This is a genomic window from Rhodococcus sp. UNC23MFCrub1.1, assembly GCF_000686025.1.
Classification (GTDB): Bacteria; Actinomycetota; Actinomycetes; order Mycobacteriales; family Mycobacteriaceae; genus Rhodococcoides.
Genome location: NZ_JMLQ01000011.1, coordinates 1 through 56,885, shown reverse-complemented (window position 1 = coordinate 56,885; position 56,885 = coordinate 1). Strand labels below are relative to the sequence as shown.

The 56,885-nt window shown below is 69.0% G+C and carries 52 protein-coding genes and 2 tRNA genes (1 of these 54 running past the window's edge); 39 read left to right on the top strand and 15 right to left on the bottom strand.

All coding sequences use genetic code 11. The features are described from left to right. The 3 genes in view from BR07_RS0120605 to BR07_RS0120595 are tightly spaced (at most 29 nt apart) and all read right to left on the bottom strand, a layout consistent with a single transcriptional unit that may run on beyond the window. Positions 1-1,239 carry the 5' portion of a glycosyltransferase family 4 protein gene (locus BR07_RS0120605; protein ID WP_027507032.1) on the bottom strand. Its footprint begins 9 nt before the window's first position, so the window shows 1,239 of its 1,248 coding nt (coding positions 1-1,239); its start codon is at positions 1,237-1,239; the stop codon falls past the left edge of the window. After that, the gene (locus BR07_RS0120600; RefSeq protein ID WP_197027857.1) at positions 1,236-2,744 is read right to left on the bottom strand and encodes a 1,4-alpha-glucan branching protein domain-containing protein; all 1,509 of its coding nucleotides are present in this window, start codon (positions 2,742-2,744) and stop codon (positions 1,236-1,238) included. The genes BR07_RS0120605 and BR07_RS0120600 overlap by 4 nt, the downstream gene beginning before the upstream one ends. A gap of 29 nt (positions 2,745-2,773) precedes the next feature. Further along, the gene (locus tag BR07_RS0120595) at positions 2,774-3,559 is read right to left on the bottom strand and encodes a class I SAM-dependent methyltransferase (RefSeq protein ID WP_051613650.1); all 786 of its coding nucleotides are present in this window, start codon (positions 3,557-3,559) and stop codon (positions 2,774-2,776) included. Positions 3,560-3,815: 256 nt separating this feature from the next. Here BR07_RS0120595 and BR07_RS0120590 point away from each other — a divergent pair, with 256 nt between their 5' ends. The 8 genes from BR07_RS0120590 (at position 3,816) to ligA (ending at position 13,149) form a co-directional block, all read left to right on the top strand. After that, positions 3,816-4,616, top strand: coding sequence for an electron transfer flavoprotein subunit beta/FixA family protein (locus BR07_RS0120590; RefSeq protein WP_027507029.1), 801 nt, complete (start codon positions 3,816-3,818; stop codon positions 4,614-4,616). Between the two features lie 50 nt (positions 4,617-4,666). Next, the gene (locus tag BR07_RS0120585) at positions 4,667-5,623 is read left to right on the top strand and encodes an electron transfer flavoprotein subunit alpha/FixB family protein (RefSeq protein WP_027507028.1); all 957 of its coding nucleotides are present in this window, start codon (positions 4,667-4,669) and stop codon (positions 5,621-5,623) included. Between the two features lie 124 nt (positions 5,624-5,747). Continuing rightward, positions 5,748-6,587, top strand: coding sequence for a GNAT family N-acetyltransferase (locus BR07_RS0120580; protein WP_027507027.1), 840 nt, complete (start codon positions 5,748-5,750; stop codon positions 6,585-6,587). Beyond that, a complete protein-coding gene (locus tag BR07_RS25765; RefSeq protein ID WP_155957127.1) occupies positions 6,584-7,495 on the top strand; it encodes a lysophospholipid acyltransferase family protein in 912 nt (303 codons plus the stop codon). Before BR07_RS0120580 ends, BR07_RS25765 begins: the two co-directional genes overlap by 4 nt. A gap of 70 nt (positions 7,496-7,565) precedes the next feature. Next, positions 7,566-8,774, top strand: coding sequence for a cysteine desulfurase family protein (locus tag BR07_RS0120570; RefSeq protein WP_027507026.1), 1,209 nt, complete (start codon positions 7,566-7,568; stop codon positions 8,772-8,774). 30 nt (positions 8,775-8,804) lie between these two features. Next, entirely contained in the window at positions 8,805-9,914 is a 1,110-nt protein-coding gene (gene mnmA, locus BR07_RS0120565) for a tRNA 2-thiouridine(34) synthase MnmA (RefSeq protein ID WP_027507025.1), read from the top strand. Then, the gene (locus BR07_RS0120560) at positions 9,911-10,936 is read left to right on the top strand and encodes a methionine synthase (protein ID WP_027507024.1); all 1,026 of its coding nucleotides are present in this window, start codon (positions 9,911-9,913) and stop codon (positions 10,934-10,936) included. Before mnmA ends, BR07_RS0120560 begins: the two co-directional genes overlap by 4 nt. Positions 10,937-10,998: 62 nt before the next feature. Continuing rightward, positions 10,999-13,149 carry an NAD-dependent DNA ligase LigA gene (gene ligA / locus BR07_RS0120555; protein WP_051613653.1) on the top strand — a complete coding sequence of 717 codons (2,151 nt, stop codon included), beginning with the start codon at positions 10,999-11,001 and terminating at the stop codon, positions 13,147-13,149. Here the strand turns inward: ligA and BR07_RS0120550 are convergent. Then, a complete protein-coding gene (locus BR07_RS0120550) occupies positions 13,093-13,743 on the bottom strand; it encodes an amino acid-binding protein (RefSeq protein ID WP_027507022.1) in 651 nt (216 codons plus the stop codon). The two genes, ligA and BR07_RS0120550, sit on opposite strands and share 57 nt — an antisense overlap. A 173-nt stretch (positions 13,744-13,916) precedes the next feature. Here BR07_RS0120550 and gatC point away from each other — a divergent pair, with 173 nt between their 5' ends. The 4 genes from gatC (at position 13,917) to gatB (ending at position 18,400) form a co-directional block, all read left to right on the top strand. Continuing rightward, positions 13,917-14,213 carry an Asp-tRNA(Asn)/Glu-tRNA(Gln) amidotransferase subunit GatC gene (gene gatC, locus BR07_RS0120545; protein WP_027507021.1) on the top strand — a complete coding sequence of 99 codons (297 nt, stop codon included), beginning with the start codon at positions 13,917-13,919 and terminating at the stop codon, positions 14,211-14,213. Further along, positions 14,213-15,709 carry an Asp-tRNA(Asn)/Glu-tRNA(Gln) amidotransferase subunit GatA gene (gene gatA, locus BR07_RS0120540; RefSeq protein WP_037187049.1) on the top strand — a complete coding sequence of 499 codons (1,497 nt, stop codon included), beginning with the start codon at positions 14,213-14,215 and terminating at the stop codon, positions 15,707-15,709. Before gatC ends, gatA begins: the two co-directional genes overlap by 1 nt. A 97-nt stretch (positions 15,710-15,806) precedes the next feature. Next, positions 15,807-16,838, top strand: a complete 1,032-nt coding sequence (locus BR07_RS0120535; RefSeq protein ID WP_027507019.1) for an ATP-dependent 6-phosphofructokinase — start codon at positions 15,807-15,809, stop codon at positions 16,836-16,838. Between the two features lie 44 nt (positions 16,839-16,882). After that, a complete protein-coding gene (gene gatB / locus BR07_RS0120530; protein WP_027507018.1) occupies positions 16,883-18,400 on the top strand; it encodes an Asp-tRNA(Asn)/Glu-tRNA(Gln) amidotransferase subunit GatB in 1,518 nt (505 codons plus the stop codon). 51 nt (positions 18,401-18,451) lie between these two features. On the opposite strand, the gene BR07_RS0120525 is transcribed toward gatB, so the two are convergent. After that, on the bottom strand, positions 18,452-19,594 hold the full coding sequence (locus tag BR07_RS0120525) for a PQQ-dependent sugar dehydrogenase (RefSeq protein ID WP_027507017.1): 1,143 nt from the start codon (positions 19,592-19,594) through the stop codon (positions 18,452-18,454). Positions 19,595-19,652: 58 nt separating this feature from the next. Between BR07_RS0120525 and BR07_RS0120520 the strand changes: the two genes are divergently transcribed. Further along, positions 19,653-20,486, top strand: a complete 834-nt coding sequence (locus tag BR07_RS0120520; protein ID WP_197027855.1) for a DoxX family protein — start codon at positions 19,653-19,655, stop codon at positions 20,484-20,486. Positions 20,487-20,555: 69 nt separating this feature from the next. Here the strand turns inward: BR07_RS0120520 and BR07_RS25760 are convergent, their stop codons facing one another. After that, the gene (locus BR07_RS25760; RefSeq protein WP_162246770.1) at positions 20,556-21,047 is read right to left on the bottom strand and encodes a PH domain-containing protein; all 492 of its coding nucleotides are present in this window, start codon (positions 21,045-21,047) and stop codon (positions 20,556-20,558) included. Between the two features lie 274 nt (positions 21,048-21,321). Here BR07_RS25760 and BR07_RS25755 point away from each other — a divergent pair, with 274 nt between their 5' ends. From BR07_RS25755 to BR07_RS0120490, 5 genes are all read left to right on the top strand, one after another. Then, entirely contained in the window at positions 21,322-23,250 is a 1,929-nt protein-coding gene (locus tag BR07_RS25755) for an acetolactate synthase large subunit (protein WP_051613648.1), read from the top strand. Next, the gene (ilvN, locus tag BR07_RS0120505) at positions 23,247-23,750 is read left to right on the top strand and encodes an acetolactate synthase small subunit (protein WP_027507015.1); all 504 of its coding nucleotides are present in this window, start codon (positions 23,247-23,249) and stop codon (positions 23,748-23,750) included. The genes BR07_RS25755 and ilvN overlap by 4 nt, the downstream gene beginning before the upstream one ends. A 79-nt stretch (positions 23,751-23,829) precedes the next feature. Continuing rightward, a complete protein-coding gene (ilvC, locus tag BR07_RS0120500; protein WP_027507014.1) occupies positions 23,830-24,831 on the top strand; it encodes a ketol-acid reductoisomerase in 1,002 nt (333 codons plus the stop codon). Between the two features lie 147 nt (positions 24,832-24,978). Continuing rightward, positions 24,979-26,574 (top strand): phosphoglycerate dehydrogenase, encoded by a 1,596-nt coding sequence (serA, locus tag BR07_RS0120495; RefSeq protein WP_027507013.1) that lies wholly within the window; start codon positions 24,979-24,981, stop codon positions 26,572-26,574. 26 nt (positions 26,575-26,600) lie between these two features. Continuing rightward, positions 26,601-27,614 (top strand): 3-isopropylmalate dehydrogenase, encoded by a 1,014-nt coding sequence (locus BR07_RS0120490; RefSeq protein WP_027507012.1) that lies wholly within the window; start codon positions 26,601-26,603, stop codon positions 27,612-27,614. Here BR07_RS0120490 and BR07_RS0120485 read toward each other — a convergent pair. Next, positions 27,603-28,808: an MFS transporter gene (locus BR07_RS0120485; protein ID WP_197027854.1), complete on the bottom strand. Its 1,206-nt coding sequence runs from the start codon at positions 28,806-28,808 to the stop codon at positions 27,603-27,605. The two genes, BR07_RS0120490 and BR07_RS0120485, sit on opposite strands and share 12 nt — an antisense overlap. 131 nt (positions 28,809-28,939) lie before the next feature. Between BR07_RS0120485 and BR07_RS0120480 the strand changes: the two genes are divergently transcribed. From BR07_RS0120480 to BR07_RS0120455, 6 genes are all read left to right on the top strand, one after another. Further along, entirely contained in the window at positions 28,940-29,710 is a 771-nt protein-coding gene (locus tag BR07_RS0120480; protein WP_027507010.1) for a fumarylacetoacetate hydrolase family protein, read from the top strand. Then, positions 29,707-31,191, top strand: coding sequence for a glutamate--tRNA ligase (gene gltX / locus BR07_RS0120475; RefSeq protein WP_027507009.1), 1,485 nt, complete (start codon positions 29,707-29,709; stop codon positions 31,189-31,191). The genes BR07_RS0120480 and gltX overlap by 4 nt, the downstream gene beginning before the upstream one ends. A gap of 36 nt (positions 31,192-31,227) precedes the next feature. Next, positions 31,228-32,214: a YihY/virulence factor BrkB family protein gene (locus tag BR07_RS0120470; protein WP_037187043.1), complete on the top strand. Its 987-nt coding sequence runs from the start codon at positions 31,228-31,230 to the stop codon at positions 32,212-32,214. Between the two features lie 87 nt (positions 32,215-32,301). Further along, a tRNA-Gln gene (locus tag BR07_RS0120465) sits at positions 32,302-32,373 on the top strand. Between the two features lie 83 nt (positions 32,374-32,456). Then, positions 32,457-32,529, top strand: a tRNA-Glu gene (locus BR07_RS0120460). Between the two features lie 108 nt (positions 32,530-32,637). Further along, positions 32,638-33,378, top strand: coding sequence for a hypothetical protein (locus BR07_RS0120455; RefSeq protein WP_037187040.1), 741 nt, complete (start codon positions 32,638-32,640; stop codon positions 33,376-33,378). 20 nt (positions 33,379-33,398) lie between these two features. On the opposite strand, the gene BR07_RS0120450 is transcribed toward BR07_RS0120455, so the two are convergent. Further along, positions 33,399-34,100, bottom strand: a complete 702-nt coding sequence (locus BR07_RS0120450; RefSeq protein ID WP_027507006.1) for an IclR family transcriptional regulator — start codon at positions 34,098-34,100, stop codon at positions 33,399-33,401. Positions 34,101-34,161: 61 nt separating this feature from the next. Between BR07_RS0120450 and leuC the strand changes: the two genes are divergently transcribed. The 3 genes from leuC to BR07_RS0120435 all read left to right on the top strand — a co-directional run bounded on the left by leuC (position 34,162) and on the right by BR07_RS0120435 (position 37,116). After that, positions 34,162-35,580 (top strand): 3-isopropylmalate dehydratase large subunit, encoded by a 1,419-nt coding sequence (gene leuC / locus BR07_RS0120445; RefSeq protein WP_027507005.1) that lies wholly within the window; start codon positions 34,162-34,164, stop codon positions 35,578-35,580. A gap of 54 nt (positions 35,581-35,634) precedes the next feature. After that, positions 35,635-36,243 (top strand): 3-isopropylmalate dehydratase small subunit, encoded by a 609-nt coding sequence (gene leuD, locus BR07_RS0120440; protein ID WP_027507004.1) that lies wholly within the window; start codon positions 35,635-35,637, stop codon positions 36,241-36,243. Between the two features lie 162 nt (positions 36,244-36,405). After that, on the top strand, positions 36,406-37,116 hold the full coding sequence (locus tag BR07_RS0120435; protein WP_027507003.1) for an HU family DNA-binding protein: 711 nt from the start codon (positions 36,406-36,408) through the stop codon (positions 37,114-37,116). Between the two features lie 77 nt (positions 37,117-37,193). Here BR07_RS0120435 and BR07_RS0120430 read toward each other — a convergent pair whose 3' ends face one another. The 3 genes from BR07_RS0120430 to cofC all read right to left on the bottom strand — a co-directional run bounded on the left by BR07_RS0120430 (position 37,194) and on the right by cofC (position 41,153). Then, a complete protein-coding gene (locus tag BR07_RS0120430; protein WP_027507002.1) occupies positions 37,194-38,129 on the bottom strand; it encodes an NUDIX hydrolase in 936 nt (311 codons plus the stop codon). A 9-nt stretch (positions 38,130-38,138) separates the two neighbouring features. Beyond that, positions 38,139-40,268, bottom strand: a complete 2,130-nt coding sequence (locus tag BR07_RS0120425) for an RNA degradosome polyphosphate kinase (protein WP_231476464.1) — start codon at positions 40,266-40,268, stop codon at positions 38,139-38,141. 186 nt (positions 40,269-40,454) lie between these two features. Continuing rightward, complete coding sequence (gene cofC / locus BR07_RS0120420; protein WP_027507000.1) at positions 40,455-41,153, bottom strand: 2-phospho-L-lactate guanylyltransferase; 699 nt, start codon at positions 41,151-41,153, stop codon at positions 40,455-40,457. 126 nt (positions 41,154-41,279) lie between these two features. Here cofC and BR07_RS0120415 point away from each other — a divergent pair, with 126 nt between their 5' ends. Together BR07_RS0120415 and BR07_RS0120410 are read left to right on the top strand one after the other, a co-directional pair. Further along, positions 41,280-42,278 (top strand): NAD(P)H-dependent glycerol-3-phosphate dehydrogenase, encoded by a 999-nt coding sequence (locus tag BR07_RS0120415; protein ID WP_027506999.1) that lies wholly within the window; start codon positions 41,280-41,282, stop codon positions 42,276-42,278. 53 nt (positions 42,279-42,331) lie between these two features. After that, on the top strand, positions 42,332-43,438 hold the full coding sequence (locus BR07_RS0120410; protein WP_027506998.1) for a D-alanine--D-alanine ligase family protein: 1,107 nt from the start codon (positions 42,332-42,334) through the stop codon (positions 43,436-43,438). An 18-nt stretch (positions 43,439-43,456) separates the two neighbouring features. On the opposite strand, the gene BR07_RS0120405 is transcribed toward BR07_RS0120410, so the two are convergent. Next, a complete protein-coding gene (locus BR07_RS0120405; protein ID WP_027506997.1) occupies positions 43,457-44,029 on the bottom strand; it encodes a DUF3515 domain-containing protein in 573 nt (190 codons plus the stop codon). 132 nt (positions 44,030-44,161) lie between these two features. Between BR07_RS0120405 and BR07_RS25750 the strand changes: the two genes are divergently transcribed. The 4 genes from BR07_RS25750 to BR07_RS0120375 are packed head-to-tail and all read left to right on the top strand — an operon-like array spanning position 44,162 to position 46,805. Continuing rightward, positions 44,162-45,121: a thiamine-phosphate kinase gene (locus tag BR07_RS25750; protein ID WP_037187038.1), complete on the top strand. Its 960-nt coding sequence runs from the start codon at positions 44,162-44,164 to the stop codon at positions 45,119-45,121. Then, positions 45,106-45,606, top strand: coding sequence for a GNAT family N-acetyltransferase (locus BR07_RS0120385; protein WP_037187035.1), 501 nt, complete (start codon positions 45,106-45,108; stop codon positions 45,604-45,606). The genes BR07_RS25750 and BR07_RS0120385 overlap by 16 nt, the downstream gene beginning before the upstream one ends. 12 nt (positions 45,607-45,618) lie before the next feature. Further along, on the top strand, positions 45,619-46,140 hold the full coding sequence (locus BR07_RS0120380; protein WP_027506994.1) for a gamma carbonic anhydrase family protein: 522 nt from the start codon (positions 45,619-45,621) through the stop codon (positions 46,138-46,140). Beyond that, positions 46,137-46,805, top strand: a complete 669-nt coding sequence (locus tag BR07_RS0120375) for a uracil-DNA glycosylase (RefSeq protein ID WP_027506993.1) — start codon at positions 46,137-46,139, stop codon at positions 46,803-46,805. Before BR07_RS0120380 ends, BR07_RS0120375 begins: the two co-directional genes overlap by 4 nt. Before the next feature lie 8 nt (positions 46,806-46,813). Here the strand turns inward: BR07_RS0120375 and BR07_RS0120370 are convergent, their stop codons facing one another. Next, entirely contained in the window at positions 46,814-47,605 is a 792-nt protein-coding gene (locus BR07_RS0120370; RefSeq protein ID WP_027506992.1) for an enoyl-CoA hydratase/isomerase family protein, read from the bottom strand. 115 nt (positions 47,606-47,720) lie between these two features. Beyond that, a complete protein-coding gene (rpmB, locus tag BR07_RS26770; RefSeq protein ID WP_042576517.1) occupies positions 47,721-47,912 on the bottom strand; it encodes a 50S ribosomal protein L28 in 192 nt (63 codons plus the stop codon). A gap of 243 nt (positions 47,913-48,155) precedes the next feature. Between rpmB and recG the strand changes: the two genes are divergently transcribed. Next, positions 48,156-50,384: an ATP-dependent DNA helicase RecG gene (recG, locus tag BR07_RS0120365; RefSeq protein ID WP_027506991.1), complete on the top strand. Its 2,229-nt coding sequence runs from the start codon at positions 48,156-48,158 to the stop codon at positions 50,382-50,384. Positions 50,385-50,397: 13 nt separating this feature from the next. On the opposite strand, the gene BR07_RS0120360 is transcribed toward recG, so the two are convergent. Next, the gene (locus BR07_RS0120360; protein ID WP_037187033.1) at positions 50,398-51,192 is read right to left on the bottom strand and encodes an SDR family NAD(P)-dependent oxidoreductase; all 795 of its coding nucleotides are present in this window, start codon (positions 51,190-51,192) and stop codon (positions 50,398-50,400) included. A 257-nt stretch (positions 51,193-51,449) separates the two neighbouring features. Between BR07_RS0120360 and BR07_RS25745 the strand changes: the two genes are divergently transcribed. The 5 genes from BR07_RS25745 to BR07_RS0120335 all read left to right on the top strand — a co-directional run. After that, positions 51,450-52,808, top strand: coding sequence for an MFS transporter (locus BR07_RS25745; protein ID WP_051613647.1), 1,359 nt, complete (start codon positions 51,450-51,452; stop codon positions 52,806-52,808). Continuing rightward, the gene (locus BR07_RS0120350) at positions 52,805-53,701 is read left to right on the top strand and encodes a transketolase (RefSeq protein ID WP_027506989.1); all 897 of its coding nucleotides are present in this window, start codon (positions 52,805-52,807) and stop codon (positions 53,699-53,701) included. The genes BR07_RS25745 and BR07_RS0120350 overlap by 4 nt, the downstream gene beginning before the upstream one ends. Beyond that, a complete protein-coding gene (locus BR07_RS0120345; RefSeq protein ID WP_027506988.1) occupies positions 53,698-54,690 on the top strand; it encodes a transketolase family protein in 993 nt (330 codons plus the stop codon). Before BR07_RS0120350 ends, BR07_RS0120345 begins: the two co-directional genes overlap by 4 nt. An 86-nt stretch (positions 54,691-54,776) precedes the next feature. Further along, positions 54,777-55,448, top strand: coding sequence for a GntR family transcriptional regulator (locus BR07_RS0120340; protein WP_027506987.1), 672 nt, complete (start codon positions 54,777-54,779; stop codon positions 55,446-55,448). A 135-nt stretch (positions 55,449-55,583) separates the two neighbouring features. Further along, positions 55,584-56,885: ATP-binding protein (locus BR07_RS0120335; RefSeq protein WP_027506986.1), on the top strand; the 1,302-nt coding region annotated here is incomplete at its 3' end.

Below are 56,885 nucleotides of genomic sequence, written 5' to 3'. Positions count from 1 at the left end.
TTCGGGCAGTGGACGTTCGCTGATCGTGGGCCTGCCCAGCGGAAAGCGCACCCGGCGCTTCGCGGTGGAGTAGACCGTGGCGGTCTCGCGGGCCACGGAGTGCCAGTCGAAGTCGGACGTGAGTCGCGCACGTGCCGCGTCACTCCGGGTACGTGCCGCAGCGGGGTCGTCGAGTGTGCGCCGCACCGCCGTCGCCAAGGAGCCGACATCGCCGGGAACGAAGGACATCCCGGTGACGCCGTCGACGACGGCTTCGCCCAGGCCGCCCGCGGTGGAGGCGACGAGCGGTGTGCCGGCCGCGGCGCCCTCGAGGGCGATGATGCCGAAGGGCTCGTATCGACTCGGCAGCACCAGCGCGTCCGCCCGGTGCAGATGCCCGAGAACGCCGTCGTGGCCGAGGGATCCGACGAACGTCACCGCCCGGCGCACCCGGTGCACACGCGCCAGATCGACGAGGTGGTCGAGCTGGGTCCCGTCGCCGACGACGGTGAGCGTGGTGCCGGGGTGCGTCCGTCGGACACGCGGGAGTGCCGCTATCAGATCCTGCACCCCCTTCTCGTACTCCAACCGACCCACGAAGAGCAGGGACGGGGCGCCGGTGCGCGCCGCGCGAGGACGGTACGTCCAGGTCCGGGTGTCGATGCCGTTGCGTATCACGTGGACCGGGGACGGAAGCGGACCGAAGAGGCGGACCACCTCGTCCTCCATTCCCGCGGAACACGTGATGACGGAATCGGATTCGTGCGCCAGCCACCATTCCACGGAGTGCACCTGGCGGTTCACGCGGCCGGAGACCCATCCGCTGTGGCGTCCGGCCTCCGTCGCGTGGATCGTCGAGACCAGCGGGACGTCGTAGTACTCGGCGAGCGCGATCGCCGGGTGCGCCACCAGCCAGTCGTGGGCATGGACGACGTCGGGAACCCACCCCTCGCCGATGCCGGGCTTGGAGAGTGCGAGGCCGGCGCGCACCATCGCGTGACCCATCGCGAGCGTCCACTCCAGCATGTCCACTCCGAAGGTGAAGTGCGCCGGATCCTCGGCCACGGCGACGACGAGCACGCCCTCGGCGACCGAGCTCACGGTGGGGTGGGTCGCCGCGTCGGAACCCGTGGGGCGGCGGGAGAGGACCACCACCTCGTGTCCGGCCGCGGCCAGTTCCACCGCGAGATGGTGGACGTGGCGACCGAGGCCGCCGACCACCACGGGCGGGTACTCCCACGAGATCATCAGGACCTTCACGCCCGCACCTCCCGACCCGTCGGTTGCAGACGCCGCGCATCGAGGTCCGGGAACAGATCGTCCGCCTGGTTCCACCCGGATGCAAGGTCGGCGGCTCGTGCGTGATGCCCGTGCACGCGGGCGTCGGCGATCTCGCGCACCGCGTGAGCGTGCTTGTGGGCGCGGTCGCGGGCGTACTGCGCGGCCGAGTCCTTGCTCACCATGAAGGCCCAGTCGCTCGAGACGGTGAGCATCGTCTCGCGCAGTATCTGGTCCGCGACACGGTCTCGCAGACCGCCGGGGGGTGCCGCGTCGACGGCGTCGAGCGCGGTGGCGGTGACCTCGGCGTTGAGATCGACCAGGTCGCAGACGGGATCGCCCGCCCACACCCGCCAGTCCTTCCCGCTGCCCCAGGAGGTGTCCGGGAGTTCGACGGGGTCACCGACGTAGCCGTCTCGCTTCGCGCCCGCGAGTGTCCCGACGCGGATGCCGGCCTCGGGGAGCGCACGCAGGATGCCGGCCAACCATGCCGGACCCTCGTGCCACCAGTGTCCGAAGAGCTCGGTGTCGAAGGCGGCGACCACCAGTGCCGGGGACCCGGTGCGCGCGTGTTCGGAGCGCATCCGGCGGCGAACCACGTCGACGAAGTCCTCGACGTGCGAGCGGACGGCTGCTGCGGCGCGCTCCGGTTCGTACGGTGCCTTGTCCGGGCCCGCGACGCTTCTGCCGGTGACCCGGGACGGCTTCAGCCCGGTGTCGTGGTCGTAGGTGTGGAAGTCGCGGTACGCGGAATGACCGGGATAACCGGACTTCGGTGACCACACGCGATAGCTGACCGGGAGATCACGACCGAACGCGACGACGTGGGTGTCGCCGACCGGACGGCCGCACGTCGTGTCTCCGTGCAGAGCCGGGCCGTCGACCATGAAGTGTCCGACGCCCGCGGCGGCGTAGTCGAGTTCCATCCCTGCGGTGAAGGCGCACTCGGGTGCCCAGATGCCCTCGGTGCCGCGGCCCCACCGGCGTACGGCGTCGGCGCGTCCCTCGCGGAGCGCGAACGTCCGCAGTCGTGGGTCGAGCAGAGGTTGGAACGGGTGCATCGACGGCCCACCGAGCAGTTCGACGGCGCCGGAGTCGGCCAGTTCGCGCAGTCGGGGGGCGCCGCCGTGGCGCCAGCGGGTCTCGAACTCGTGCAGAGCGGCAGCCGATCGCCGGTGTTCGCGGTGACCGAGCGCGCGGCGGTCCGGGTCACGGGACCCGGCGGCTTCGGCGGCGCGGAGCTGCCAGTTGCCGAGCCAGTGATGCATCCCGTCGAGGCTGTACGGATCGTCCAGTTGGGCGGCGAGTACCGGGGTGACGCCCAGGGTCAGCAGATCGGTGCGGCCCTCGTCGGCCAGGGTCCGCAGTTCGCGGACCACGGGCAGGTACGAATCTGCCCACGACTGGTAGAGCCACTCCTCCCCGACGGGCCACCGCCCCTGGTGGGCGAGCCACGGGAGATGGGAGTGCAGGACGAGCGCGAACATGCCCGGTTCGTCGGCCGAGGTGGCGCTCGTCACGTGCTGGACGGTTTCCGGGCCACCGCGACGAGATCCAGGCTCTCGTCGATCGCCTCGGCGTGGATGTCGAAGTCGTCGACGGTGATGCCGGCGACGTCGGAGACGAGGGTCGCGGGCCACGGCTCACCGGCGAGCGCGCGGTCGATCTGCGCGTCGATGAACGATCCGCCGTGGGTCGCGTCGAGTGCGCGCAGTCGCTCGCCGTGATGCACGCCGGTCATCGAGTCGATCTCGAATCCCGTGTCGGACAGCAATTCCCGTAGTTCCGCGGCTGCGAGCTCGCGGGTGTGGAAGGGGTTCAGCGGGGTGTCCCGGCCGGGGGAGAACGTGATGCGGTTGGGAGTGCTGACGAGGAGGACGCCGCCGGGAACCAGAACCCGGAGGCACTCCCGCAGGAACTCGGCCTGGTCCCACAGATGTTCGATCACCTGGAAGTTGACGACGACGTCGACGCTCTCGCCGCGCAGCGGCAGCATCGCGAGGTTGCCTCGGGTCATGGCGACCGACGGGTACCGGCGAGCGACGTGTTCGGCGGCGCTGCGGTCGTAGTCGAGACCGATCACCCGTGTCGCCGTCCGCGCGATCATGTCGGCGCCGTAGCCCTCGCCGGAGCCCGCCTCGAGCACCACTCGGTCGGCGCAGGCCGGTGCGAGACGGCGGTACACGACCTCGTGCCGACGGAACCAGTAGTTCTCCTCGGCGATGCCGGGCACGGTGCGCTCGCCGGTGAGCGGGAGGGGTGTCTCGGTCGACACGGTCGTGTCGGTCGCGGCGTCGTTCATCCGGGCGACAGTAGTTCCCACCTGCCCGGTCGAGCGACGCCGGTCGGCGGTCCGAGGGGCCCCGGGGGGTGAATTCTCGGCCCGACAGGAGTAAGTTACCCATCAGTAACCACGAATGGGGTAACGTCCGTGACACGTCGGTTCCGGGGCTTCGGCCCACCGCGCGCAGCGTGAACTCCGAATACGTTTCGGGCCCCGCGCTACGAGATCAAGACCTGATTCACCGAGACAGGACACAGGAGGTCGACGAAGACCCATGACGAACATCGTCGTACTGATCAAGCAGGTTCCCGACACGTGGTCCGAGCGCAAGCTCTCGGACGGCGACTACACGCTCGACCGCGACGCGGCCGATGCCGTGCTCGACGAGATCAACGAGCGCGCCGTGGAGGAGGCACTCCTGATCAAGGAGCGCGACGGCGGCGAGGTCAAGGTCCTCTCGGCAGGACCCGACCGCGCGACCGAGGCCATCCGCAAGGCCCTCTCCATGGGCGCGGACAGTGCTGTGCACGTCAACGATCCGGCCATGCACGGTTCCGACGCCATCCAGACCGCGTGGGCTCTCGCTGCCGCACTCGGCCAGGTGGAGTTCGAGAACGGTGAGGCCGCAGATCTGGTCATCGCCGGCAACGAGGCGACCGACGGCCGCATCGGCGCGGTCCCCGCCATCATCGCCGAGTACCTCGGCATCCCGCAGCTGACCCAGATGCGCAAGCTGGTCGTCGCCGACGGCAAGGTCAGCGGCGAGCGCGAGACCGACGAGGGCATCTTCGGCCTCGAGGCAGATCTCCCCGCGATCGTCAGCGTCACCGAGAAGATCAACGAGCCGCGCTTCCCGTCCTTCAAGGGCATCATGGCCGCCAAGAAGAAGACGGTGCAGGTCCTCACCCTCGCCGACATCGGCGTCGATCCGGAGACCGTGGGCGTCGCGAACGCCGGCACCACCGTCACCACGGTGACCCCGAAGCCGCCGAAGACCGCTGGTGAGCGCGTGAACGACGAGGGAGACGGCGGAACCAAGGTCGCCGAGTACCTCGTCGCGCAGAAGATCATCTAGATCCCCGTCACCAGCACACATTCGTCTCACTGCAGTACAGGAGAAACACCATGGCAGAGGTACTCGTACTCGTCGAGCACGCAGACGGGGCACTGAAGAAGGTCACCAGCGAGCTCATCACGGCCGCCCGCGTTCTGGGTGAGCCGTCCGCGGTGGTCACGGGAGCGCCGGGCACCACCGACGCGATCGCCGCCGCACTCACCGAGGCCGGCGCCGCGAAGATCTATGTCGCGGAGTCCGCCGACGTCGACGGCTTCCTCGTCACGCCCAAGGTCGACGTGCTGTCGTCCCTGGCCGAGTCGGTCTCGCCCGCCGCGATCCTCACGTCCGGTGGCATCGAGGGCAAGGAGGTGGCGGGTCGTCTCGCCGCTCGCCTCGGTGCCGGACTGCACCAGGACGTCGTGGCGATCAACGCCGACAAGTCCGCCACGTACTCCATCTTCGGTGGCGCGTTCACCGTCGAGGCGAAGACCAACGGCGACGTCCCGGTCATCTCGCTCCGCCCGGGTGCCATCGACGCCGAGCCGCAGGCCGGTGCCGGTGAGCGTGTCGACGTCGAGGTTCCCGCGCAGGAGGAGGCCGTCGTCAAGGTCACCTCGCGTGAGCCCGTCGCCGGCGGCGACCGCCCCGAACTCACCGAGGCGTCGGTCGTCGTCTCCGGTGGTCGCGGTGTCGGCAGCGCGGACAAGTTCTCCGTCGTCGAGGACCTGGCCGACTCGCTCGGTGCGGCCGTCGGCGCCTCGCGTGCAGCCGTCGACTCGGGCTACTACCCGGGCCAGTTCCAGGTGGGTCAGACGGGCAAGACCGTCTCGCCCCAGCTGTACGTCGCGCTCGGCATCTCCGGTGCGATCCAGCACCGCGCCGGCATGCAGACGTCCAAGACGATCGTCGCCGTCAACAAGGACGAGGAAGCACCGATCTTCGAGATCGCGGACTTCGGCGTCGTGGGAGACCTCTTCGACGTCACGCCTCAGCTCGCCGAGGCAGTGAAGAAGCGCAAGGGCTGATCCCCTCAGCAGTACCCGGGAGCCCCGCTACCGTTCGTCGGTAGCGGGGCTTTCGTCGTTCGTGCACCTTCCGGTCACGTCGTGTTGTGAGTGCCGTCGAGTGGGCTCGATAGATCTATGTGCCATGACATCAGATGTGTGCGACTCGGCACCGACCGTCATCACCCCGTCCTCGGCCGACGAGCACGTGCTCGTCTCCGACAAGCACCACTCACTCGTTCTCGGATCCACCCCGGAACACGTGCTCGCGGCGCAGCGGTTGCGCGCCACCGTGTTCGGCTCGGAAGCGGGGTACGAGTCGACCGCCTTCGACGGCGGCCTCGACGCCGACCGCTTCGACGACCACTGCGATCACCTGCTCGTCGTCGACAACCGCACCGGCGATCGTGTCGGCTGCTACCGCATGCTCACCCCGGACGGTGCGGAGCGCGCCGGCGGGTACTACACGGCGACGGAGTTCGACATCAGCGAACTGCGTGCACACGAGTTGCGGACGGTCGAGATGGGTCGTGCGTGCGTCCTGGAGGGCCATCGATCCGGCTCGGTGCTGGCGCTGATGTGGTCCGGGATCCTCCGGTACATCGACCTCGGTGGCTACGACCGGGTGATGGGCTGTGTGTCGGTCCCCATGGCACTCGGTGACGGGGAGCCGGACGGCGCGCACGTCAAGGGCGTGTACGACCTCGTCGAGAAGCGGCACCGCTCCGAGGTCCGCGCGTATCCCCGGACCCCCGTGCGCGTCGACGGTGTCGCCCTCGCCGACATGACGGCGCCCGCCCGCACGTCGGTGCCGGCCCTGATGCGCGGCTATCTGCGCATGGGCGCCTCGATCTGCGGGGAGCCGGCCCACGATCCCGATTTCGGCGTCGCGGACTTCGTCACCCTCCTGCACATGAAGGACGCCAACGTCCGCTATCTCGACCGGCTCCGCTCGGCCGCGGCGACCGCGGAGTCGCACGCGTGACGACACACGCCTGGATGCCCGCCAGCCCGTGCGGGACGGGGTGCCATCCGGCGGTCTCGGCGACCGTGGGCACCGCACGCGTGGTGGTGCGCTGCGTCCTGGTGGCGGTGCTGCTCGCCGTGGTCCCGCTCCTGCTGGCGGGCCGGGTGTTGCCGGCGGGCGGTCGACGCGCCGCCGCACGTGCCGGAGCCAGGGGACTCCTCGGCGCGCTCGGTGTCCGGGTGACTCTGGACGGCGACCGCACGGCCGAGCCCACCGGCGTCGGAACGCTCGTCGTCGCCAATCACGTGTCCTGGACGGACGTCCTGGTGCTGGCAGCCTGTTTCCCGTGCCGCTTCGTCGCCCGCGCGGACCTCGTGGACTGGCCCGTCCTGGGTCTGCTCGCACGCATCGTGCGGGTCGTCCCCATCGCCCGTGAGCGACTCCGCTCCCTGCCCGGCACCGTCGACGAGGTGACCGAGGCCTTGCGATCGGGAGCCACGGTGGTCGTCTTCCCCGAGGGCACCACCTGGTGCGGAACCGCCTACGGATCGTTCCGTCCCGCCCTGTTCCAGGCGGCCATCGACGCCGGTGCGGTGGTGCGGCCGATCGCGGTCACCTACCGCGACGTCGACCACCGTCCGACGACGGCCACCGCCTTCGTGGGCGACGAGACCATCGGCGAGTCGATGTCGAGGATCCTGCGGCTGAAGGGCGTCCGTGCCGCCGTGCGGGTGTGCGAGGACATCGCGCCCATCGACGATCGTCGACTGCTGGCGCGCAGCGCGGAGTTGGCCGTGCGCCGACACCAGGACGAGACGGCAGTTCCGCCCCTGCGCGTCACCCGCACGCGACTGCCGCGCCGGGATCGGCTCGCCCAGCCGGTCCGCCCCGGTGAGTACGCCGGAACCGTCGTGCGGGCGAGCTGACGCACGGCAGTTCGGGCGTGCTCGCGCGGGGGAGAGGCGGGGTCCGCGACCGGTTATCCTGGACCACGTCATGCCACAGCCCCCACGTGTGCCCGGAACGCCGGTGTACCTCGATCATGCCGCGACCACTCCGATGGTCCCCGCGGCGATCGAGGCGATGACGGAGATCCATCGGACCGTGGGAAACGCGTCGTCCCTGCACGGATCGGGGCGCACGGCCCGCCGCCGCATCGAGGAGTCGCGGGAGTCCATCGCCGCGGCGCTGGGCGCTCGTCCGTCCGAGGTCATCTTCACCTCCGGCGGCACCGAGAGCGACAATCTGGCGGTCAAGGGTATCTTCTGGGCACGCCGAGCGCGTGATCCTCGTCGCGTCCGTGTGATCACCAGCTCGGTCGAGCATCACGCCGTGCTCGATGCCGTGGAGTGGCTCGAACGTCACGAGGGCGCCGCGGTGTCCTGGTTGCCGGTCGAGGCCGACGGCCGCGTCCTCCCGTCGACGCTGCGCCGAGAACTCGAGCTGCACGCCGACGAGGTCGCCGTCGTGTCGATCATGTGGGCGAACAACGAGGTGGGCACCATCATGGCGATCCGCGAACTCGCTGCCATCGCGGCCGAGTTCGACGTGCCCATGCACAGCGACGCGGTCCAGGTGGCCGGTGTCCGTGAGCTCGACTTCGCGTCCAGTGGTCTCTCCGCGCTGTCCATCGCGGCACACAAGTTCGGCGGACCCCAGGGCGTCGGCGCGCTGCTGCTCGGACGCTCGGTGCCCTGCGAATCACTGCTGCACGGAGGCGGTCAGGAACGCGACGTCCGGTCCGGGACGCCCGACACGGCAGGTGCAGTGGGCATGGCGGCCGCCCTCGACGTCGCCGTCGCCGGACGGGCCGACACCGAGGCGCGGCTCGTGGCGTTGCGCGAGCGTGTCATCGAGGGTGTCCTCGACGCGGTGCCCGGCGCGTCGGTCAACGGTGCCCGCGGCGCGGACAGACTCCCCGGCAACGTGCACGTCACGTTCCCCGGATGCGAGGGCGATTCACTGTTGATGTTGCTCGACGCCTCCGGTGTCGAGTGCTCGACTGGATCCGCGTGCACGGCGGGTGTCGCACGGGCGAGTCATGTGCTGCTGGCGATGGGCGTCGATGCGGCCGATGCCCGCGGATCACTGCGGTTCTCCTTGGGCCACACCAGCACCGACGCCGATGTCGACGTACTGCTCGAGGTCCTGCCGCGCGTCGTCGAACGTGCGCGGGCCGCCGGCATGGCGTCCAGTTCGAGATGACGAGAACGTCGAGACGAGAAGAGTGGTGACATGAGAGTTCTGGCAGCGATGAGCGGCGGCGTCGATTCCGCCGTGGCGGCGGCGCGTGCCGTCGATGCCGGCCACGAGGTGGTCGGGGTGCACCTGGCGCTGTCCACCGCTCCCGGCGCTCTGCGCACCGGGTCGCGCGGGTGCTGCTCCAAGGAGGACGCCGGGGACGCGCGCCGTGCCGCGGACGTGCTCGGGATCCCGTTCTACGTCTGGGATTTCGCGGATCGGTTCAAGGAAGACGTGATCGACGACTTCGTCGCGTCCTACGCCGCAGGCGAGACCCCGAACCCATGCCTGCGCTGCAACGAGAAGATCAAGTTCGCGGCGCTCGCCGATCGGGCCGAGGCGCTCGGTTTCGACGCGGTCGCCACCGGCCACTACGCCCGGCTCGAGGACGGCGTGCTGCGTCGTGCGGTCGATGCCGACAAGGACCAGTCGTACGTGCTGGGCGTCCTCACCGCGCGCCAGCTGTCCCGTGCCCTGTTCCCGATCGGGGACACCCCGAAGGCGGAGGTGCGTGACGAGGCCGCCCGCCGCGGTCTCGCCGTCGCGGACAAGCCCGACAGTCACGACATCTGCTTCATCCCGTCCGGCGACACCCGGGCGTTCCTCGGCGCCCGTATCGGCGTGCGCCCCGGATCGGTGGTCGACGCGGACTCCGGCGCGGTGCTCGCCGAGCACGACGGTGTGCACGGGTTCACCGTCGGCCAGCGCAAGGGCCTGGGCGTCGAGGGACCGGCCGCCGACGGCAAGCCGCGGTACGTCACCTCCATCGAGTCCGAGACCGGGACCGTCCGGGTCGGCTCGGCGAGCCGCCTCGACGTGTACGGCATCGATGCGAGCACACCCGTCTGGACGTCCGGCACGCCGCCCGAGGGCGACGTGGACTGCGTCGTCCAGGTCCGGGCACACGGCGGACTCGCAGACGCCGTCGCTCGTGTCGACGGCGACACCCTGCGCATCGGTCTGCGGTCCCCGCTCACCGGAGTCGCACGTGGTCAGGCAGCCGTGCTGTACCGCCCCGACCCGGCAGGCGACATCGTGGTCGGCAGCGGCACCATCGCGGCAACCTCCGCCGAGTCGCCACTCACCGCGTCCGCTCGCCCGTGACGGATCCTGCTGCCGCTCTGGCAGGCGTGGCGACGGGTATCGGCTCGTGGCCGGGAACGGACATCGCGAACGCCGTCACGACGGTGATCGGCGAGCTCCCCGACCTGCCGCACGTCGTGGAACTACCGGCGCGAGGTCTCGGCGCCGACATGATCGGGCGCACCGGCGTGCTGCTGGTCGACATCGAGATCGATGCAGCCACCAGCGGATACCGCGTGAGCCGACGGCCGAGTACGACGAGCCGCCGGGCCCGCGACTTCCTGACGGAGGACCTCGACGTTCTCGAGGAGCAGTGGGAACTGGCCGGGCTGCGCGGATCCGGCCGCGCCGTCAAGGTGCAGGCCGCGGGCCCGCTCACGATGGCCGCGGACATCGAGCTGGCGTTCGGTCACCGCGCCTTGACCGACCGCGGTGCGGTGCGCGACATCGCCGGGTCGTTGGCCGAGGGAGTGGCCGCGCACGCCGACGAGGTCGCGAGGCGGCTCGGCGCCGAGGTGGTCGTCCAGTTCGACGAACCTCGCATCGCGGCCGTGCTGGCCGGTCGCCTGCAGGGCGTGACGAGCCTCGAGCAGATCGCCGCGGTGCCGGCGCCGGAGGTGGCCGACCTGCTGGGCTCGGTGGTGCAGCGGGTGAACCGACCCGTGATCGTGCACACGTGCTCCGCCGACGTCCCGTTCGAGGTCTTCGGACGCAGCGGGGTGCACGGCGTCTCGTTCGATCTGTCCCTGCTGTCCACGTCGCGGTACGACGCGGTCGGCGATTACCTGGAGAGCGGCGGTGTCGCCGTCCTGGGGGTGGTGCCGGGAACCGACCCGGAGAAGTACCCGGCGTGGCGCGAGAGTGCGGCGCCCGCAGTGGAACTGATGGATCGGTTGGGCTTCCCGAGGCGGTACCTCGCCGAGCGCGTCGCCGTCTCACCCACGTGTGGGTTGTCCGGCGCGAGCCTGCCGTGGGCCCGGCACGCTCTGACGGTGCTGCGCGACGTCCGCGCTGCTTTCACCGAGGATCCCGACGCGCTGTGACACCGGCCTTCGTCACCGGGAACGGTGTCGGAGCGCTCCGATAGTCTGCGATCGTGGACGAGATCGAGACACCGCCGGACCTGGTCCCGGCCTCACCCGAGCAGAAGCAGGAGTGGGACGCGCTGGCCGAGGAGGTCCGCGGTCACCAGTTCCGGTACTACGTGCGGGACGCGCCGATCATCTCGGACGGGCAGTTCGACGAGTTGCTGAAGCGCCTGCAGGCGATGGAGGAGGAGCATCCGGATCTCCGGACGCCCGACTCGCCGACGCAGCTCGTCGGTGGCGGCTTCGAGACGGACTTCACGGCTGTCGACCACCTCGAGCGAATGTTGTCCCTGGACAACGTGTTCGACGCGGACGAGCTGCGTGCCTGGGCGCGCAGGGTCGAGGTGGAGGCGGGGGAGAACCTGCACTACCTCTGCGAGGTCAAGATCGACGGTGTCGCGCTCAATCTGGTGTACGAGAACGGCCGACTGGTGCGCGCCGCCACCCGCGGTGACGGACGCACCGGGGAGGACGTGACGCTCAACGCGCGCACCATCGACGACATCCCCGAGGTGCTCACCCCGTCGGACGAGTTCCCGGTCCCGACGCTGCTCGAGGTGCGGGGCGAGGTGTTCTTCCGACTCGAGGACTTCCAGGCGCTCAACGCCTCTCTCGTCGAGCAGGGCAAGCCGCCGTTCGCCAACCCGCGCAACTCCGCCGCGGGGTCGCTGCGGCAGAAGAACCCCGCGGTCACCTCGCGGCGGCGGCTCGGCATGATCTGTCACGGGTTCGGCCGGATGGAGGGCTTCGCCCCCGCCGCCCAGTCCGTCGCGTACGACGCGCTCGCCGCCTGGGGTCTGCCGGTCTCGACTCACACCGCACTGGTGCAGGGCGTCGACGCGGTGGTCGAACGCATGGAGTACTGGGGCGAGAACCGGCACTCGGTCGAGCACGAGATCGACGGCCTCGTGGTGAAGGTCGACGAGATGGCGTTGCACCGCCGACTCGGATCCACGTCACGCGCACCCCGCTGGGCCATCGCCTTCAAGTATCCGCCGGAGGAGGCCACCACGACGTTGCTCGACATCCGGGTCAACGTCGGTCGCACCGGGCGAGTGACGCCGTTCGCGTTCATGGAGCCGGTGCTCGTGGCGGGGTCGACGGTGTCCCTCGCGACGTTGCACAACGCGTCCGAGGTCGTGCGCAAGGGCGTGCTGATCGGAGACACCGTGGTCATCCGCAAGGCGGGCGAGGTGATCCCGGAGGTGCTCGGTCCGGTGGTCGACGCGCGCACCGGGGACGAGCGGGAGTTCGTCATGCCGACGCACTGCCCCGAGTGCGGAACCGAGCTCGCACCGGCCAAGGAGGGCGACGCCGACATCCGCTGTCCCAATTCGCGTTCGTGCCCGGCGCAGTTGCGGGAACGGGTCTTCCACGTCGCGGGCCGTGGCGCGTTCGACATCGAGGTGCTGGGGTACGAGGCCGCGACGGCGCTGTTGTCCGCACACGTGATCGAGGACGAGGGCGATCTGTTCGATCTCACCGAGGACCAGCTCACCCGGACGGATCTCTTCCGAACCAAGGCGGGAGCGCTGTCCGCGAACGGTCGGCGATTGCTGGACAACCTGGGGCGAGCCAAGGATCAGCCGCTGTGGCGGGTGCTCGTCGGATTGTCGATCCGCCATGTCGGGCCGACCGCCGCCCGCGCCCTCGCCGCCCGCTTCGGGTCGCTCGACGCCATCCGGGCGGCGACGGAGGAGGAACTGGCCGCCGCCGACGGGGTGGGGCCCACCATCGCCCGCGCAGTCGTCGAGTGGTTCGACGTCGACTGGCACAGCGCCATCGTGGAGAAGTGGTCGGCGGCGGGCGTGCGCATGGAGGACGAACGCGACGAGAGTATCGAGCGCACGCTCGACGGTCTGTCGATCGTCGTCACCGGATCGCTCGCCACGTTCACGCGTGACGACGCGAAGGAGGTGATCCTGGCCCGCGGCGGCAAGGCGGCCTCGTCGGTGTCGAAGAAGACGGCGTTCGTGGTCGTCGGCGACGCGCCCGGATCCAAGCACGACAAGGCGCTCGAACTCGGTGTTCCGGTGCTCGACGAGGACGGGTTCCGCACGCTGCTCGGCGAGGGGCCCGACGCGGCCCGCGCGCTGGTCGCCGGGGCGGACTCAGCCGAGGACGGTGGCGACGATGCCGGCCAGGTAGCCGAGCCGGGCGATCTCTGACGGTCGGAAGTCCGGTCCGCCGGGTCGTCCGAGCACCAGCACGGTGCCCGACGATCCGAGTGGCGCCGCGGCCAGTGTGGTGTCCATGTCCTTCCACGACTGCGGAACCCATGCTCCGGTCGGGTCGAGGACTGCCGGCTTCTCGAGGGGCATCCACGGCATGTCGTCGGCCCGCGACTCGGGCGCCCCGGAGCTGCCGACGATGACGGCCGGACCGTGATCCGACATGCCCACCACGGTGCTCCATCCGACGCGCAAGACCCGCGGCGCACCGTCCACGAGCACCTGCAGACGGTCGTCGTGCGCCGTGGCCACCTGATCGATGAGCTCGAGCTCGCGGTGTGTGTCCAGGATGCCGGCGTAGGGACGGATGGAGTCCACGCGGACGTCGGTGAGCTTCTCGGCCGCGGTGATGAGTGTGTCGGGGAGGGCGCCCGGCGCGACGTCCACCACCAGATCGTCCACCGCGAATCCGGCTCCGCGTTCGATGACGTCGAGCGACAGGATGTCGGCCCCCACCGAACCCAGGGCGACGGCGAGCGACCCGAGACTGCCCGGACGGTCGGGCAACTGGACCCGCAGGAGATACGACACGCCGACATCCTCGCACTCGACGCCGTCTCCATCGAGTCGCACGCGGCCCACGAGAAGGTGGAGGACGGCCGGGCTCGCCGTCCCTCGCCGCGACGCGAGGCCGTGACGGTGGGGTGGTCGCCACGAACTAGGCTGCTCGGCATGCGTTACGAATCGAAGGGGGCCTGACGGACGTGTCTGCCATATCCCGCGACGAGGTCGCCCACCTCGCACGACTGTCCCGGCTCGCGCTCGAGGAGCACGAACTCGATGCGTTCGCCGGTCAGCTCGACGCCATTCTGGGCCACGTGAAGGCGGTGTCGGAGGTCGACGTCTCGGACGTCGACGCCACAGCGAGTCCGCTCGCTGTGACCAACGTCACCCGGCCAGACGTCATCGTCCCGGGTCTCGGCCCGGACAGTGCCCTCGCCGAGGCGCCCGCGTCCGAACAGAGCCGCTTCGCGGTGCCGCGCATCCTGGGAGAAGAGTGATGACCGCCGCCGAGCAGACCGATCTGATCCGGTCCACCGCGTCCGACCTGGCCGCGAAGATCCGCACCCGCGAGGTCTCCGCCGTGGAGGTCACTCGCGCCCACCTCGATCGCATCGCCGAGGTCGACGGAACGCTGCACGCCTTCCTGCACGTCGCGGGGGACGAGGCGATCGCCGCCGCCCAGCGCGTCGACGACGCGTTGGACGCGGGTGAGACGCCCGCGTCGGAGTTGGCCGGCGTCCCGTTGGCGCTGAAGGACGTGTTCACCACCACGGACATGCCCACCACCGCCGGCTCGAAGATCCTCGAGGGATGGGTCTCGCCGTACGACGCCACGGTCACCGCGAGGCTGCGTGCCGCGGGAATCCCGTTGCTGGGCAAGACCAACATGGACGAGTTCGCGATGGGGTCGTCCACCGAGAACAGCGCGTACGGACCCACCCTGAACCCGTGGGACACCACTCGGGTGCCGGGTGGATCGGGCGGCGGTTCGGCCGCGGCGCTCGCCTCGTTCCAGGCACCGTTGGCCATCGGTACCGACACCGGTGGCTCGATCCGGCAACCGGCCGCCGTCACCGGAACCGTCGGGTGCAAGCCGACGTACGGCGGCGTCTCCCGGTACGGGCTCATCGCCTGCGCCTCCTCCCTGGATCAGGGCGGACCCTGCGGGCGGACGGTGCTCGACACCGCGTTGCTGCACCAGGTCATCGCCGGACACGACCCCCGCGACTCGACGTCGGTCGACGCGGCGGTGCCGGACGTCGTCGCGGCGGCGCGCCGCGGCGCGGGTGGAGATCTGACGGGCGTGCGCGTCGGCGTCGTCAAGGAACTGCACTCGGACGCCTATCAGCCGGGGGTCATCTCCTCCTTCGACGCCGCCGTCGAGGTGCTCACCTCGCTGGGCGCCGAGGTGGTGGAGGTGTCGTGCCCCAACTTCGATCACGCCCTCGCCGCGTACTACCTCATCCTCCCGTCGGAGGTGTCGTCCAACCTCGCCCGCTTCGACGCGATGCGCTACGGACTGCGGGTCGGTGACGACGGAACGCACAGTGCCGATCAGGTCATGGCGATGTCGCGTGCCGCCGGGTTCGGCCCGGAGGTCAAGCGCCGCATCATGATCGGGACGTATGCGCTGTCCGCAGGCTACTACGACGCGTACTACGGCCAGGCTCTGAAGATCCGGACGCTCATCGCCCGGGACTTCGATCGTGCCTACGAGAAGGTGGACGTCCTGGTGTCGCCCACCACCCCGTCGACGGCGTTCGCGCTGGGCGAGAAGGTCGACGACCCCATCGCCATGTACCTGTACGACCTCTGCACCCTGCCGACCAACCTGGCCGGTCACCCGGCCATGTCGGTGCCGTCCGGTCTCGCGGACGGTCTCCCGGTCGGGCTGCAGATCATGGCTCCGGCGATGGCGGACGATCGCCTCTACCGGGTCGGTGCGGCGTACGAAGCCGCACGGGGAGAGTTTCCCCAGCCGTCCGCGATCTGATCCGACCGTGCCTCCGCGCGCCGGAGGTAGCAAGATGGTGACGAGCATCGTGCGCGGCGACCCCGCGTCGACACCCGCGAACGAGAGGCACCGACCCATGCGTATCGGAGTACTGACCGGCGGCGGCGACTGCCCGGGACTCAACGCGGTCATCAGGGCCGTCGTACGCACGGCGGACGCCCGCTACGGGTCGTCGGTGGTCGGATTCCTCGACGGCTGGCGCGGCCTGCTCGAGGACCGTCGTATCCAACTGCGCAACGACGATCGCAACGATCGACTGCTCACCAAGGGCGGCACCATCCTGGGGACCGCACGCGTCAATCCCGAGAAGCTGCGGGCGGGGCTCGACCAGATCAAGCAGACGATGGACGACAACGGCATCGACGTGCTCATCCCCATCGGCGGCGAGGGCACGTTGACCGCCGGACACTGGCTGTCGCAGGAGGGCGTGCCCGTCATCGGGGTTCCCAAGACCATCGACAACGACATCGACTGCACCGACGTCACGTTCGGTTTCGACACGGCACTCACCATCGCCACCGACGCGATCGATCGGCTGCACAGCACCGCCGAGTCCCACCAGCGCGTCATGCTCGTCGAGGTGATGGGGCGGCACGCCGGCTGGATCGCGCTGCACTCCGGCCTCGCGTCCGGCGCGCACATGACACTGATCCCCGAGCAGCCCTTCGACGTCCAGGAGGTGTGCGATCTGGTGAAGAAGCGGTTCCAGCGCGGGGACTCCCACTTCATCTGCGTCGTCGCCGAGGGAGCGACGCCCAAGGAGGGGTCGATGGAGATCCGCGACGGAGGAATCGACGAGTTCGGCCACGTCCGGTTCACCGGTGTCGCACAGCAATTGGGCGTCGAGATCGAACGCCGCATCAACAAGGAGGTCCGCACCACGGTGCTGGGCCACGTGCAGCGCGGCGGCAAGCCCACTCCGTACGACCGCGTCCTCGCCACCCGTTTCGGCGTCAACGCCGTCGACGCCGTGCACGCGGGGGAGAAGGGCAAGATGGTCTCCCTCCAGGGCGCCGAGATCGGCCTGGTGGACCTCGAGGAGGCCGTCCGCCAGCTCAAGCGGGTTCCCGAGAGTCGCTACCTGGACGCGGCCGCCTTCTTCGGCTGACACCGAGGGGGTTCGGCCCACCGGTCCGCAGTAAACTCGGCACCATGACTGCTGCCACCTCATCGCACTCGACGAGCCTGATGGATTACGACGAGGTGATCTCCCGGTACGACCCCGTGCTGGGCATGGAGGTGCATGTCGAGCTCGGTACCGCCACCAAGATGTTCTGTGGATGCCCCACCGAGTTCGGTGCCGAGCCCAACACCCAGGTGTGCCCTGTGTGCCTCGGCCTGCCGGGTGCGCTCCCGGTGGTCAACGCGGCTGCCGTCGAGTCCGCCATCCGGATCGGCCTCGCGCTGAACTGCTCGATCACGCCGTGGGGTCGGTTCGCGCGGAAGAACTACTTCTACCCGGACCAGCCGAAGAACTACCAGATCTCGCAGTACGACGAGCCGATCGCCACCGAGGGCTATCTCGACGTGGTGCTCGACGACGGGTCCACGTGGCGGGTCGACATCGAGCGCGCCCACATGGAGGAGGACACCGGCAAGTCGTTGCACGTCGGCGGCGCCACCGGTCGCATCGACGGAGCGAGTCACTCACTGCTGGACTACAACCGGGCCGGTGTGCCTCTCGTCGAGATCGTCACCAAGACCATCGAGGGCGCCGGCGACCGCGCGCCCGAGGTGGCCCGCGCCTACGTCACCGCGCTGCGGGAACTGATCCGCGAGCTCGGCGTGTCCGACGTGCGGATGGACCAGGGCTCGCTCCGGTGCGATGCCAACGTCTCGCTGATGGAGAAGGGCGCCACCGAGTTCGGCACCCGGACCGAGACCAAGAACGTCAACTCCCTCAAGAGCGTCGAGGTCGCCGTCCGCTACGAGATGCGCCGTCAGGCAGCAGTTCTCGCGGAGGGCGGCGAGATCGTGCAGGAGACGCGGCACTTCCAGGAGGCCGACGGCAGCACTGCGCCCGGTCGCAAGAAAGAGACCGCGGAGGACTACCGCTACTTCCCGGAGCCCGATCTCGAGCCGGTCGCCCCGGACGCCGCCTGGGTCGAGGAACTGCGCGCCACCATTCCTGAGGCGCCGTGGATCACCCGCTCTCGCATCCAGAAGGAGTGGGGCTGGTCCGATCTCGTCATGCGCGACGTCGTCAACGCCGATGCCCTCGGCCTCATCACCGCGACCGTCGACGTCGGTGCGACACCCGACGCCGCCCGCAGCTGGTGGGTGGCGTACCTGTCGCAGCAGGCCAACACCCGCGGCGTCGACCTCGCGGACCTGGCGATCACCCCGGTTCAGGTGGCCCGCGTCGCCGCGCTGGTCGCCGACCGCACACTCACCAACGCCAACGCCCGCAAGGTGGTCGACGGTGTCCTCGATGGTGAGGGTGACCCCGACGCCGTCGTCGAGGCACGCGGACTCGCTGTCGTGCAAGACGATTCGGCGCTCGAGACGGCCGTGTCCGAGGCGCTCGCGGCCAACCCCTCCGTCGCGGAGAAGATCCGCGGCGGCAAGGTGCAGGCCGCCGGTGCCATCGTCGGTGCCGTCATGAAAGCGACCAAGGGCCAGGCCGACCCCGCGCGAGTCAAGGAACTCGTCATCGCCGCCTGCAGCTAGAGAGTCCGACCGGCCTCCGGCCTTCCCGCCGACCGGCCTCCGGCCTTCCCGCTAGTCGCTCCCGCCGCCGCCGGCCGGCACCGGCACGATGACCACTCGGTCGTCCGTCGGCACCGGCTGGCCGCCGTCCTTGTTCACGGTGGTCACCCACACCTGGCCCTGAGCGCCGAGCGACGCACCACGCAGGCGGCCGTACCGGTCCTGTGCGGTGAGGGTCGGCGGCGTCGTCACCGCGTTGGTGTCCGGGTCCACGGGAACCAGTGCCAGCGCACGGGCACCGGACATCGACACGGCCACCGAGCCGGGTGCGGCCGCGCATCCGCCGACGCCCGGCTTGTCCGGCCACGTCCACACGGGACTGACGACGGCACCCTCGGGCGTGATGCGGGACAGCCGGTCCTCGGTGGCCGTCGCATCGGTCACCCAGGTGCTGCCCGTGGCGTCGATGCAGACGTCGCCGGCGCGGCCGATGCCGCTCATGACGACGCGGGGAGCCGAGGTGGAGTCGACACGCGGGTCGGTGACGGCCAGAACCTTGCCTGCGAGCGACGCCGGGTTCGCCGCAGCGGCGGGATCGCCCCCGTCGCCGGTGATCACCCGGAGTTCGTCGGGTGACGAGAAATCGAGGGCACCCGAGCTGGTGGTCCCGCGGGGGATGCCAGCGAGCACGGTCTTGGGGACGTCTCCCGCCGCGATGCGCACCACGCGGTTGTCGGTCGCCGTCGTGATGTACGCGTAGAGGAGGCGGTCCTCGTCGTAGGTGGGGGACAGCGTGATGTCGAGCAGTCCGCCGTCGCCGTCGCCGTCCACCGGGACGGTCACGACGGGTCGGGGCGCCTGGCCCGGAGCCACCTGGAAGATGGTGCCGGTGCGACGCTCGCCGACCAGGGCCGATGCCCCGCCGGGAAGGACGACGAGGCCGGACAGGGTGTCGAGACAGGTCGCGACCACGTTGGGATCCGGATCCACGCAGGGGCCGGTGGCCGGCGACGGCGCGGGCGGCGTGCTGGAACCCGGCGCTCCCGGCTCCACCGGTTCGATGTCGGCAGCGCCGAACGTGGGTTCGGGGGAGAACTCCGTCGAGGCGGAGTCGTCGAAGCGTGCGCATCCCGCGGAGGCCGTGACGATCGCCATCACCGCCGCGCCGAGCACGAACGATCGCCGGGCCGCGCGCCGAGTCCCACCCACTGTCATGAGATCCCACGGTACGGGTCGCGCCTGCGCCGGGAACGGGCCCGCCGCATCTACGCTGATGCACGTGAGTGAGAAGTCCGATGACACAGGCCGTTCCCCGTCCGGTTACGAGCCGGCGGCGAGTCCCTACGACCAGCCGACCGAGCGGATAGGCGGGGGCAGCGGAGCACAGCTCCCGCGCACCGACGACGAACTCGACGCCGACCGGTCGCGTACCGCGCATCCCACCGAGAAGCTCACCGGCTACCCCGGTGACACGACGACGGCGAGTCGCACCGAACCGGCCTACGACGACAGCGCGACGCGCGCGATCCCGGTGGCAGGAACCGACCGCACGGCGACCCCGGCCGAGGTGCGGCCCGAGGTGGTCCCGGAGCGTCGCGGCACGCTCGATCTCGGACTGCTGATCCTGCGCGTGAGCGTCGGCGCGATCGTGCTTGTGCACGGTCTGCAGAAGCTCACGGGATGGTTCGACGGTCCCGGGCTCTCGGGCTTCCAGGAGATCGTCGCCGGGTCCGGCTACGACCAGGCACGTCTGCTGTCCATTCTCGGTGCGGTCGGCGAGGTCGCCGGCGGTGCGCTGCTGATCCTCGGCCTGGCCACGCCTCTCGCGGGTGCCGCAGTCCTCGCCGTCATGATCAACGCCTGGCTCGTGCGTCAGGTCGGCGAGCCGGGGTTGCAGTTCTTCGCCCCTGCAGGTGTCGAGTACGAGACGCTGCTGGTGCTGGCGTCGGCGTCCATCATCCTCACGGGCCCCGGACGGATCGCCGTGGACGGCGGACGTGGATGGGCGCGCCGCCCCTTCATCGGGTCGTTCCTCGCGTTGGCCATCGGCATCGGCGGTGCTGCAGCGCTGTGGATCTTCCTGAACGGCGCCGACCCCTTCGCCTGATCCGTGCGTCACCGTCCACAACTCGGCCGGATCGACGGGATTCCGTCGATCCGGCCGAGTTGTGGTCGTTCAGGCCCGCGGTTCGGCCTCGTCCTGCTCGACGGCGGACTCGGCCTCGACCGGCTCGTCCTGAGCGGGCTCCTCGACCGGCGACGGATCCGGCACCGCGCCGCCGCTCGCCGCGGACAGAAGCGGGAGCTTGTCGACGGTCACGCCCGGCATCCGGACGGTCGAGCCGTCCTCGAGGGTCGCCTTGCCCCACCCGAGCTTCGGGAACAGCAGTCCCGTCACGGACGACCACGGCACCGTGGTGGAACGGAACGCCCGGCGCGAGACGAACCGCTCCGGAGTGACGGTGGTCCGGACGCGGATGATCCAGTACCCCAGCAGGACCGGGAGCGCGAGCATCCACCCGAAGAGCTCCGGCGCCCCGACCACGGGGAACGTGACCCCGAACAGGAACAGCGCCACGCCGGACAGCGCCAGGGCCGGGATGCGGAACACCGTGGGGGCCGCGGGGGAGGCGTCGGAAGTGGGGCTCTCGGTATGGGAGACTGTCACCGGTGGTTCGGACTGCTGCGAAGACGACACCCCTCCATCTTCGCACTGCATAACGCCATCCCACATAATGGGACAACGAGTTCGGTAAGTTTGACTGGCACCGCATCACGCGCCTAACGTCACACGCGTGAAGCGTGAAGAGTTCCTCGTAATCGGCAGGCGCGTCGTCGCCTGAGCCGAAACGTCTTCACGCTCAGCCACGACGCGCCACCCTCGTACAGCATCTGCTGGCGAGGGTTTTTTCTTGCCCGGATGAAGTTCTAAGGAAGCACCAGTGAGCGCACCCACCGCCCGGCCCGGCCCGGCACCACGCAAGGCTCCGCCCGCCGCCGATCGTCCCACTCCGTCCGCGACGCCGCAGCGTCGTCCCCTCGCGCCCGAGCGCGTGACCGGAGCGAAGTCCGTCGTCCGCGCACTCGAGGAGCTCGAGGTCGACGTCGTCTTCGGCATTCCCGGTGGAGCCGTACTTCCCGTCTACGATCCGCTGCTCGACTCGGCGAAGGTCCGGCACGTGCTGGTGCGACACGAGCAGGGTGCCGGCCACGCCGCCACCGGCTACGCGCAGGCCACCGGCCGCGTCGGCGTGTGCATCGCGACGTCCGGTCCCGGCGCCACCAACCTGGTGACGCCGCTGGCCGATGCGCAGATGGACTCCGTCCCGGTCGTCGCCATCACCGGACAGGTCGGCCGCGCGCTGATCGGTACCGACGCCTTCCAGGAAGCCGACATCTCGGGCATCACGATGCCCGTCACCAAGCACAACTTCCTCATCACCGACCCGCTCGACATCCCGCGCATGATCGCCGAGGCCTTCTACCTGGCGTCCTCCGGACGACCGGGCGCGGTGCTCGTCGACATCCCGAAGGACGTCCTGCAGGCGCAGACCACCTTCTCGTGGCCGCCGGAGATGAAGCTGCCGGGCTACCGCCCGGTGACGAAGCCGCACGGCAAGCAGGTGCGTGAGGCCGCGCGGCTCATCGCGGCAGCGAAGAAGCCGGTGCTGTACTGCGGCGGCGGCATCATCAAGTCGAACTCGTCGCCCGAGCTCCTCGAGCTGGCGGAGCTCACCGGCATCCCCGTCGTGACGACACTGATGGCGCGGGGCGTCTTCCCGGACAGCCACGACCTGAACCTCGGCATGCCCGGCATGCACGGAACGGTCGCCGCGGTCGCCGCACTGCAGAAGAGCGATCTGCTCATCACGCTCGGCGCTCGTTTCGACGACCGCGTGACCGGGCAGCTCGACTCGTTCGCCCCCGAGGCGAAGGTGGTCCACGCCGACATCGATCCCGCCGAGATCGGCAAGAACCGGTTCGCCGACGTGCCGATCGTGGGTGACTGCCGCGAGGTCATCGTCGAGCTGATCGAGGCGATCCGCGCGGACCAGGCCACCGGCACCGCGCTGGATCTCGCCGACTGGTGGACCTACCTCGACAACGTGCGGCGCACCTACCCGCTGAGCTACGACCGTCCGTCGGACGGTGCGATGTCGCCCGAGTTCGTGATCCAGTCGATCGGCAAGTTCGCCGGACCCGACGCGATCTACTGCGCCGGGGTCGGACAGCACCAGATGTGGGCCGCTCAGTTCATCAGTTACGAGAAGCCGCGGACGTGGCTCAACTCGGGCGGACTCGGCACGATGGGTTACGCGGTCCCGGCCGCGATGGGCGCCAAGATGGGTCTGCCCGACACCGAGGTCTGGGCCATCGACGGTGACGGCTGCTTCCAGATGACCAACCAGGAGCTCGCGACCTGTGCGGTCGAGGGCATCCCGATCAAGGTCGCCGTCATCAACAACGGCAACCTCGGCATGGTGCGGCAGTGGCAGACGCTCTTCTACGAGGAGCGCTACTCCAACACCGAGCTCGGCACGCACGGCGCCGTCCGCATCCCCGACTTCCTCAAGCTCGCCGAGGCGCTGGGATGCGTCGGACTGCGGTGCGAGCGCGAGGAGGACGTCGACGCGGTGATCGCGCAGGCGCGTGCGATCAACGATCGCCCGGTCGTCATCGACTTCATCGTCGGCAAGGACGCCCAGGTGTGGCCCATGGTCGCTGCGGGCACCGGCAACTCCGAGATCATGGCCGCCCGCGGCATCCGTCCTCTGTTCGACAACGACGAGGAAGCGGCGCAGGAGCCCGGCTCGGTCGGCGACGTCACCGAGGCGGCCCAGGGCGCGAATTCGAAAGGCATCGACCTGTGAGCACCAGTCACACCCTGAGCGTGCTCGTCGAGGACAAGCCGGGCGTGCTCGCACGCGTGGCGTCGCTGTTCTCGCGCCGCGGATTCAACATCGCCTCCCTCGCGGTGGGCGGCACCGAGGTTCCCGAGATCTCGCGCATGACCATCGTCGTCACGGTCGACGAGTTCCCGCTCGAGCAGGTGACGAAGCAGCTGAACAAGCTCGTCAACGTCATCAAGATCGTCGAGCAGGAAGCCGATTCGTCGGTCGCCCGTGAGCTCGTGCTCATCAAGGTCCGCGCCGACGCGAGCGTGCGGAGCGAGGTCATCGAGACGGTGAACCTGTTCCGCGCCAAGGTCATCGACGTCTCGCCGGAGGCAGTCACCGTCGAGGCGACCGGTACCCGCTCGAAGCTCGAGGCGTTGCTCCGGATGCTCGACCCGTACGGTGTTCGCGAGATCGTCCAGTCCGGCGTCGTCGCGGTGGGTCGTGGACCGAAGTCCATCACCGCGTCCCGCTAGTCACCCAACCCAGTAGTTTCGATTACCCGGTCACATGCGACCGGGACAGATGTAGGAGGAAACCACAGTGGCAGTCGAGATGTTCTACGACGACGATGCCGATCTCTCGATCATCCAGGGCCGCAAGGTCGCTGTGATCGGATACGGAAGCCAGGGCCATGCGCACTCGCTCAGCCTGCGCGACTCGGGCGTCGACGTCCGTATCGGTCTGAAGGAAGGCTCCAAGTCGCGTGACAAGGCTGCCGAGCAGGGCCTCGGCGTGGGCACGCCGGCGGAGGTCTCCGAGTGGGCCGACGTCATCATGCTGCTCGCTCCGGACACCGCCCAGGCGCAGATCTTCAAGGACGACATCGAGCCCAACCTCAAGGACGGCGACGCGCTGTTCTTCGGCCACGGCCTGAACATCCACTTCAAGCTCATCGAGGCCCCGGCCAACATCACCGTCGGCATGGTCGCCCCCAAGGGACCCGGCCACCTCGTGCGCCGTCAGTTCGTCGACGGCAAGGGTGTTCCCGCCCTCATCGCCGTCGACCAGGATCCGAAGGGTGAGGGCCAGGCTCTCGCGCTGTCCTACGCCCGCGGCATCGGCGGCACGCGTGCCGGAGTCATCAAGACCACGTTCAAGGAAGAGACCGAGACCGACCTCTTCGGTGAGCAGGCCGTGCTGTGCGGCGGTACCGAGGAGCTGGTGAAGACCGGCTTCGAGGTCATGGTCGAGGCCGGCTACGCGCCCGAGATGGCGTACTTCGAGGTGCTGCACGAGCTCAAGCTCATCGTCGACCTCATGTACGAGGGCGGCATCGCGCGCATGAACTACTCGGTGTCCGACACCGCGGAGTTCGGTGGCTACCTCTCCGGGCCGCGCGTCATCGACGCCGGCACCAAGGAGCGCATGAAGGCGATCCTGGCCGACATCCAGTCGGGCGAGTTCACCAAGCGCCTCGTGGCCAACGTCGAGAACGGCAACACCGAGCTCGAGGGCCTGCGCAAGCAGAACGCCGAGCACCCCATCGAGGTCACCGGCAAGAAGCTGCGCGACCTCATGAGCTGGGTCGACCGTCCCATCACCGAGACGGCCTGACTCTCGCATTCCTGACACCGGGCACCCGCGGTCGAGTTCCTCGACCTCGGGTGCCCTGCGTCGGGTCGCGGCTCGGCCACTAGGCTGACGCCCGCACGAATCCGGAACCACACCTCTTCTCCGTCACCTGATCAGGGAGTTCTCCACGTGAGCCAGCCAGGCCGCCCCGTCGTCCTCATCGCCGACAAACTTGCGCAGTCCACCGTCGAGGCTCTCGGCGACGGAGTCGAGGTCCGGTGGGTGGACGGTCCGGATCGTCCGGCCCTCCTCGCCGCGGTCCCCGATGCCGACGCCATCCTGGTCCGCTCCGCGACCACGGTCGATGCCGAGGTGCTCGCTGCCGGTACCAAGCTCAAGATCGTCGCCCGCGCCGGCGTCGGCCTGGACAACGTCGACGTCCCCGCAGCCACCGAGCGCGGCGTGCTCGTCGTCAACGCCCCCACGTCCAACATCCACACCGCCGCCGAGCACGCGGTGACGCTCCTGCTCTCGGCTGCTCGCCAGATCCCCGCCGCCGACGCCACACTGCGTCAGCACGAGTGGAAGCGCAGCAAGTTCAACGGCGTCGAGATCTTCGGCAAGACCGTCGGCGTGGTCGGGCTCGGCCGTATCGGTCAGCTCTTCGCGCAGCGTCTCGCCGCGTTCGAGACGCACATCATCGCGTACGACCCCTACGTCTCGCCGGCTCGTGCCGCGCAGCTCGGTATCGAGCTGGTCAGCCTCGACGAGCTTCTCGAGCGCGCCGACATGTTCTCCGTGCACCTGCCGAAGACCCCCGAGACGAAGGGTCTGATCGGCAAGGAGGCGCTCGCCCGGACCAAGAAGGGCGTCATCGTCGTCAACGCTGCCCGCGGTGGACTGGTCGACGAGCAGGCTCTCGCCGACGCGATCACCAGCGGCCACGTCTTCGCCGCGGGTATCGACGTCTACGCGAGCGAGCCCTGCACCGACAGCCCGCTGTTCGAGCTCCCGCAGGTCGTCGTCACCCCGCACCTCGGTGCCTCGACCACCGAGGCCCAGGACCGCGCCGGCACCGACGTCGCCAAGTCCGTCCTGCTCGCCCTCGCCGGCGAGTTCGTGCCCGACGCGGTGAACGTCTCCGGCGGTGCCGTCGGCGAGGAGGTCGCGCCGTGGCTCGACATCGTGCGCAAGCAGGGCGTCCTGCTGGGTGCCCTGTCGGACGAGCTCCCGACGTCGCTGTCCGTCGACGTGCGCGGTGAGCTGGCGTCCGAGGACGTCGACATCCTCAAGCTGTCGGCGCTGCGGGGACTGTTCTCCGCCGTCATCGAGGACGCGGTCACCTTCGTCAACGCACCGTCGCTCGCCGAGGAGCGTGGTGTCACGGCCGACGTGACCAAGGCCAGCGAGAGCCCCAACCACCGGAGCGTCGTCGACGTCCGTGCGGTCTACAGCGACGGGACCGTCGTCAACGTCGCGGGTACCCTCACCGGTCCCCAGCACGTGGAGAAGATCGTCAACATCAACGGCCGCAACTTCGATCTGCGCGCCGAGGGCAAGAACCTCATCGTGACGTACGACGACCGTCCCGGCTCGCTCGGACGCATCGGCACCGCCCTGGGCGACGCCGGTGTCGACATCGCCGCCGCGGCACTCAGCCAGGACGCGGAGGGCGGTGGCGCCACCATCCTGCTGCGCGTCGATCGTGATGTGGCGCAGGACGTTCGGGACGCCATCGCCGCCTCCGTGGGCGCGACGACCATCGAGCTGGTCGACCTGTCCTGATGTCGACGCCGAACGAGGGGACTTCGATGAAGCTGGGTGTCGTGGCCGGAGACGGCATCGGACCGGAGGTGGTGGCCGAGGCACTCAAGGTGCTCGAGGTGGTCGCGCCCGGTGCGGAGACCACGGAGTACGACCTGGGTGCACGGCGCTATCACGCGACGGGGGAGATCCTGCCGCCGTCGGTGCTCGAGGAGCTCCGCGGACACGACGCCATCCTGCTCGGCGCCATCGGTGATCCGTCGGTGCCCAGCGGTGTGCTCGAGCGCGGATTGTTGCTGACCGCACGATTCGCGCTGGATCACCACATCAACCTGCGCCCGTCCAAGCTGTACCCGGGTGTCGTCGGTCCGTTGGCGGGCAACAAGCCGGTCGACATCGTCGTCGTGCGGGAGGGCACCGAGGGCCCGTACACGGGCAACGGCGGCGCCATCCGCGTCGGCACTCCGCACGAGGTCGCCACCGAGGTCAGCCTCAACACGCGGTTCGGTGTGGAGCGCGTGGTCCGTGACGGCTTCGCGCGAGCGATGGGTCGTCGCAGGCACGTGACCCTGCTGCACAAGACGAACGTGCTGGGGTTCGCGGGATCGCTGTGGAAGCGGACGGTCGACGAGGTCGCCGCCGAGTTCCCCGACGTCGAGGTGGCGTACCAGCACATCGACGCGGCGACGATCCACCTGGTGACCGACCCGGGCCGCTTCGACGTGATCGTCACCGACAATCTCTTCGGCGACATCATCACCGATCTCGCGGCCGCGGTCGCCGGTGGTATCGGTCTGGCCGCGAGCGCGAACATCGATGCGACGCGGACGAATCCGAGCATGTTCGAGCCCGTGCACGGCAGTGCGCCGGACATCGCCGGCAAGGGAATCGCCGATCCGACGGCCGCCATCCTGTCGGTGTCGCTCCTCCTCGCACATCTCGGCGAGACCGAGGCGGCGGCGCGCGTCGAGTCCGCCGTCGCGCAGGACCTGGCGACGCGCACCGCCGGGGATCCGGGCACGACCGCGACGATCGGCGATCGGATCGCCTCACTGGTGTAGTCGGTCTCGCGCTTCTCGCGGAATGGTCGGTACCGCGAGAAGCGCGATCGCCGCGGACACCCCGAACGCCACCGCGTACGACGTATGCGTGATCAGGGCGCCGAACACCGGGGGGACCGCCGACGCGGCGATGAACTGACTGGTGTTCTGCGCGCCGAGTGCTCGCCCGCTCCAGAACGGGCCCGCCCGCTCGGCCACGGCGGTGAATGCGAGCCCGTTGGGTGACACCGTCGCCACCGACGCGACCACGAGTATCACCACCGATACCGCGAGGCCCGCGGCGTCCGCGATCGCCAGCGCGGCCATCACGGCCACGACGCCGACGGTGACCCACCGCATCGGTCCGAGTCTGCTGCCCACCCGGTCCGACACTGCGCCGGCGGCGATGCGTCCTCCCGCTCCGAGGATCTGCGAGACGGTGATCAGGACACCGGCGGCCTCCGGGGACCAGGCCCGTTGGTCCACGAGCCAGACGAGGGCGAACGTCCACACCACGTACTGCGGCACCACCAGCGCGACCGACGCACCGTGTATGCGCCAGAGATCGCGACGCCCGCGGTAGGGGTTGGCGAGGAGATCGGCACTCGAGGCGGCCGATCGGGAGGGCCGCGGCGGATCGAACACACCGACGAGGCAGGCGAGAGCGGAGAGGGCGGACGCGACCGCGGGAAGGAGCATCGCGGTCCCCACTCCGTGATCGCGGGCGATACCGGGAATCAGCAACGCGGACAGTGCGACTCCGAGAGGGAGTGACATCTGCCGGATGCCCATCGCCAGGCCGCGGCGGTGGGGAGGGAACCACCCCACCACCACGCGTCCGGTGGCGGAGTTCACGCTGGCGGCGGCCATGCCGCCGAGCAGCAGGAAGACGGCCAACGCCACCGTGGACTCCGTCGCGGAGGCGCAGAAGGCGGCCATCGACGTCAGCACGGAACCAGCGATCAGGGATCGCCGTTCGCCCACGCGGTCGACGACGGCGCCCCACGCGAACAGCGTCAGGACGATGCCGGCCGTCGGCATCGCCACGATCAGACCCGCCGACGCGAGCGAGAGTCCGCGCTGATCCCGAAGTGCGGGGATGAGGAAGGCGGCGCCGTTCAGAAGCAGTGCCGTGGAGGCCGTCGCGAGCATGCCGATCACGAGCATCGCCCACCGACCCGTCGTGGACGTGGTGTAGCGCTGGACGCGACTCATACCGGCTCCGTTCTCATTATGTGGGACAACATTCTCGCCTGTTGAACTCCCGGTCGCCGATGCTACCCCGTACGTGATCGTCGTTCGTCGCCCGCCGCTGTCCGCTCGACGCCGCTCGATAGACTTCCGCCATGCGTCTTGGTCGAGTAGCGAGTCCCGACGGTGTTGCATTCGTCGCCATCGAAGGCGACGGAGACGAGAGGACGGCGCGAGAGATCGCGGAACATCCCTTCGGCACACCCACCTTCACCGGCCGGAGCTGGTCCCTGGCCGATGTCCGCCTGCTGGCGCCCATTCTGGCCAGCAAGGTGATCTGCATCGGCAAGAACTACGCAGCGCACGCCGCGGAGATGGGCTCGGACGCACCCGAGGACCCGGTCATCTTCATCAAGCCCAACACGTCCATCGTCGGACCCGGTGCGAACATCGTGCGTCCGCCGACGTCGTCCGAGGTCCACTTCGAAGGTGAGCTCGCGGTGGTCATCGGACGTCCGTGCAAGGACGTCCCGGCAGCACGCGCTCTCGACGTGGTGCTCGGCTACACCGTTGCGAACGACGTCACGGCCCGCGACAACCAGCGCCACGACGGTCAGTGGACCCGCGCCAAGGGTTACGACACCTTCTGCCCACTCGGCCCGTGGATCGAGACCTCGCTCGACGCCTCGGATCTCGCTCTGACCACCACGGTGGACGGCGCGGTGAAGCAGAACAGCCGCACGTCGCTCCTGCTGCACGACGTGCCGAAGATCATCGAGTGGATCTCGTCGGTGATGACGCTGCTTCCCGGTGACGTCATCCTGACCGGCACCCCGGAAGGCGTGGGGCCGATCGTGGCGGGCGAGAGTGTGTCCGTCGAGATCGAGGGCATCGGCACGCTGACCAATCCGGTGGTGGACAAGTGACCGCCGCGAGCGTTCCCGCATCCGACGTCCGCGTCCGGTTCTGCCCGTCGCCCACCGGAACCCCGCACGTCGGGCTGGTGCGCACGGCGCTGTTCAACTGGGCGTTCGCCCGCCATCACGGCGGCGCGTTCGTGTTCCGCATCGAGGACACCGACGCGGCACGCGATTCCGAGGAGTCGTACCAGGCGCTGCTCGACGCACTGCGGTGGCTCGGACTCGACTGGGACGAGGGTCCCGAGGTCGGTGGGCCGTACGAGCCGTACCGACAGTCGTTGCGCCGCGATCAGCACCTCGCCGTGGTGCAGCAGCTCGTCGACGCGGGGGAGGCGTACGAGAGCTTCTCCACACCGGAGGAGGTGGAGGCGCGGCATCTCGCGGCCGGCCGGGATCCGAAGTTGGGCTTCGACAATCACGACCGCACGCTGACCGACGAGCAGCGGGAGGCCTTCCGCGCCGAGGGACGCAAGCCCGTCGTCCGGTTGCGTATGCCCGATCACGATCTGTCGTGGAACGACCTCGTGCGCGGCGAGACGACGTTCCGCGCCGGCACGGTCCCCGACTTCGCGCTCACGCGCGGCAACGGTGTCCCGCTGTACACGTTGGTGAACCCCGTGGACGACGCGCTGATGAAGATCACGCACGTCCTGCGCGGTGAGGACCTGCTGTCCTCGACCCCGCGTCAGATCGCGCTGTACGAAGCCCTCGTGCGCATCGGTGTGGCAGAACGCATTCCGCAGTTCGGGCACCTCCCGTTCGTGATGGGGCAGGGCAACAAGAAGTTGTCGAAGCGCGACCCCGAGGCCGATCTCTTCCTGCACCGGGAGCGCGGGTTCGTCCCCGAAGGTCTGCTGAACTACCTGGCTCTCCTCGGGTGGGGATTCTCCGAGGACCGGGACGTGTTCTCGCTCGACGAGATGGTGGGTGCCTTCGACATCTCGACGGTCAACTCGAATCCGGCCCGCTTCGATCAGAAGAAGGCCGACGCCATCAACGCCGAACACATCCGGTTGCTCGAGCCGGCCGACTTCGCCGCGCGCCTGCGGGCGTATCTCGAGACGCACGGCCATCCGATCGGGGTGTCGGACGCAGCGTTCGCCGAGGCCGCGGAACTGGTGCAGACGCGCATCGTCGTGCTGTCCGACGCCTGGGGACTGCTGAAGTTCCTGCTTGCCCCCGCCGACGAGTTCACGGTCGATCCGGCATCGGCAGCCAAGAATCTGGGCGCCGACGCGGCACCCGTTCTGGACGCGACGGTGAGCGCGGTCGAGGGCGCACCGGAGTGGACTGCGGAGGCCTTGGAGTCGGCTCTCAAGGTCGCGCTGATCGACGAGATGGAGCTGAAGCCGCGTAAGGCGTTCGCGCCGGTGCGCGTGGCGGTGACCGGTTCCCACATCAGCCCACCGCTGTACGAGTCGATGGTGCTGCTGGGCCGGGAGCTGACGCTGGCCCGATTGCGGTCGGCCCGTGCGTCGATCGTCTGAGGTGACTCGGGGCAGTTCGGGCGAAAGGGTGCGGTGATGAGCTTCACCGATCGGATCGACAGATTTCAGCAGCGGCATCCCGCCATGGGATTCCCGTTGGCCGTGTTCTACAAGTTCTTCGACGACCAGGGTGGCTACCTGGCAGCGCTCATCGCCTACTTCGGTTTCATCTCGCTGTTCCCGTTGCTGCTGCTGTTCTCCACCGTCCTGGGCATCGTCCTGGCCGGTGATCCCGAACTGCAGCAACGGATCATCGATTCGGCCATGAGCCAGATCCCCTTGATCGGTGAACAACTCGGCCAACCGGAAGGGCTGAGCGGGGGGACCGGGGCCATCGTCATCGGTGTCCTGGGATCGCTCTACGGCGGCCTGGGTGTGGCGGTGGCCGCACAGAACGCGATGAACGTCGCCTGGTCCGTCCCGAAGAACGATCGCCCCGATCCCGTCCGGGCGCGGGTGCGCGGCTTCGGCCTGCTGCTGACCGTCGGGACGGCCGTCATCGGCGTCACGGTCCTGAACGGTTTCAACGCGGCGGGCTTCTTCGGCACGGTCGCACAGGTGCTCGTCACGATCGCGGCGATCGTGCTCAACACCGCCACGTTCGTCGTGGCGTTCCGGCTCGGGACCACGCGTGCGGTGAGCGTGCGCGACGTGCTTCCCGGAGCCGTCATCGGCGCGCTGCTGTGGCAGGCCCTGCAGTCCTTCGGTGGGCTGTACGTCCAACGCGTCGTCGGCGGTGCGGACACCACCAACGGTGTGTTCGCGATCGTCCTCGGGCTGCTCGCGTTCCTCTACATCTCCTCGCTGGTGTTGGTGCTGTGCATCGAGGTGAACGTCGTGCGGACCGACAGGTTGCACCCGCGCGCTCTGCTCACCCCGTTCACGGACAACGTCGAACTGACCGACGGTGATCGAGACGCGTACACGGCACAGGCGGAGGCGCAGCGAAGCAAGGGTTTCGAGGAGATCGAGGTCACCTTCGGCGAGCCCGACGGGTCGCAGTCGACCGACTCAGCCCGCTGACCAGCTGATTTGGTGAATGCGGGATGGTGTTTGGTAGTGTTCTCCACGGCTCGAAACGGCCCGGAGAACGCGGCCGGACCAGGCCATTGGGGTATGGTGTAATTGGCAACACAGCGGTTTCTGGTACCGCCATTCTAGGTTCGAGTCCTGGTACCCCAGCAGAGAAACACCCGATTTCGTCGGATGCTCTCGGCCGGTTATGCTCTTCCGGTTGCTCCACCTGATTCACAGATGAAGATCCTGGCCCCGTCGTCTAGCGGCCTAGGACGCCGCCCTCTCAAGGCGGTAGCGCGGGTTCGAATCCCGTCGGGGCTACAACAGTCGAGGACCACCGCGATGCGGTGGTCCTCGAGTCGTTTCCGGGGAAGCTGTGCCCTCACGCTCCGGTGGTGAGGCCGTGTCGGTGTGTCGTAGGTTCACTGGGTGTCCTCACTACTCATCGCTGTTCCCGTCTACGGCCAGATCGACTACACCCACGCTGTGGTCCAGGATCTGCGACGCGAGAGCGCCACCTTCGTGATCATCGACAACCGCGGTGACTACGTCCCGCTCGCCGACGAGCGCGTCGTCACGCCCGGCCGCAATCTCGGCTGGGCCGGCGGATCGAACCTCGGGTTCCGCATCGCCTTCAGCGACGGCCACACCCATGCGATGACGCTGAACAACGACACGCGATTGTCCCGCGGGTTCCTCGACGCGGTGACCGATCCGCAACTGCCGACCGATGCAGGCATCGTCGTGCCCGTCTACGACGACGCGTACGGCCACCGAGACATGAAGACGACGTACTCCGGGCCGGCCGAGGATTACGTTCCGGTCGACAGGTACCGCAAGTGCTACGCCGTGGACGGAACCGCCATGACCATCACCAAGGACACCTGGCTTGCGCTCGGCGGATACGACGAACGCAATTTCGGGTCCACGGGGTGGGGTGCGGACGTCGACTTCTGCATCCGTGCTGCAGCAGAAGGATTCGGCAGTTATGTCACCGAGCGCGCGTTCATCAACCACTTCGGCCGAGCAACGGCCATCGCGATGATGGGCAACCGCAAGTACCTCGCCAAGTCCGCGGTGGGCATGGTGGGCGGTGTGCTGCGCCTGCACCGGGGCAACGTGAGGAACTGGCTGTCCACGCCGCAGCCGACGGTGCACGAGTTCCGGTAGCCCGGCAGAGACGCTCCGCCTCAGAGGCGTTTCTGCACGGCGTCCGCGGCCGCGAGAAGGTCGGCGGCCCAGCGCGCTCCGGGGCGGCGCCCCATGCGGTCGATCGGGCCGGACACGGAGATCGCGGCGACCACGCGGTCGTCGCGTCCGCGGATCGGTGCGGCGACGCTGGCGACGCCGGGCTCGCGCTCGGCGGCGCTCTGCGCCCAGCCGCGCTTGCGTACCTCGGCTAGCACTCGCTCACCGAAGGCTGCGTCGGGGAGGACGCTGCGCTGTAGTGCGGGGTCGGCCCATGCCAACAGCACCTTGGCGCCGGAGCCGGCGGTGAGGGGGAGGCGGGCGCCGACGAGCACGGTGTCGCGCAACCCGGTGGGAGGTTCCATGGAGGCCACGCACACGCGCACCGTGCCGTCGATGCGGTAGACCTGCACGCTCTCCCCGGTGATCTCGCGCAGCCGTGGCAGCACCGTGGCCGCGGCGTCGAGAAGAGGGTCCTCGGCGGTGTGCGCGAGTTCGGCGAGCGCCGGCCCCGGTCGCCACAGTCCGTCGGCGTCGCGGCTCAGCATGCGGTGCGTCTCGAGTCCGATGGCGAGCCGATGCGCGGTGGCGCGGGGGAGCCCGGTGGCGGAACACAGGTCGGCGAGGCTGCACGGTTCGAGTGACGCAGCCTGCAGAACGCTCATTGCTTTGTCCAGAACGCCGATGCCGCTATGCTGTCCCATGTAGCGATACTAGCGTCTCACAACGTGAGATGGTGATCGTCGTCGGTCGAAAGGTGGAGTCATGGCAGCGAAGACCCTGGCGGAGAAGGTCTGGGATCAGCACGTCGTCGTTCGCGGCGGTGGTGAGGGTGACGCGACCAAGCCGGATCTCGTCTACATCGATCTCCACCTCGTGCACGAGGTCACCAGCCCGCAGGCGTTCGACGGACTGCGTCTGGCCGGTCGGCCAGTGCGACGGCCCGATCTGACGATCGCGACGGAGGACCACAACGTCCCGACGGTCGACATCGACCAGCCGATCGCGGATCTCGTCTCCCGGACGCAGGTGGACACCCTGCGGCGCAACTGCGAGGAGTTCGGCATCCGCCTGCACTCGATGGGCGACATCGAGCAGGGCATCGTGCACATCATCGGGCCCCAGCTCGGTCTGACGCAGCCGGGAACCACTGTCGTGTGCGGGGACAGCCACACCTCGACGCACGGCGCGTTCGGCGCCCTCGCGATGGGCATCGGCACCAGTGAGGTCGAGCACGTGCTGGCGACCCAGACACTGTCGTTGCGCCCCTTCAAGACCATGTCGGTCACGGTGGACGGCGAGCTCGGTGACGACGTCGGCAGCAAGGACCTGATCCTGGCGGTCATCGCACAGATCGGTACGGGCGGTGGGCAGGGCTACGTCATCGAGTACCGCGGCGAGGCCATCCGGAAGATGTCGATGGAAGCGCGGATGACCATCTGCAACATGTCCATCGAGGCGGGCGCGCGCGCGGGCATGATCGCCCCCGACGAGATCACGTTCGAGTACATCAAGGGTCGGCCGCACGCTCCCTCCGGTGAGCTGTGGGAGCAGGCCGTCGCCGACTGGTCCTTGCTCGTCACCGACGACGGTGCCGTCTTCGACAAGGAAGTGCGGATCGACGGGTCGGCGCTGACTCCGTTCGTCACCTGGGGCACCAACCCCGGTCAGGGCGCCCCCCTCAGTGCGTCGGTACCCGATCCGGCCGAGATCCTCGACGAGGGCGAGAGTCAGTCCGCCGAGAAGGCGCTCACCTACATGGGTCTCGAGCCGGGCACGCCGTTGCGCGACATCGCGGTCGACACCGTCTTTCTGGGGTCCTGCACCAACGGTCGGATCGAGGATCTCCGTGTGGCAGCGAAGATCTTGGACGGCCGTACCGTTGCCGACGGTGTGCGGATGCTCGTCGTTCCCGGCTCGATGCGCGTGCGCGCACAGGCCGAGGACGAGGGACTGGGCGCGATCTTCACTGCCGCAGGGGCGGAATGGCGCCAGGCGGGGTGCTCGATGTGTCTCGGCATGAATCCCGATCAGCTCGCTCCGGGTGAGCGATCGGCCTCGACGTCGAACCGCAACTTCGAAGGGCGCCAGGGCAAGGGCGGCCGTACGCACCTCGTCTCACCGGCCGTCGCCGCCGCCACCGCGGTGCGTGGACGGTTGTCGGCTCCCGCCGATCTCGGCTGAGTCGACCGACAATCCGTCCGCCCCGTCCCTCGTACGCCCCGTCAGGAGCTCGTCATGGAATCGTTCACCACGCACACCGGAATCGGTGTCCCGCTGCGCCGCAGCAACGTCGACACCGACCAGATCATCCCCGCCGTGTACCTCAAGCGCGTGACCCGAACGGGTTTCGAGGACGGGCTCTTCGCGGGGTGGCGCACCGATCCCGGTTTCGTCCTCAACACCCCGCCGTTCGACAAGGGTTCGGTTCTCGTCGCCGGACCCGATTTCGGCACCGGGTCCTCTCGGGAGCACGCCGTGTGGGCACTCTCGGACTACGGATTCCGGGCCGTGATCGCGTCCAGATTCGCCGACATCTTCCGCGGAAACGCCGGAAAGGCGGGTCTGCTGGCCGCCGTTGTCGAGCAATCGGATGTGGAACTGCTGTGGAAATTGCTCGACGAGCGCCCCGGGACGGAACTCACCGTCGACCTCGAGACGAAGACGATCAGCGCCGGAACACTGGTGGTGCGCTTCGATATTGACGACTACACGAGGTGGCGTCTGCTGGAGGGGCTGGACGACGTCGCGCTGACGTTACGCCAGGTAGAGGCCATTTCCGAGTTCGAGAAGTCGCGTCCGGAATGGAAGCCGAAGACACTTCCGGCGCCCGATCAGGCTCGGTGATTCCGGGCCGAAAAGGTCCTTCCCGCGACACTCATTGTGGCTGCGACGATTACAGCCGAACAGACTGTTTTGGCGTGGCTCGTGGACTCGTGCGCATTTCCGGTTTACCGTGGTACTCAGTCGGTCCGACGACGGGCCAATCAGTATGCGGAGGAATCACCGATGAACAAGGCAGAACTGATCGACGCCCTGACCGAGAAGACAGGCGCGGATCGCCGGAGCGCCACGGACGCTGTCGAGAACATCGTCGACATCATCGTGCGCGCCGTGCACCGCGGCGAGTCGGTCACCATCACCGGCTTCGGTGTCTTCGAGCAGCGTCGCCGTGCGGCCCGCGTCGCTCGTAACCCGCGCACCGGCGAGACCGTCAAGGTCAAGCCGACGTCCGTTCCCGCGTTCCGTCCCGGTGCTCAGTTCAAGGCCGTCATCGCCGGTGGCCAGAAGCTGTCCGCCACGGGCCCCGCCGTGAAGCGTGGCGCCTCCGCAGCCCCCGCGAAGAAGACTGCGGCAGCGAAGAAGACGGCAGCGGCGAAGAAGACCGCGGCCAAGGCTCCCGCGAAGGCGGCGACCAAGGCTCCCGCCAAGACGGCGGCCAAGAAGACCACGGCCACCAAGGCACCGGCCAAGACAGCGGCGAAGAAGACCACCGCCACCAAGGCACCGGCCAAGACGGCGGCGAAGAAGACCACCGCCACCAAGGCACCCGCCAAGACGGCAGCCAAGAAGACCACCACGGCCGCCGCGAAGAAGACCACAGCGACGAAGGCACCGGCCAAGACTGCAGCCAAGAAGACCACCCCGGCCAAGAAGGCCGCGCCCGCGAAGAAGGCGCCCGCCAAGAAGGCGCCGGCGAAACGTACTGCACGCAAGTAACGTTCCCGTTCGGCACGAAGGAGCCCCGGACCATCGGTCCGGGGCTCCTTCGTGTTCGTGTCGGCCGTACCGGCAGTTCAGTCGTGCCGACTACGCGGGAGTGGCGAATCGGTGTAGTCCGCTGCCACCAGCACACCACCGACGAAGCTGAGCACCCAGACGCTGGCCTTGCGTGATCGGGTGCGGGAGAGTTCGACGCCGTCGCTCTCGGCCCACCACTCCATCAGGTTCGGAATCACCTTGCCCTGACTGCAGATCACCGGGACGCCGGACGTCGAGGCGATGATCTCGCGTGCGCGCTGACGTCCCTTGTCGGGATCCTGCGCGTACCCCTCCTCGGTCAGCGTGGGCTCCAGGGCCAGATCGACTCCGACGGACTCGGCCCACGGCGCGATGGTCTGGACGCACCGAGCACGCTCGGCGGTGAATCCGTCGGTGCCGCCGTAGGCCTGGATCAGAGGAACCAGTGCGGCCGCCTGGCGGACCCCGACGCTGTCGAGAGGCCGTTCGGCGTCGTCCCCCTTGTAGCGAGCCTTGCTCCCCGCCCGCGCATGGCGCACCAGCACAGCCGTACTCGTCGGAACCGGGTGCTGCGCGAAACGGCCGACGACGTCCCGGTCCGCCTCGTAGGTCGCGAGATCACGAGCGTCGGCGGGTGTGAGCCACCGCAGTTCGTCGACCTCGTCGTTGACGGCGAACTCGCCGTCCACGACTCGAGCGGCCCAGTGGTCCACCTGCTTGATCTTCTTCGAGCGCGGGAGCGGGTAGGTGGTGGTTCCGAGACCGTGTCCGAGAACGCACCGGAAACCGGTCTCCTCCCACACTTCTCGGACGGCGGCGACAGCGGGTACCTCGTCGGCCTCGACCTTGCCCTTCGGAAGGGACCAGTCGTCGTAGCGCGGTCGATGCACCAGCGCCACCATCGGCTCGTCGCCCTCGGGGCCCGGACGCCACAGCACCGCACCCGCGGCCAGGACCGGATCAGGCGTCTTCGATGCGCGTGAGCTGCTCATCGACCCACCTCACGATCCGGTGTAGCGACGCTGGCGCATGAGGGACACCTGGTGATCCCGCACCGTCTCGCCGCTCGCGGGGGACGCCGTCCAGGCGCCGTCGGACTGCAGTACCCAGCAGCGGGTCGTGACGTCCATGGCCGAGTCGAGCATCGAGTTCAGCTGACCGGACAGCTTCGGGTCCTTCACCTGAGCCATGACCTCCACGCGTCGATCGAGGTTGCGGTGCATCATGTCCGCGCTGCCGATCCAGAACTCGTCGATCGCCTCGAAGTGCAACACACGCGAGTGTTCGAGGAACCGTCCGAGAATCGACCGCACCTGAATGTTCTCGCTGAGACCGGGTACGCCCGGCTTGAGAGCGCAGATACCGCGCACGACCACCTCGACCTGGACGCCCTCGGTGGACGCCCAGTACAGCGCGTCGATCACCTGCTCGTCGACGAGTGCGTTGGCCTTCAGGCGGATTCGGGCTTTCGCGCCGTCCTTGTGCGCCCGCACCTCGGCCTCGATGCGCTCGACGATTCCCGCCCGCACACCGAACGGCGCGACGAGGAGGTTCCGGTACTGCTCCTTGCGCGAGTAACCGGTGAGCGAGTTGAACAGGTCGGTGAGGTCGGCGCCGATCTCGTCGGCGGCCGTGATGAGACCCACGTCCTCGTAGAGTCGGGCGGTCTTGGGGTTGTAGTTGCCGGTGCCGATGTGGCAGTACCGGCGAATGGTGTCGCCTTCGCGGCGGACGACGAGGCACGTCTTGCAGTGGGTCTTCAGGCCGACCAACCCGTAGACCACGTGCACGCCGGCCTGCTCCAGTTTGCGTGCCCAGGCGATGTTGGCCTGTTCGTCGAAGCGCGCCTTGATCTCCACGAGAGTCACGACCTGCTTGCCGGCCTCCGCCGCGGCGATCAGTGCGTTGACGATGGGGGAGTCGCCCGACGTCCGATAGAGGGTCTGCTTGATGGCGAGCACGTGCGGATCGGCTGCCGCCTGCTCGATGAAGCGCTGCACGCTGGTGGAGAACGAGTCGTACGGGTGATGCAGCAGCACGTCCCCGTCGCGCAGCGTGGAGAAGATCGACTTGGGCGTCTCGCGCTCACCGAAGGCGGGGTGCGTCGCCGGCACGAACGGTGCGTCCTTCAGGACGGGCTTGTCGACGCCGTAGAGCTGCATGAGGCACGACAGATCGAGCAGTCCCGGCACCTGGATGACGTCGCCGGGATCGACGTCCAACTCGCGTAGCAACAGGCTGAGCATGTGGTCGGTCATGTCGTCCGCGACCTCGAGGCGCACGGGCGATCCGAAACGGCGGCGCGCGAGTTCGCGCTCGAGGGCCTGCAGGAGGTCCTCGTCCCGATCCTCCTCCACCTCGAAATCGGCGTTGCGCGTGATGCGGAAGGCGTGGTGCTCGACGATCTGGAGTCCCGGGAACAGAACGTCGAGATGCGCCGCGATGAGCTCCTCCATGGGGAGGAACGCGGGCACGGCGCCGACGTCGCCTCGGTGCAACTGCACGAACCGATCGACGTTGTCCGGGACCTTCACCCTGGCGAAGTGCTCGCCGCCCGTGGTCGAGTCCTTCACCGTCACAGCGAGATTGAGGCTCAGTCCGGAGATGTACGGGAACGGGTGGGCGGGATCCACGGCCAGCGGGGTGAGGACGGGGAACACCTGCTCGGTGAAATACCGTGTCAGACGGGTCCGCTCGTCGGAGGTGACCTCCGACCACCGGATGACCGAGATACCCTCGTTCGCCAGCTCCGGCAGGATGCGGTCGATGAAGGTGCGGGCGTGACGGTCGGCGATCTCCTGGGTGCGCCGGGCGATCAACGCCAGCTGTTCGCGGGGGGAGAGTCCGTCGGCGGAGCGGACGGACAGGCCGGTCTCGTCGCGGCGCTTGAGGCCGGCCACCCGCACCATGTAGAACTCGTCGAGGTTGCTGGCGAAGATGGCGAGGAACTTCGCCCGCTCGAGCAGCGGAAGCGACGAGTCCTCCGCGAGTGCCAGCACCCGTGAGTTGAAGTCGAGCCAGCTCAACTCGCGGTTGAGATAGCGGTCCTCCGGGAGCAGGTCCACCGGCACCGCGGTGTCCGATGTCGCGGCCGGCGGTGCCGTGGGTGCGGAGGGTGCGCGGCTGGCCAGCGGCGCGCTCCACTCACCGTCGACGGCGTCACCGGGTGCTGCGGAACTCGTGGGGGCCCCGGAACGGGAAGGGGCGTCGGTCGTGTTCTCGGTCGCCTCGTTGGTCACGCGTCGATCATCCCTCACGCGGGCCGAGCGCGAGTAGTCGACCGCGTGCGAATTCGCGACGGGCCTCGCCCGGCCGTGTCAGCGCGCGGCGGTCCAGCCGAGCTCGGCGAGCAGCGCGGCGGTGTGCGGCCCCACCCCCAGGTCGAGGGCGGCGCGGACGTCGTCCGCCGTGTCCACGTCCAGACGCAGACCCGGCCAGGTGCCGCGGAGAGGGAACGCCCCGGAATCGACGTGGCGCGAGGCCGAGTCCGGACCGAACCGTGGTTCGAGGCGCCGGGGGCGACCCCGCACGATCAGGGCCGACGTTCCGGTTCCGGTGTGATCGATCACCACCGAGCGGGTGTCCGGGGGAGCGGCGGCGTAGGCCGCGACCAGTTCCGCGGTGCGCAGGGCGGGGAGGTCGGCCTGCAGGGCGATCACGTCGCCGCCGTGGGCGTCACTGATCGCGTCGTCCGCTGCGGACAGGGCGCGATTGAGTCGCTCCACGGTGGTGGCGGCACCCGACTCGGGTTCGGACACCGTGTGTCCGCCGAGGGCGACGGCGACGCTCGCGACGCGAGAGTCCGGCGTGACGACCGACCATCCGGTGACGACGTCCGCCGCTGCGGCGGCCGACGCGGTGTCGCGCAACATCGCCAGCACGAGTTCGGCGCGTTCGTCGCCGGGGAAGGTCGTGGACAGTCGGCTCTTCGCGTCGACGAGGTTCTTCACCGCGAGCACGAGATGGACACCGCGCCGTGGGGCGGTGTCGGTCGGAGGTCGACTGGGCGTGCTCATGACCGTCGATCCTGCCAGCAGTCATTACCGCCGACTTCGTTCGGCAGGCCTCCGACATCGCTACTGTGAGCCGCCAGGGCTGCCGAGCGGGCGACGGCCTCGTGTCGATCGAGGAAAGGCTGGGTCATGGTCAAGGCAGCGGTGCTCGGTTCCGGTTCGTGGGGAACCGCGTTCGCGAAGGTGCTCGCCGACGCGGGCACCGACGTGACCATGTGGGCGCGTCGAGAGGAACTCGCGACGTCCATCCAGGAGAACCACCGGAACGACGACTACCTTCCGGGAGTCGCACTGCCGTCGGCCATTCGAGCGACTCACGACGCCGCGGAGGCGTTGGACGGGGCCTGCACGGTCGTCCTCGCGGTGCCCTCGCAGGCCTTGCGCGCCAACCTGGCGGAATGGGCACCGCTGATGGGGTCGGACGTCACCCTGCTCTCGCTCGCCAAGGGCATCGAGACGGGGACCCTCATGCGCATGTCGCAGGTGATCTGTCAGGTCACCGGTGCGGACCCGAGTCGCGTCGGCACGTTGTCGGGACCGAACCTCGCCAAGGAGATCGCCGCCGAGCAACCCACCGCGACGGTCATCGCGTGCCCGGACTCCAATCGCGCGATCGCGCTCCAGTCGGCGTGTGCCACCAGCTACTTCCGCCCGTACACGAACTCCGACGTCATCGGGTGCGAGATCGGCGGTGCGTGCAAGAACGTCATCGCCCTCGCGTGCGGCATGGCGGCGGGTATCGGTTTCGGGGAGAATTCGGTCGCCAGCATCATCACCCGCGGTCTCGCCGAAGTGACCCGTCTCGGTGTCGCGCTCGGCGCCAACCCGTCGACGCTCGCGGGTCTCGCCGGGGTGGGTGACCTCGTCGCCACGTGCTCGTCCCCGCTCTCGCGTAATCGCACGTTCGGCGAGCGGCTGGGGTCGGGTGGCTCGCTGGAGAGTGCGCAGGAAGCGGCGCACGGTCAGGTCGCCGAGGGTGTGAAGTCGTGCACATCCATCCGAGCTCTCGCGGAGGCCTACGACGTGGAGATGCCCCTCACCGATGCGGTCCACCGGGTCTGCCACGAGGGCCTCTCCGTTCCGGACGCCGTCCACAGCCTCCTGGGGCGTCGTCACAAGCCGGAGTGAACCGCGGCGGTGCGCGTCACGCCTCGTCCGGGGTTCGCCGGTACGGTGCTCACGTGACCGATCCCATCAAGGTCGCCGTGATCTACGGCGGTCGAAGCAACGAACACTCCGTCTCCTGCGTCTCGGCAGGAAGCGTCATGCGTCACCTCGACTCCGACCGCTTCGACGTGATCCCCATCGGGATCACGCGCGCCGGAACGTGGGTCGAGGGCACCGCCGACCCGACGGAGTTGCAGATCCGGGATCGCGTTCTCCCGTCGGTCGCCGGTGCGGGCGTCCCGCTCGCTCTCGGAGTCGATCCCGAGAACCCCGGTCGCATCACGCGCTCCGTCGACGGCACGGCCGAGGACATCGGTGCGGTCGACGTCGTCTTCCCGGTGCTGCACGGTGCCTACGGCGAGGACGGCACGGTCCAGGGGCTGTTCGAGGTCGCCGGCGTCCCCTACGTGGGACCGGGAGTCCTCGCGAGCGCCGCGGCGATGGACAAGGAGTTCACCAAGAAGCTGCTCGCGGCCGAGGGCCTTCCCGTCGGGCGCCAGGTCGTCCTGCGCCGCGATCGCGAGACCCTGACCTCCGACGAGCGCGACGTCATCGGTCTCCCCGCGTTCGTGAAGCCGGCCCGCGGCGGATCGTCGATCGGGATCACGCGCATCGTCGACTGGGACGAGTTGGGCGACGCGGTGACCGTTGCGCGAGAACATGATCCGAAGGTCGTGATCGAGGCCGCCATCGTCGGCCGCGAGGTGGAGTGCGGTGTCCTGGAGATGCCGGACGGCTCCGTCCGCGCCAGCGTCGTCGCCGAGATCCGCATGGACGAGGCCTCGGCGTCGGCCGGTGGTGCGACGTTCTACGACTTCGACAGCAAGTACCTCGACGACGTGGTCGAGTTCGACATCCCGGCCCTGCTGGACGACGACGTCTCGACGGTGCTGCGGGAGATCGCGGTCCGTGCCTTCGCTGCGCTGGATCTGCAAGGTCTCGCGCGCGTCGACTTCTTCGTGACCGACGACGGTCCGGTGATCAACGAGATCAACACGATGCCCGGCTTCACGGCCATCTCGATGTACCCGCGGATGTGGGAGGCGACGGGCGTCGGCTACTCGGAGCTCGTCGGCACTCTCGTCGACACCGCGATCGCACGGGGGACCGGACTGCGGTGAGAGGTCGGCCCTGCCGGATCAGTTGATCGGAGCGGGGTCCAGCGGCGTCTGCGGAAGGGCTCCCGACACCGCGGCAGACAGGGCCTGGATCGGTGTGGGGCCCGTGCCGTCGGGGATGGTGGCCGCGGCGTACACGCCCCGGTCGACGACGAACCAGGTGCTCGCGGCGAGGCCCTGATCCGCGCCCGACACCCGGAACCACTGCACGCCGTCGACGACGTCGAGAGCGGCGGCCTGATCGAATTCCGCCGGACGCTCGAGCCCACACCGCAGCACGATGGGGTCGGTGACGTCCTCGGACTGCCAGGCGGCCGCACCCACGGGCGCGGGGTCGGCCAGCTCGGCGCGAGTGAACGAGTCGAACGTCTCGGGCAGTGCGCCGAGCAACGTCGCGCACTGGGTGCTCTCGGCGAGCGGCGAGGGGACCGCGCCGAGAGCGACGGGCTCGCGGACGGGAGTTCTGTTCGCCATGACCGCCGCGACGATGATGCCGACGACGAGCGCGACGGGCAGGGCGATCGCGGTGGCGATCAGAGCGGGGTGCAGACCCGTGGCCGACTCGTCCGTCGCGGTCGGTTCGTCCTGCGTCATCGTGCTCCCTCGTGTCGAACGGTCTCGGCGGAAACGTTACCCGCGCCCTGACGGGGGCCCGGATGCGTGACGACGACGAGGCCCCGTGGGATGCTGCACGACGGTGATCCACGACGGTGATGGAGGAGTTCTGTGTCACAGGCGGACGATCCCGCGACCGGGACGGTGGGGGACCTCGGCGAGTTCGCGCTCATCGGCCGCGCGACGGCCGGCCGTGTCCACCCCCCATCGGTCGCGATCGGGCCGGGGGACGACGCGGCGGTGATCGCCGCCCCCGACTCCCGCGTCGTCGTCACGACCGACATGCTGGTGGAGGGTCGACACTTCCGCCTCGACTGGTCGAGTCACCACGACGTCGGCCGAAAGGCCATCGCGCAGAACGCCGCGGACATCGCCGCGATGGGCGCGCGGTGCACGGGATTCCTCGTCTCGATGTCGTGTCCGTCGACCACCGCGGTGTCGGACGTGGACGCGCTCACCGCGGGTCTGTGGGCGGAGGCGACGCGAGTCGGCGCGTCGATCGTCGGCGGGGACGTCACGGGAGGGGACCGGCTGGTGTTGTCGATCACCGCGCTGGGTGACCTCGAGGGTCGACCCCCGGTGCTGCGGTCCGGTGCCCGGCCGGGGGACGTGCTCGCACTGTCCGGATCCACCGGCCGGTCCGCTGCCGGGTGGGCACTGTACGAGGCGGGCTCGACCACCCACCCGGATCTGCTGGCAGCACATCGCGTCCCGACGCCCGATCCCGCCGACGGTCCGGCCGCGGCGCGCGCGGGAGCGTCGTCGATGTGCGACGTGTCCGACGGCGTGATCGGCGACGCGGGACATCTGGCGGCGATGTCCGCTGTGCGGCTCGACATCTCGTCGGCCGACATGGAGATCCCCGAGGACGTGGTGCACGCCGGCACCGAACTCGGCGTCGACCCGCTGCACTGGGCTCTCGGCGGCGGGGAGGACCACGTGCTGCTCGCGACCTTCGCCTCCGACGACGTGCCGACCGGCTGGCGCCGGATCGGATCCGTGAGTGCGGGAACAGGAGTCACGGTGGACGGTGTGCGATGGGAAGGACCTGCGGCATGGACGAGCTTCTGACGGTCACGACCACTCGGCTCGACGACCCGGACGTGGTCGCGATGATCGACGAGGTCCAGCAGGAGTACGTGCGCCGCTACGGCGGCCCCGACGAGACGCCGCTCGACGTCCGAGAGTTCCTGCCGCCGCACGGCGTGATGCTGCGGGCCGACCTGGACGGCGCCGTCGTCGGTATGGGCGGCTGGCGGACCCACGAGCACGGAGGACCCGAGGCGGAAGGCCTGCGCACCGGCGACGCGGAGATCAAGCGCATGTACGTCCGCACCGAGGCGCGAGGCGCGGGCGTCGCGCGTGCCCTGCTGCGGACGATCGAGGACACCGCCCGCGACGCTGGCCGGCTACGACTGGTCCTCGAGACCGGACTGCGTCAACCCGAGGCCATCGGCCTCTACACCTCGAGTGGGTATCGACCGCTCGTACCGAAGTTCGGCCTCTATCGGCACGAGGAGCAGTCGGTGTGCATGGTGAAGGATCTGACCGGATGACATGCTGGAGCCATGACCGTCTACGCACTCGGTGACCGTGAACCCGACATCCACCCCACCGCCTATGTGCATCCCGATGCCGTCGTCATCGGTGCGGTGACACTCGCTGCGGGAGTGTCGGTGTGGCCCGGGGCGGTGCTGCGCGGCGACTACGGGACCATCACCGTGGGGCAGGACACGAACATTCAGGACGGCACCGTCGTGCACTGCACGCCGATCCACCCGACCGTGATCGGCGCCGGGTGCGTCGTCGGGCACAACGCGCACGTCGAGGGGGCGACCGTCGGCGATTCGTGCCTCATCGCGTCGGGCAGTGTCGTCCTCAACGGCGCGTCCATCGGATCCGGCGCGATCGTCGGCGCCGGCGCCGTGGTCCCCTTCGACACCGTCGTGCCCGAACGCCGGATGGCACTGGGGGTTCCGGCCAAGGTCCGCGAGAGCCACGAGGTGGCGGAGGGGCACGTGGACGTCAACGTCGCAATGTACAAGGCCAATGCGGAGTACTACCGGGGCGCGCTGCGCGTGCTGTCGTGACGGCGCCCGTCGCGGATCCGGGGTGGGCGTCCGCGCTCGGTCCGGTGGCCGACGACATCGCCCGGATGGGCGACTTCCTGCGCGCCGAGAACGCCGCCGGGCGAGGCTACCTGCCCGCCGGGGAGGACGTGCTGCGCGCCTTCAGCCGCCCGTTCGAGGAGGTGCGTGTGCTGGTGCTGGGACAGGATCCCTACCCGACGCCGGGACATGCTGTGGGACTGAGTTTCTCGGTCGCGCCCGACGTGCGGCCGGTCCCGCGCAGTCTCGCGAACATCTTCACCGAGTACAGCGCCGATCTCGGCCTGCCGACACCCACCACCGGTGATCTGTCTCCGTGGGCCGATCGTGGTGTGCTCCTGCTGAACCGTGTTCTGACCGTGGAACCGGGCAAGGCGGCGTCGCACCGGCGCAAGGGCTGGGAAGCGGTGACGGCGCAGGCGATCACCGCTCTGGTGAACCGACCCGGCCGCCCCCTGGTCGCGGTCCTCTGGGGACGCGACGCCGCGACGGCCAAGCCGCTGCTCGGGTCCACGCCCACGGTCGAGTCCGTCCATCCCTCACCGCTGTCCGCGTCGCGAGGGTTCTTCGGTTCACGGCCGTTCAGCACCGTGAACGACCATCTCGCGACGCTGGGCGAGGAACCCGTCGACTGGCGTCTGGACTGAGGCGGCCGTCAGTGGCCGAAGGACGGCCGGCGCTTCTCCACGAAGGCGTCGACACCCTCGATGCCGTCCGCGGTGGACGCCTGGTGAGAGATCGAGTCGGTCTCGGCGTCGAGCTGATCGGACAGCGACGCGGAGTCCGAGGCGAGCAGTAACCGCTTGGTCGCACGGGACACCTCGGTGGGCCCGGCCGCGAGAGAGCGCGCCACCCGCTCGGCCTCCGATGCGATGACGTCGTCACCGACCAACCGTGTCAGCAGACCCAGGCGGTAGGCCTCGTCCGAGCCGAGAACGCCGTCGGTGAGCAGGATGTCGCGCGCGCGGCGGGTGCCGATGATGCGGGGGAGAGCCCACGTCAGACCGCCGTCCGGAGTGAAGCCGAGCGCCGGATACGCGGGACGGAGCCGGGTGGATCGACCGCCGATCGCGATGTCGGCGTGACACACGAGCGACATGCCCGCGCCCGCTGCCCAGCCCGGTACTCCCGCCACGACGGGGACCGACACCGAGGTGAGCGCGCGGACGAAATCGTGGAACGTGTCGGCGAGCTGCCGGACGAACGCGCTTCTGTCGGGCGCCCCGTGGAAGGCGCGCACGTCGCCACCGGCGCAGAAGTTGGATTCGGCGCCGACGAGCAGCACGGCGCCCACGGACTCGTCGAGATCGGACAGCGACGCAGCGCCTGCGGCCATCGCCTCGCCGTTCAGCACGTTGCCGCCGCGGGGCGTCGCCACCCGTACGTACAGGACACCGTCCTCGACGGTGACGGGGGACGTGGCCGGGGGGTCGACTGATTCGGTCATCGTTCGAACTTAGACCAGGACCGCTCGGCTCCGGAAACGACAGAGTCGCCGGAGATGACAGAGGCCCCGATACCTCGGTATCGGGGCCTTGTCGTGAAAATGTCGTGCGGGAACGTCAGCCCCGGACCACCTTGCCGGCCTTGAGGCACGAGGTGCACACATTGAGCCGACGAGAGTTACCCGGCGCGACCTGCGCGCGGACGGTCTGGATGTTGGGGTTCCAGCGACGGTTGGTACGGCGGTGCGAGTGCGAAACCGACTTACCGAAGCCGGGTCCCTTGGCGCATACGTCGCAGACGGCAGCCATAGTCGCGAACTCCTTGGTATTCGAGGTGAGACCGGGACACGATTCGAACCGTGGCCGGTGTGGGGCAAGATCTTCGTACAACTGCGCCCGATACCTCCGGGCATGCCGGACGCGTCAGACGCAACCGTGCAAGACTAGCCGCTCGGGTGCCCCGAGTCCAAACCGGCCCGCACGCGCCGATGCCGCAGGTGCCTGGTGGAATGGTCGCACAGAGGGCGGCAGCATCAGGACGGGAGCAGCGCGGTGGTTCAGCTCGGTGACCGGCTCGACCACGTACTGGGTCGCAGGGCCGCCGATCCGCTCGAGACGGCGTTCGGTCTCGTCACGGCCGAGGACCTGCTGCGTCACTACCCCTTCCGCTACGTGACACAGGGTCAGGAGCTGGCCCGCAAGGACCCGGACGACGGTGAACGCATCACCGTCGTGGGGACGGTGTCCAAGGCGGACCTCGTGCCCATGAAGGCGCGCAAGGGCCACATGCTCAAGGTCGTGCTCACGTGCGACGGTCAGAACGTCTCCGCCACCTTCTTCAACGGTCACAAGGTGCGTCACAACATCACGGTGGGGTCGCGCGCGATGTTCTCGGGCACGGTCAAGTGGTTCCGGACGTCCTGGTCGCTGAACCACCCCGGTTACCTGATGCTCGAGGGCGACGAGGACGACCTGGTGGGGCGCCCGCACGGCGGTGGCGAGCTCGCCGGCATGGCTCGCGGCGCCACGGACAGTTCCGGTGCGGTGAACATGTCCATGCTGTCGCTTCCGTTCCTTCCCATGTACGCGGCGACGCGGGAGGTCGAGAGCTGGACCTTCCTGCGCTGCGTGCGTCAGGTCCTGGACCAGCTCGATCGCGTCGAGGATCCGCTGCCCGAGACGGTGCGCGCCGAGCACGCGCTGATGAGCCTCGACGACGCACTGCGGGTCGTGCACTTTCCGGAGTCCGAGGACGACATCGAGAACGCGCGCTACCGTCTGCGCTTCGACGAGGCGACGGCGTTGCAGTTGGTGCTCGCCGAACGGCGCCACTCGGTGGCGGTGCGCACGGCGCCGGCCTGCCCGCGCGTGGCCGACGGTGTCGCCGCCGCCTTCGACGAGGTGCTGCCGTTCGAGCTGACCGACGGGCAGAAGGAGGTCGCCGAGGAGATCGAGAGCGACCTGTCCCGCACTCGGCCGATGAGCCGGCTCCTGCAGGGTGAGGTGGGATCGGGCAAGACGATCGTCGCTCTGCGCGCCATGCTGCAGGTGGTGGACGCGGGACTGCAGTGCGCGTTGTTGGCACCCACCGAGGTGCTCGCCACACAGCACCACCGGTCGATCACGCGGCAACTCGGGGCGCTCGCGACGGCCGGGGAACTGGGTGCGCCCGACCGCGCCACCCGAGTGGTGCTGCTGACCGGATCGATGTCGACGGCCGCGAAACGTGCCGCGCTGTTGTCGATCGTGACCGGAGACGCAGGCATCGTCATCGGCACTCACGCACTCATCCAGAGCACGGTGTCGTTCTTCGACCTCGGGATGGTGGTGGTCGACGAGCAGCACCGCTTCGGAGTCGAGCAGCGGGACGCGTTGCGCGCGAAGGCGAGAGAGGGCGTCAGCCCGCACCTGCTGGTCATGACGGCCACGCCCATTCCGCGGACGATCGCCATGACCACGCTGGGCGATCTCGAGACGTCCACCCTGCGTGAGCTTCCCCGCGGACGCGCGCCCATCCGCACCTCGGTCGTTCCCGCCCAGCACAGACCTGCCTGGGTCGAGCGAGCGTGGAGCCGGATCTCCGAGGAGGTGGCCGCCGGCCGCCAGGCCTACGTGGTGTGTTCGCGGATCGGCGACGAGAAGCCCGAGGATCTCGGCAAGGACACTCCGGACACCGCGTCGGCGGTCGACGTGTACGAGTCGCTCCGCGCCGGCGCTCTGGCGAACCTGCGCGTCGGGTTGCTGCACGGGCGGCTGCCCACGGAGGAGAAGGACGAGGTGATGTCCGCGTTCAACGACGGCGACATCGACGTCCTCGTCTGCACCACCGTGGTGGAGGTCGGTGTCGACGTCCCCAACGCCACGGTCATGGTCATCGTGGACGCCGACCGGTTCGGCGTGAGTCAGCTGCATCAGTTGCGTGGCCGCATCGGTCGTGGCGGCCACCAGGGTCTGTGCATCCTGCTCACCGAGCTCGCACCGGGCACCCCCACCTACGCGAGGCTCGACGCCGTCGCGGCGACGACCGACGGGTTCGAGCTCGCCGTTCTCGATCTACGGCAACGCCGGGAGGGTGACGTGCTGGGCGCAGCGCAGTCGGGCACCACGACGACCCTGCGACTGTTGTCACTCCTCGATCACCTCGACATCATCACCGCGGCCCAGACCTTCGCCCGCGACGTCGTCGATCGGGACCCGGGGCTCGTGGAGCACCCCGGTCTCGCGGCGATGATGCGATCCGCCGTGGACGCGACCAGGGTGGACTTCCTCGACAAGGCGTGAACGCCCGACCCGGTCAGTGCATGTGGCTTCCCCCGTTGATGTCCAATGTGGTGCCCGTCAGGTAGGACGCGTCCTCCGACGACAGGAACGTGATGATCGCGGCGACCTCACGAGCAGTGGCGACGCGTCCCACCGGGATGCCGTCGGCGATCGCCTGCTCCTGCTCGGGCGTGCTCCCCACCCGGATGGCGGTGTCCGCGGCGCCCGGCGTGACAGCATTCACCGTGACACCGGTGTGTCCGATCTCGCGGGCCAGCGCCTTGGTGAAACCGAGAACCGCCGCTTTCGCCGAGGAGTAGGGCACCTTGCCGAACACGCCGCCGCCGCGTTGAGCCGACACCGACGACATGTTGACCACGCGTCCCCACCCGGCATCGATCATCGCGGGGAGGAAGGCCTTCGTGACGAGGTAGGTGCCGGTCGCGTTGACCGCCATCACCTTGTTCCACAGGTCCAGCGTGGTCTCGAGAAACGGCACCGGTGACGTGATGCCGGCGATGTTCGCCAGGGCGCCCACGGTGGGGAGCGATCCCGACTCGACCTCGGCGGCCACGGCCGCACGAGCTCGCTCCACGGACGACTCGTCCGCCACGTCGACCTCGTGACCGAAGGCCCGGACGCCGTACGCATTCGCGATGTCCGCGGCGACCTTGGCCGAGGCCTCCCCGTCGAGATCGAGGACGACGACTGCCCAGCCCTGCTCGGCGTACAACGCCGCGGTCGCGCGGCCGAGGCCCCGTTCCGAGGCAGCTCCCGTGACGACGGCGGTACGGCTGACGGTGGCCGGTCGGGCCAGAGTGTCGAACATGGTGATCTCCGATACGGGTGTGGGGGAACGGCTGTCGAGGCTGGTGTCACGGTTCGAGAGGGGCGACGGCCGGTGTCGGCCGCCTGCGAAGGCTCGTCGTGATGCAGCACACAGTAAGACCCGAACTGCAAATCAGTCAACTGTTGGACACCAACAGTTGACTGTTGACAGTGAACGTGCAGTGGGTCACACTCGTAATCGATGACGGCATCCGTCACCCTTTCCTCACACCTCCAACACCTCGAAAAGGGGTAGTCATGAGCAGCGAGACTCTGGCCATGCGCGGGCAGGTCCACGGCACACCCGACGCCAAGCGTGTCGCCGTGGGGTCGTCCGTCGGCGCGGTGATCGAGACGTACGACTTCATCGGTTTCGGCACCGCCGCGGCGCTCTACTTCGGAACGGCGTTCTTCCCGGGCCAGAGTTCGGTGGCCGGCACCCTGGCCGCCTTCGCCACGCTCGGCGTCGGCTTCGCGGCACGCCCGATCGGAGGCATCATCGGCGGCCACCTCGGTGATCGTGTCGGGCGCAAGCCCGTTCTGGTGGCGTCGCTCATCGTGATGGGACTCGCGACGTTCGTCATCGGTCTGTTGCCCACCTACGCCCAGGTCGGCGTCGTCGCGCCCGTGCTGCTGGTCATCGTCCGCATCGTCCAGGGACTGGCGTTCGGTGCCGAGTGGGGCGGAGCGATTCTGATGAGCTACGAACACGCCCCGTGGCGGCGCAAGGGCGCGTTCACCGGCATCGTGCAGGCGGGATTCCCGGTGGGTCTCCTGCTCGCGAACCTGGTGTTCCTGTTCAGCGTGCACCTCGGCGGCGACTGGGCCTGGCGCGTTCCGTTCCTCGCCAGCATCGTCCTCGTCGTCGTCGGGCTGATCATTCGATCCAAGGTCCCGGAGTCCCCGGTGTTCGACGAGGTCAAGGAGTCCGGCCAGGTCCAGCGTGCGCCGATCGTCGAGTCCGTGAAGCAGGACTGGCGCAACATCCTGCGGGGTATCGGACTGCGCATCGCCGAGACCGCCGGCTACGCCGTGTCCATCACCTACATGATCTCCTACCTGCACAACGAGGAACTGGCGACGAAGTCCGAGACCCTGACCGCTCTCTGCATCGCGTCGGCGCTGGGCATCGTCGCGACCGTCGGTTGGGCGACTCTGACGGACAGGATGGGCCGCCGACCCGTCTACATCGCAGTGTGTGCCTTCGGGGTGTTGTTCGGAATCCCGATGTTCCTCCTCGTCAACACGGGCACCTTCATCCTCGTGGCCGTCACCTTCGTCCTGGCCTACACCGTGTGCCAGAACGCGCTCGCCGGTGCGCAGGGCGCGTGGTTCCCCGAACTCTTCACGGCGAGTCGCCGAGCGTCCGGAGCCTCACTGGCCTACCAGATCTCGGCCATGGTCTCCGGCTTCACTCCGTTCATCACCACGCTGCTCTTCGTCTCCTACGGCTGGATGGGGCCGGCAGTCCTCTTCAGCGTCTACGCGCTGATCGGTCTCCTCGCCGCCCTGTCCACCCGTGAGACGTGGGGCCCCACCGAACGACGACTCGCACTCCAGGCCGAGCTCGACGAGAACCTCGTCGCGACCGCCACCACTCGAAAGGAATCGCTGTGACCGTCACCGACAACATCACCACCGACCGCACGACACGGGTCCGCGCCGCAGAGCGATTCGCCTACGCCATGCGCCATCACGTCCTCGACATGGGCGAAGCGCAGGGTCAGGGATACGTGGGTCAGGCACTGGGAGCGGCGGACATGTTCGCCGCCGTCTACAGCGGACGGCTGCGCTACCGCCCGGCGGATCCGCACTGGGCGGAGCGGGACCGCTTCCTGCTCTCGACCGGCCACTACGCCATCGGGCTCTACGCGGCGCTCGCGGAAGCGGGCACGGTGAGCGTCTCCGAACTCGAGACCTACGGCTCCGACGATTCGCGGCTCCCCATGTCCGGAATGGCGTCCTACACGCCCGGGATGGAGATCAGCGGGGGCTCGCTGGGACACGGACTGCCGGTGGCGGTGGGAATGGCTCTGGGACTGCGTCACCAGGGGTCGCCGTCACTCGTGTTCAACTTCCTGTCGGACGGGGAACTGGACGAGGGCTCCACGTGGGAGGCCGCGATGGGAGCCGCTCATCACCGACTGGGCAACCTCGTCGCACTCGTCGACATGAACGCACTGCAGGCCGACGGACCCACCGCGGGAGTCCTGGGCATCGAACCGGTGCAGGACAAGTGGGCGGCCGCGGGATGGTCCGTCCACCGTGTCGACGGCAACGACGCGGGCGCGTTGCTGGACGCCCTGGACGACATCGCGACGCGGACGTCGCCGACCGGCACCCCGTCGGTCGTCGTGTGCGACACGCGGATCGGGTTCGGCGTACCCATGCTCGAGACCCGCGAGAAGGCGCACTTCATGCGTATCGACGAGGACGAGTGGAGCGTGTGCCGGGATCAGCTCACCGCTCGCTTCCACGACGCAGAATTTCACGAGGGAGACCACTCATGACCACCGCATCCGCCCCCAAGCTCAAGACGTCGGCGATGATCGCCTCGTTCGTCGACGAGGGTCAGCGCACCACGGCGGCCCCGTTCGGACACGCGCTCGTCCGTGCAGCGGAACAGGATTCGCGCATCGTCGGCCTCAGTGCCGACCTGGCGAAGTACACCGACATGCACATCTTCGCGCAGGCCTTCCCCGACCGTTTCTTCCAGATGGGGATGGCGGAGCAATTGCTGTTCGGCGCCGCGGCGGGCATGGCGGAGACCGGCCTGGTTCCTTTCGCGTCCACCTACTCGGTCTTCGCGGCGCGCCGCGCGTACGACTTCCTGTGCCTCGACGCGGCCGAGCCGAATCTGAACGTCAACATCGTCGGGGGACTCCCGGGCCTCACCACCGGCTACGGGCCGAGTCACCAGGCGACCGAGGACATGGCGATCTTCCGCGGAATGCCGAACCTCACCATCGTCGACCCGTGCGATGCCGTGGACATCGAGCAGGCCGTTCCCCAACTCGCCGCGACTCCGGGCCCGACCTACCTCCGGTTGCTCCGCGGGAAGGTCGCGTCGGTACTCGACGAGTACGACTACACCTTCGAACTGGGCAAGGCCAAGGTCATTCGACCGGGCAACGACGTCGTGCTGGTGTCGTCCGGTCTGATGACCATGCGTGCGCTCCAGGCCGCCGAGCGACTCGCGAAGCACAGGGTGGACGTGTCGGTGGTGCACGTGGCGACGATCAAACCGTTCGACGCGGAGACCGTCCTGCGCGAACTCTCGACCGACCGGGCCGCATTCACCCTCGAGAACCACACCCGCATCGGTGGGCTCTTCGAGACGGTCGCCTCGGCGTGCGTCGAGTCCGGCACGGTGCGTCAGGTGACTCCCATCGCGCTGCCCGACGAGTTCCTGGCCGCCGGCGCACTCCCCACGCTCCACGATCGTTACGGGTTGTCCACCGACCGCATCGAGGAGCGTGTTCTCGCGGCGTTGCGGTGAGCAGTGCCGGATCGACACGGGCGGCCGTTACCCTGAGATCACTGTCGACCGGCAGCTGTCGACATCACCGTTTCGAGGAGGTCTCCATGGCCGCACAGCCCGCCACGCTCCTGGGGTTGCAGAAGACGAATCTGCGCGATCAGGCTCTCGACGCGCTGCGTCGGGCCATCACCAGTGGCGAGCTGCGTCCGAGTTCCGCGCTGGTGGAGACGGAGTTGTCGGAGCGCCTGCAGATCAGCCGAGGCACGTTGCGCGAGGCACTGCGGCAGCTTCAGCAGGAGGGGCTCGCCGTCATCGGCGCTCGGGGTCGGCTGTACGTGCGGCATCTGGACGACAAGGAGATCAGGGACATCTTCGTCGTGCGCGCCGCGCTCGAGTCCACCGCTGCCGCACTGCTCGCGGAGCGAGACGATCGGCAGGAGTCGGTCGCCGGCCTGTCGAGCGCGCTCGACCTGATGGACGCCGCCGGTGACGGTGATCTCGAGGCCCGGATCGAGTCCGATCTCAGTTTCCACCGACTGCTCTGCCGGCTCACCGGCAACGAGACCCTGGTGCACTCGTGGACGTCCCTCGAGGGTTCGATCCGCATGTCCATCATGTGGGCCGGCAAGTCTCGCGCGGTCGGGAACATGGACACCGACCGACACCGCCGCATCGTCGAGGCGATCGGATCGGGCGACGGCGCGGCTGCCAGCGCCTCGGTGGCGGAACACATGACGTGGGCCGCCGCGAATCTCTCCGCCGACATTTCTGCATAGGAGATGCGAGCGGCGTGGACGTGATCGGCGCTACTGTCCCGGCACCACGACGGCTGCTCGCTGCGCTCCGCACGTGTCTCATATCTGGACAAGTCATAGCTCCCTCTCGCCCGTACTGAAGGTAGGTTGACCGGAATGTTCTCCAAGGTGCTGGTGGCAAATCGCGGCGAGATCGCGATCCGTGCGTTCCGTGCGGCGTACGAACTCGAGGCGCAGACGGTGGCGGTGTTCCCGTTCGAGGACCGCAATTCGGTGCATCGGACGAAGGCCGACGAGGCGTACGAGATCGGTGAGCCGGGGCATCCGGTGCGCAACTACCTGTCGGTGGATCTGATCGTCGACGCGGCGGTGCGTGCGGGTGCGGACGCGATCTATCCGGGGTACGGGTTCCTGTCGGAGAATCCGGAGTTGGCGGCGGCGTGTGCGGCGGCGGGGATCACGTTCGTGGGTCCGTCGGCGGAGGTGTTGGAGCTGACGGGGAACAAGGCGCGGGCGATCGCGGCGGCGAAGGATGCCGGGTTGCCGGTGTTGGCGTCGTCGGAACCGTCGACGGACGTCGATGCGTTGGTGGCGGCGTCGGAGTCGATGACGTTCCCGGTGTTCGTCAAAGCGGTCGCGGGCGGCGGTGGCCGCGGTATGCGGCGGGTTGCGGAGCCGTCGGGGTTGCGTGCGGCGATCGAGGCGGCGGCGCGGGAGGCGGAGTCGGCGTTCGGTGACGCGACGGTGTTCCTGGAGCAGGCGGTGGTCGAGCCGCGGCACATCGAGGTGCAGATTCTCGCGGACACCCACGGCGATGTGATCCATCTCTTCGAGCGTGACTGCTCGGTGCAGCGCCGTCACCAGAAGGTGGTGGAGCTGGCGCCGGCGCCGAACATCTCGGACGAGCTTCGTGCCCGGTTGTGCAGTGACGCTGTGGCGTTCGCGCGGAAGATCGGGTACTCGTGTGCGGGCACGGTGGAGTTCCTGGTGGACCGGGACGGTAACCATGTGTTCATCGAGATGAATCCGCGGATCCAGGTCGAGCACACGGTGACCGAGGAGATCACCGATGTCGACCTGGTGCAGTCGCAGTTGCGGATCGCCTCGGGGGAGTCACTGGCGGATCTGGGGTTGCGGCAGGAGGACATCCGGATCCGGGGTGCGGCGATGCAGTGCCGCATCACGACGGAGGACCCGGCGAACGGGTTCCGCCCGGACACCGGCCGTATCACCGCGTATCGGACGCCGGGCGGTGCGGGCATCCGTCTCGACGGCGGGACGACGTTGGGTGCGGAGGTGTCGGCGTACTTCGACTCGATGCTGGTGAAGCTCACCTGCCGTGGTCGCACGTTCGAGGACGCGGTGGCGCGGTCGCGGCGGGCGTTGGCGGAGTTCCGTATCCGCGGTGTCTCGACGAACATCGGCTTCCTGCAGGGACTTCTGCAGGACGAGGACTTC

What these genes read in the sequence shown, in the direction of transcription:
- BR07_RS0120450 (WP_027507006.1), bottom strand. Translation starts at nt 34,100, where the DNA reads ATGGGACAGCATAGCGGCATCGGCGTTCTGGACAAAGCAATGAGCGTT.
- BR07_RS0120570 (WP_027507026.1), top strand. Translation starts at nt 7,566, where the DNA reads ATGCCACAGCCCCCACGTGTGCCCGGAACGCCGGTGTACCTCGATCAT.
- leuC (WP_027507005.1), top strand. Translation starts at nt 34,162, where the DNA reads ATGGCAGCGAAGACCCTGGCGGAGAAGGTCTGGGATCAGCACGTCGTC.
- BR07_RS0120340 (WP_027506987.1), top strand. Translation starts at nt 54,777, where the DNA reads ATGGCCGCACAGCCCGCCACGCTCCTGGGGTTGCAGAAGACGAATCTG.
- BR07_RS0120590 (WP_027507029.1), top strand. Translation starts at nt 3,816, where the DNA reads ATGACGAACATCGTCGTACTGATCAAGCAGGTTCCCGACACGTGGTCC.
- BR07_RS0120370 (WP_027506992.1), bottom strand. Translation starts at nt 47,605, where the DNA reads ATGACCGAATCAGTCGACCCCCCGGCCACGTCCCCCGTCACCGTCGAG.
- mnmA (WP_027507025.1), top strand. Translation starts at nt 8,805, where the DNA reads ATGAGAGTTCTGGCAGCGATGAGCGGCGGCGTCGATTCCGCCGTGGCG.
- BR07_RS25745 (WP_051613647.1), top strand. Translation starts at nt 51,450, where the DNA reads ATGAGCAGCGAGACTCTGGCCATGCGCGGGCAGGTCCACGGCACACCC.
- BR07_RS0120430 (WP_027507002.1), bottom strand. Translation starts at nt 38,129, where the DNA reads ATGAGCAGCTCACGCGCATCGAAGACGCCTGATCCGGTCCTGGCCGCG.
- gatB (WP_027507018.1), top strand. Translation starts at nt 16,883, where the DNA reads ATGACTGCTGCCACCTCATCGCACTCGACGAGCCTGATGGATTACGAC.
- BR07_RS0120520 (WP_197027855.1), top strand. Translation starts at nt 19,653, where the DNA reads ATGCACGTGAGTGAGAAGTCCGATGACACAGGCCGTTCCCCGTCCGGT.
- BR07_RS0120480 (WP_027507010.1), top strand. Translation starts at nt 28,940, where the DNA reads ATGCGTCTTGGTCGAGTAGCGAGTCCCGACGGTGTTGCATTCGTCGCC.
- BR07_RS0120525 (WP_027507017.1), bottom strand. Translation starts at nt 19,594, where the DNA reads ATGACAGTGGGTGGGACTCGGCGCGCGGCCCGGCGATCGTTCGTGCTC.
- BR07_RS0120485 (WP_197027854.1), bottom strand. Translation starts at nt 28,808, where the DNA reads ATGAGTCGCGTCCAGCGCTACACCACGTCCACGACGGGTCGGTGGGCG.
- BR07_RS0120595 (WP_051613650.1), bottom strand. Translation starts at nt 3,559, where the DNA reads ATGAACGACGCCGCGACCGACACGACCGTGTCGACCGAGACACCCCTC.
- rpmB (WP_042576517.1), bottom strand. Translation starts at nt 47,912, where the DNA reads ATGGCTGCCGTCTGCGACGTATGCGCCAAGGGACCCGGCTTCGGTAAG.
- gatA (WP_037187049.1), top strand. Translation starts at nt 14,213, where the DNA reads ATGACCGCCGCCGAGCAGACCGATCTGATCCGGTCCACCGCGTCCGAC.
- BR07_RS0120490 (WP_027507012.1), top strand. Translation starts at nt 26,601, where the DNA reads ATGAAGCTGGGTGTCGTGGCCGGAGACGGCATCGGACCGGAGGTGGTG.
- BR07_RS0120385 (WP_037187035.1), top strand. Translation starts at nt 45,106, where the DNA reads ATGGACGAGCTTCTGACGGTCACGACCACTCGGCTCGACGACCCGGAC.
- ilvC (WP_027507014.1), top strand. Translation starts at nt 23,830, where the DNA reads ATGTTCTACGACGACGATGCCGATCTCTCGATCATCCAGGGCCGCAAG.
- BR07_RS0120535 (WP_027507019.1), top strand. Translation starts at nt 15,807, where the DNA reads ATGCGTATCGGAGTACTGACCGGCGGCGGCGACTGCCCGGGACTCAAC.
- leuD (WP_027507004.1), top strand. Translation starts at nt 35,635, where the DNA reads ATGGAATCGTTCACCACGCACACCGGAATCGGTGTCCCGCTGCGCCGC.
- BR07_RS0120415 (WP_027506999.1), top strand. Translation starts at nt 41,280, where the DNA reads ATGGTCAAGGCAGCGGTGCTCGGTTCCGGTTCGTGGGGAACCGCGTTC.
- BR07_RS0120345 (WP_027506988.1), top strand. Translation starts at nt 53,698, where the DNA reads ATGACCACCGCATCCGCCCCCAAGCTCAAGACGTCGGCGATGATCGCC.
- cofC (WP_027507000.1), bottom strand. Translation starts at nt 41,153, where the DNA reads ATGAGCACGCCCAGTCGACCTCCGACCGACACCGCCCCACGGCGCGGT.
- BR07_RS0120435 (WP_027507003.1), top strand. Translation starts at nt 36,406, where the DNA reads ATGAACAAGGCAGAACTGATCGACGCCCTGACCGAGAAGACAGGCGCG.
- BR07_RS0120600 (WP_197027857.1), bottom strand. Translation starts at nt 2,744, where the DNA reads ATGTTCGCGCTCGTCCTGCACTCCCATCTCCCGTGGCTCGCCCACCAG.
- BR07_RS0120360 (WP_037187033.1), bottom strand. Translation starts at nt 51,192, where the DNA reads ATGTTCGACACTCTGGCCCGACCGGCCACCGTCAGCCGTACCGCCGTC.
- BR07_RS0120405 (WP_027506997.1), bottom strand. Translation starts at nt 44,029, where the DNA reads ATGACGCAGGACGAACCGACCGCGACGGACGAGTCGGCCACGGGTCTG.
- BR07_RS0120585 (WP_027507028.1), top strand. Translation starts at nt 4,667, where the DNA reads ATGGCAGAGGTACTCGTACTCGTCGAGCACGCAGACGGGGCACTGAAG.
- BR07_RS0120470 (WP_037187043.1), top strand. Translation starts at nt 31,228, where the DNA reads ATGAGCTTCACCGATCGGATCGACAGATTTCAGCAGCGGCATCCCGCC.
- BR07_RS0120580 (WP_027507027.1), top strand. Translation starts at nt 5,748, where the DNA reads ATGACATCAGATGTGTGCGACTCGGCACCGACCGTCATCACCCCGTCC.
- BR07_RS0120380 (WP_027506994.1), top strand. Translation starts at nt 45,619, where the DNA reads ATGACCGTCTACGCACTCGGTGACCGTGAACCCGACATCCACCCCACC.